This is a genomic window from Maribacter cobaltidurans (genome assembly GCF_002269385.1).
In the GTDB taxonomy this organism is placed as follows: Bacteria; Bacteroidota; Bacteroidia; order Flavobacteriales; family Flavobacteriaceae; genus Maribacter; species Maribacter cobaltidurans.
Genome location: NZ_CP022957.1, coordinates 3308701 through 3366371, shown reverse-complemented (window position 1 = coordinate 3366371; position 57671 = coordinate 3308701). Strand labels below are relative to the sequence as shown.

The following is a 57671-nucleotide window of genomic DNA, read 5'->3' as shown; positions in this document are numbered from 1 at the left end:
TTAATAAGTTTTGTTATGGCCATCTTTTTTATATCCTGTGAAGGCCCACAGGGACCTCCAGGTTTTGACGGTTTGGATGGACGGGATGGTATCGATGGTGAGGACGGTGTTAACATATTGGGTAAAGTCGTTGATATTCAGGGAACATTTGATGCAGGAAATGATTATTCCATATTTTATGAATTTCCCCAAACCATTGAAGTTTTTGAAACCGATGTCGTTTTGGTATATCTCTTATGGGACCAGACAGAAGATGGTAATGGCGATCCTGTAGATATTTGGAGGTTGATGCCTCAAACTAGAATCATAGACCAAGGACTTCTTCAATACAATTTTGATTATACCTTTTTTGATGTAAGCATTTTCTTGGAGGCAGATTTTGATATGGGCACCCTACTTCCTGCGGACACAGACGACCAAGTATTCAGAATTGCCATATTACCTGCAGAGGAAGCACAAACCGGCAAATTGGATGTAACAAACATAAATTCGGTAATGAACAGACTTGGGGTTACGGAGAATGATGTACAAAAAGTGATCTTAAAGTAATTTTACATTGATAAAAATGTACAAACCCCGATTAATCGGGGTTTTTTATTTAAATCCATTTAGAAAACCTTAACTAAAAGTTCTACGTATCTAAGTTAAATTTGAAAGGTTTCCAAACATTTAACGACACATCAAAAAAACACTCATGAAAATTTCTGTTCTAATAATAGTTTTGACACTTTTTGTCAGTTGTAAAGGTGTTTCCCAAGAAAAAGAAATGGCTTCCGGCCAAAATAATGATAATCCCAAGGAATTCGAAGTTCAAAAAACAGAGGCGGAATGGAAAGCGGAACTGACCGATGCCGAATTCTATGTCCTTAGAAAAGCCGCTACCGAAAATCCTTTTACCAGTGAACTTTTGGACAATAAGAAAAAAGGAACCTACGTCTGTGCGGCATGTGGAACCCCACTTTTTAAAAGTGAGACCAAATTTGATTCAGGGACAGGATGGCCAAGTTTCTATCAGGAAATTGAAGGAAATGTTGGCTACGACGTGGATTACAAAATTGGCTACAAAAGAACAGAAGAACATTGTGCTACCTGTGGTGGGCATTTAGGTCACGTTTTTGAGGATGGTCCTGCACCTACCGGTTTAAGGCATTGCATCAACGGAGTAGCTTTGGATTTTGTAGAAGATAAGTAGTTTGGAACAGCAAATCATTTCCTTAATTATATTGGATTCGATATTACTTACACACTATTATTCTCACAATAGCTCCTAATTTTATAAAACTTATCTGCCTCGGATAAATTTCCGATTTGGTTTTGTATTTTTGCCCCTCGAATTTCAACCACAAAAAGAATTAAATATGAGCACTTTCGATGTTATTGTTTTGGGTAGTGGACCTGGAGGTTATGTTACTGCTATTAGAGCTTCTCAGTTAGGTTTTAAAACCGCTATAATTGAAAAGGAGAGTTTAGGTGGTGTCTGCCTTAATTGGGGATGTATCCCAACCAAAGCATTGTTAAAGTCCGCCCAGGTATTCGAGTATTTACAACATGCAGGGGATTATGGTTTAATGGCCGAAGGTGTGGACAAGGATTTTAGTGCCGTTGTTGAAAGAAGTAGAAATGTGGCCGACGGCATGAGCAAAGGTGTTCAATTCTTGATGAAAAAAAACAAGATTGAGGTCATAAAGGGCTACGGAACCTTAAAATCCGGAAAGAAAATTTCTGTAAAAGGGGAAGACGGCAAGGAAACGGAGTATAGTGGAGAGCATATTATTATTGCGACCGGTGCCCGAAGCAGGGAATTACCAAGTCTACCCCAGGACGGTAAAAAAATAATTGGTTACAGGGAAGCCATGACACTTCCGGAGCAACCTAAAAAAATGATTGTAGTAGGCAGTGGTGCCATAGGTATTGAATTTGCCTATTTCTATAATTCTATGGGTACTGAGGTAACCGTAGTGGAATATTTGCCCAACATCGTTCCCGTAGAAGATGAGGATGTATCCAAGCAATTGGAGCGCAGCTTTAAAAAGGCGGGAGTTAAAATTATGACGTCCGCAGAAGTAACCTCAGTAGATACTTCCGGTGAGGGTGTAAAGGCCACTGTAAAAACTGCTAAAGGAGAACAGGTCTTGGAAGCTGATATTGTTTTATCCGCCGTTGGTATAAAGACCAATATTGAAAATATAGGTCTTGAGGATGTTGGTATTGCTACCGATAGGGACAAGATTTTGGTGAACGATTACTATCAAACAAATATTCCTGGATACTATGCTATTGGGGACGTGACTCCTGGTCAAGCATTGGCCCATGTGGCATCTGCTGAAGGTATTCTTTGCGTGGAAAAAATAGCCGGCATGCATGTTGAGCCATTGGATTACGGAAATATTCCAGGATGTACTTATTGTTCCCCAGAGATTGCTTCAGTCGGCCTCACAGAGAAACAAGCAAAAGAAAAAGGTTTGGACATTAAAGTTGGTAAATTTCCTTTTTCCGCTAGTGGAAAAGCAAAGGCATCCGGTGCTTCAGATGGTTTTGTGAAAGTAATTTTTGATGCTAAATACGGTGAATGGTTAGGTTGCCACATGATTGGTGCCGGGGTTACCGATATGATTGCAGAGGCCGTTGTAGCAAGAAAGCTTGAAACTACAGGTCATGAAGTGCTTAAAGCGGTACACCCGCATCCAACGATGAGCGAGGCAGTAATGGAAGCCGTTGCAGATGCTTACGACGAAGTAATTCACCTATAAAAGATTTAATAAATCAACTGGGCAAAGCAGTCAATAACCTGCTTTGCCCTTACTTTATAACGATACATGCTAAAAGCCTTTAGAGTAACCGCAATTTTAGAAGGGATATCCTATTTAGCATTATTTGGGGTTACCATGCCGCTAAAATATTGGGCGGAAATTCCGGAACCCAACAAATGGGTGGGCTATGCCCACGGGTTTTTATTCATCGCTTTTATTCTCTTGGCTATCATAGTGTGCTACCAGAAAAAATGGGGTTTTAAGCGTTTGGCCATTTTTGGAGTAGCGTCCCTTCTTCCCTTTGCCACCTTTTACATAGAAGAAAAATACTTAAGGTAGATTTCCTTCCTGCATTACCAATTTGTAGATTTTACCATCAAAACTGCAGATGTAGATTTCGTTGTCCTGATCGGTTCCAAAAGAGGATATATTCAAACCTGTTTCGAACAACAATTTGCTAGTGACCGCAGTACCAGACACATTATCCAAGGCCCATATCCTACCGGAGATAAAATCCCCAAAAATATAATAACCGTTGAGTTCCGGGATTAAGCTACCCCTGTAAACATATCCCCCAGTAACCGATTTATCATTATTGCCATGACCATACTCAAAAACCGGAGCTATGGTCCCATTGTCATCACAATCTTGGGCATTATAACATGAAGTACCTTCCAGGATGTTCCAACCATAATTACCACCCGATGCTATGATATTAACTTCTTCCTTTTCGCCTTGACCTACATCACCGGTCCACAAATTCCCGTTTTGGGAATCAAAAGAAAACCTCCAGGGATTTCTTAGTCCATAGGCATAGATTTCCGGTCTGGCATTATCCATTTCCACAAAGGGGTTGTCATTTGGAATGGCATAATTCAAACCAGTTTCGGTATTATTTACATCCACTCGCAATATAGCTCCTAATAAGTTCTCAAGATTTTGGGCATTGCCGTCAGGATCACCACCTGATCCACCATCGCCCATAGCAATATATAGGTAGCCGTCCGGACCAAAGGCCAATTGTCCTCCATTATGATTCGTGTACGGCTGTGGAACACGCAATAAAACCAATTCACTATTTGGGTCGGCAACATTACTCTCGCCATCCATTGTTTTAAAACGGGAGATTACACTAAGGTCATTCGTTGGAGTATAACAAACAAAAAAATAACCATTTTCATCAAAATCTGGGTGAAATGCCAGACCCAATAATCCTAGTTCATCGGAACTTGCAACGTTTCCACTAATATCCAGGAAAGTACTGGATTCTGAGACGTCACTATTGTTTTCAAAAACCTTAATGGCCCCACCCTGCTCTACTACAAAAATCCGGTTAGTACCGTCACTGGGACTTTGCAAGTCCAAGGGTCGGGAAAAGGTTAGGTTGGGAAAGGCGTTTATGACCTCAATACTATCGTCCGTAATTGGTTTTAGATTTATATCATCAGAATTACTACAGGACGAAAAAAACAATATTAAAACAAGGAATAAAATTGAAATGGGTTTGTTCATAGCATAAAATTTTATTTATCTACGAAAAACAAGGGGCTCTTGGATCTATCCGAATAATTTCCTTTTATAAAAAACTGCGGATAGCCAAGTCGTAACTCTGTAATCCAAAACCAAGGATTACCCCTTTTGCACCAGGAGAAATGTAGGACACATGCCGATAATCCTCTCGGCCAAATGTATTGGAAATATGAACTTCAACAACTGGGGTGTTTATCGCCTTCACGGCGTCTCCCAATCCGACCGAGGTATGGGTATAGGCGGCTGCATTTAATACGATACCATCGTACTCAAAACCCACCTCCTGTAGTTTGGTAATTAGTTCACCTTCGATATTGGATTGAAAATATTCCAGTTCCACATCTTTAAATCGAAATTGAAGTTCTGAAAAGTAGTCCCCAAAGGTTTTGTGACCGTATACTTCCGGTTCCCTTTTTCCCAAAAGGTTTAGATTGGGCCCGTTGATTATGATGATTTTCATGAACTAAAAGTACTAATTATTTGCACAAAAAAAGTGGTATCCATGGATACCACCTTAACATTATTATTTGGAATCTTTCTAGAACAGAAACAAATATCCCAATAGAACACTACCAAAAGTTATGTCATCATTAACGGCCATATAGGAAATATTCAATTCTGAAGAACCTCCGCTTAAATCGATACCTATGGACGGCCTATAATACAATCCACCTTTATTGCCTTCATTTATGCCGATTGCATAGCCTACATCCCCTCCAAATTTAAACCCTGAAGTAGGATAGATTCGTACCGAGGCCCCTACAGGGATAAACTGTATATTATCAAATTCCGTTTCTACCGAAACACTCCCGGAAGAAATGGTCTGTTTTTCTCCAAAGGCATTCATAAAGCCCGTAGTAAGACCCAAATCTATTTCCTTGGAAATACCCCAATGGTGATAGATATCCAAACCTAAATTTAAACTATAAGCCTCGGAATAGTCGCCTACTACAATACCTCCGACCAATCCGGCCCTGAAATTTGTACGGTCTACATATTGAGAAGTACCATAGAACCCTATTCCAACAATAAATAAAAATGTCACTAAACTTTTCATGGTTGTTGTTTATTACACAGTAAACATAATGTGATTTTAACAACTGGCTAATTTTAAGTTGTAACCTATTGATTATTGGTTGTAAAAAATAGGATACTTAAGGTTATATGGTAGTCCACCTATGAATAAATTAACCTATTTCCCTTTTTTAAAACAAAAAAGGCGAAAGAGTTTCTTTCGCCCTTTAAGATCTATTAAGTTCTTATAGAAAGTAGATGGCCGAAACGGAGAATACCCTGTTTTTGGAATTCACATCTTCAATTACGTTTATAAAACCAGCAGAGTATCTTGCCTGAAAATAAAAATTTTCATCCAATCTATATCCCGCTCCAATACCCAAACCTAGGTCAACCCCATTGGTAGCATCGAAACTTGCACCTGTACCGGAAATATTACGGTCTACATTATTTGACAACAATAAGCCTATATAAGGCCCGGCCTCAACATAAAGTTCATCCCAGACATTATACTTGGCCATTACCGGAACGTTCAAATACCAAAAATTCAAATCATCCTGAAAAAACCCTCCACTACCTTGATATGAAATTAAAGCCTCTGGCTGAATAATAAGTTCTTCACTGAAGGGTATTTCCAAAACTCCCCCAACATGAAAACCTGCTTTTGCGTCATAACTTAAATTAGCATCTCCACCCAAAGACGACACGTTAAATCCTGCTTTAGCTCCAAAGCGCATATCGTCCTGAGCTATTATTGAATAACATCCCATAATCACTAAGGACACCATCAGTACTACTTTTTTCATTTTTATAATGTTTAAGATTGATTTTTCAAAGATAAGAATCTTTCATATTCCCTATTAATTCAAAAAAAATCAAATAATCTCCATAGAAAACAAACCCTAGGATAATAGGATAAAATGTATCTTTAAATATGAAATGGGAACATGCCTTAAGGGACTATGAACATTATTTAAAATTAGAACGTGGGTTGGCCAAAAATTCCATAAACAATTACAAATGGGATGTTGAAAAATTGATAAACTACCTTTCCAACCATCAAATAGAAGACTCTCCCGTAAATATTTCCAAAGAAATAGTTCAACAATTTATATATGAGGTTGCGAAAGTCGTAAACCCCCGTTCACAAGCTAGAATAATATCAGGGCTAAAAAGTTTTTTTAATTATCTGGTTTTTGAGGATTACAGAGCCGATAATCCATTGGACTTAATCGAAGCTCCAAAAATTGGGCGCAAACTACCCGATACGCTTTCCGAGGAAGACATAAACAAACTAATCGAAAATATAGACTTAAGCAAACCGGAAGGTGAACGCAATAGGGCTATGTTGGAAACCTTATATGGTTGTGGACTGCGTGTATCAGAACTTATTGGTTTAAAGCTATCCGACCTCTTTTTTGATGAAGATTTCATTAAAGTAACCGGGAAGGGAGACAAACAAAGGTTTGTTCCTATCAGTGAGGTAAATAAAAAGTACATAAACATCTACAGAAAGGAAATACGAGTACACCAGAACATTCAAAAAGGCTTTGAGGACACTCTTTTTCTAAACAGAAGGGGTAGGCAATTAACAAGGGCCATGGTGTTTACCATTGTTAAAAACCTTGGTGACAAAATAGGCCTGAAGAAAAATATTAGTCCGCATACGTTCCGCCATTCCTTTGCAACCCATTTATTGGAAAATGGTGCCGATCTTAGGGCTATCCAACAAATGCTGGGACATGAGAGCATTACCACAACAGAGGTCTATATGCACGTTGACAGAACCCATCTGGCAGAAGTTCTGAATAAATTCCATCCAAGAAAATAATCAAAATTTGATTTTCCCCTTAAGCGTATATACTTGGGGCATGGGTATTAAGGGTTCCCCATAGGCTCCTATGGGAGCGTTATTTATTTGGAAATTACTCTGGGCCTCCATGGTAAAGTTTTTATTGACTTCATACCCAAAACCAGAAATAATACCGATCCTTGGCTGCGTAGGTTTCATAATTTTCAAATCTGGATATTTATGGGTTCCGATATCATGCTCAATACCTGAAAATAAATACCAATTATCGTCCAAGTATTTTTTTAACTGAATATTGGTTCTGATACGGTCGGATAAAATATAGGTATCATAAAAAGTATTGAGCTCTGCCCTTATGGTATTTGTAATGGGATATTTCAAATGAAAGGAACTGTGCTGTTCTCCTCCAAAGAAAATAGGATACCCAAAAGATTCCAGTTGTAGGCCTTCATTTGGTCTAGGTTCCCCTCCCAATCCAGTATTTTGAGAAAATGCCGTAGCGTATAGGAAAAAAAGTATGCATGTGTAACGTAGCTCCATAAGCCTATACCTTTTCTATAAAGAAAAGATAAAATGATATTCCATGGTCTATGCTTATGAAAAATTTAACGAAGGATATCGCCGAATCAATCCCTAAACTGATCGTAATTCCTTTTAAAAGGTCTGATAATCAGACGCGCCTCGCGATCAAATCGGATATAATTGTAGACCCAATTCACAAATACCACTACCCTATTTCTAAAGCCTATCAAAAAGAAAAGATGAATGAACATCCATACAAACCAAGCAAACACACCTTGAAAACGTATATTTTTTAAATCGCAAACGGCTTTATTTCTTCCAACTGTGGCCATACTGCCTTTATCCTTATAAATAAAAGGTTCAAGGGGTTTTCCATTAACCAACCTTATTAAGTTGTCCCCTAATTTACGTCCCTGTTGCATGGCCGGCTGTGCCATCATGGGGTGACCTCTGGGCGCATCTTTACTTTGCATACAGGCAATATCGCCAATGGCAAAAATCTCTGGAAAACCAATTACTTGGTTGAATTCGTTTACGGACAGCCTATTGCCCCCTGCAATTAGCTCTTTGGCATCCAATCCTTTAATGGTGGCCCCCTTAACACCGGCCGCCCAAATAAGTGTAGCAGTCTCAAAAGTCAAATCGGTCTGGGTTCGTACCGTTTTGCCATCATAACCTGTTACCCTTACATTTTTCCAGACCTGCACACCTAAATCCTCTAAAAATTTTTCAGCTTTTTCAGACGCTTGTTCGCTCATGGCATCCAAAAGTCTGTCCCTACCCTGTACAATATTTATTTGTGCCCTTCGCGTATCCAGATCGGGATAGTCTTTAGGTAATATACCTTTTTTAATTTCGGCCAAAGCCCCCGCCAATTCCACTCCAGTAGGTCCGCCCCCAACAATTACAAAGTTCATCAGGGCATCCCGTTCATGATATTCATCTGTCAACAATGCCTGCTCAAAATTCTCCAAAATAAGACTTCTAAGATTAAGGGATTGGGGAATGGACTTCATGGCCATGGCATGTTTTTCCAATTCGGTATTACCAAAGAAATTGGTCTCTGACCCCGTGGCTATCACCAAATAATCGTAAGAAAGCTCTCCAATGGAAGTTTGGAGCTGCTTCTTTTCGGGCATAATTTCAGTTACTTCGGCAAGTCTAAAAAAGAAATTTTTGTACCCTATCAGCACCTTGCGCAATGGATATGCAATGGAGTCAGGTTCCAATCCGCCTGTAGATACCTGATATAGCAATGGTTGAAACGTATGATAATTGTTTTTATCCAAAAGTACCACCTGTACTTCTTGCTTTCTTAATTTTTGAGCCAATGAAATTCCGCCGAAACCCCCACCAATGATAACAATTCTGGGATTATTGGACCTAGGTATGTTCATAAATATAAAAGTAAGCTGTAAAATTAAACAAACAGACTTCTTTCGGAAAAGAATATACCGTTTTTAGTAAATTTAAGGGCTAATTCAATAAAACATTCTAAAATGCGAAAATTCCCTTTATTGCTCATAAGTCTTTGTGCCTCTGCACTTACCTTGAGCGCCCAAAAAACAAAAAAAGACGTTTTAAAATCCTTGGATGCCAAAAGTGAAATGTACAGTGATATTTCGCAACAAATTTGGAATTTAGCCGAGATGGGCTACCAAGAACAAAAAAGTTCTGCCCTCTTGCAAAAAACCTTAGCAGACGCCGGATTTACAATTAAAAAAGGAGTTGCAGGTATTCCCACGGCCTTTATAGCAGAATACGGTAGCGGAAGCCCAGTAGTGGCTATTATGGGAGAGTACGATGCACTACCCGGACTTTCGCAAGAAGCGGTAGCGGAGAAAAAATCGGCCGGTGGTGCAGCTGGGCATGCCTGTGGACACCATTTGTTCGGTACAGCGTCTACGGCCGCGGCCATTGCCACAAAAGAATGGATGGACGCCAATAAAAAACAAGGTACAATTAGGTTCTACGGTACACCTGCCGAGGAAGGTGGCTCAGGAAAAGTGTATATGGTAAGGGAAGGTGTTTTTGATGATGTCGATATCGCCTTGCACTGGCATCCTGGTGCGCAAAATGCCGCAAATGCCGGAGCAGCCCTTGCAAACAAATCGGCTAAATTTAGATTTCATGGTTTTTCCGCTCATGCGGCTGCTGCACCAGAACAAGGTCGGTCTGCTTTAGACGGAGTAGAGGCTATGGATATGATGGTAAACATGATGCGGGAACATGTACCATCGGATGCACGAATACATTATGTTATAACTTCCGGAGGTAAAGCGCCTAACGTGGTACCCGATTTTGCAGAAGTTTATTATTATGCCCGTCATGCGAAAAGAGATGTGGTCATAGACATTTTTGATAGAATCGTAAAGGCTGCGGAAGGGGCCGCTATGGGCACTGGTACTACGGTAGACTACGAAATGATCGGAGGTACTCACGAGCTGCTACCAAACTTAACCTTACAGAAAGTGATGTATGACAATCTAACCGAAGTGGGCGGTTTTGACTACACATCCGAAGAGAAAGAATTTGCCGATAAAATTGCCAAGTCCTTAGGGAAGGAAAAAGCGGATCTCAGTATCACAAAAAACATCCAGCCCTACAAAACAGAAGGTAAACCAGGAGGTTCAACAGATGTTGGAGATGTTAGTTTTACAGTACCAACCGTGGGCATGAGTGCTGCCACTTGGGTACCGGGCACGCCTGCTCACAGTTGGCAAGCGGTAGCCGCCGGAGGCACTTCCATTGGTAAAAAAGGTATGATGGTCGCTGCCAAAACTTTAACCTTAACCGCAATTGACGTATTCTCGGATAAAAAATTGGTGGAAAACGCTAAAAAGGAGTTCAATGAGAAACGAGGTGCCGATTTTGAATATATTCCACTTCTTGGAGATAGGGAGCCAGCTTTGGATTATCGAAACTAATAGTACTAAACTAAAAAAAGTGCACGAACCATTTACGTGCACTTTTTTTATTTCATTTATTTAATTCTTTTGTAACAAAAGTGAATTCAGAGCTACTAATAACCTAACAACAACCAACCATTAGTGGATAAAGAACTGGAACATAGTTTTGTGACAGAGCTGCAGGACAATCAAAATATTGTCCACAAAGTATGTACGTTATATACAAATGATAAGGAGTCTCACAACGACCTGTTTCAGGAAATAACTATTCAATTATGGAAGGCCTACCCCAAGTTTAGGGGAGAAGCCAAGTTCAGTACTTGGATGTATAGAGTAGCACTAAATACTGCGATTACCCTTTATAGAAAATCCAAAAGAAGAATAGACACGCAGGATTATGAGTCGGTTATTTTTAAAATAAAGGCCGATGAATATGATGAAACGGAGGAACAACAATTAAAATTGATGTACAAAGCCGTGAGGCAATTGGGTGATATTGACAAGGCGCTGGTATTTATGTACCTCGAAGACAAAAACTATACGGAAATCGCAGAAACATTGGGTATTACAGAGGTAAATGCCCGTGTGAAAATGAACCGTATAAAAACAAAATTAAGAACCATTTTGAACCCCTAGGTTATGACGGATGAGTTGGACTTATTAAAAAGGGATTGGCAGAAAAAGGAAGTGGACCTGCCCAAGCTTTCCTATTCGGATATTCATAAAATGATTTGGAAGAAATCTTCTTCTATCGTTAAGTGGATTTTGACCATAAGTATTTTGGAATTCCTCCTTCCGCAATTACTTTATCTGGTCCCTTCGATGCAGGACGGGCTAGCCTTTTACGAAAACATAGGTGTGTCCAACTATCTATTGATAGCTTCAATCATCACCTATATCATAGCCATCTATTTTATCGTTCAATTTTATAAAAGGTATAAGGAAATTTCCGTTCTGGAAGATGCCAGAAGTCTCATGAAAAAAATTATCAAGACCAGAAGAACCGTTAAACACTGGATAATTTTTTCCCTCTGCAGTATGATGGTCAGCATTTTCATCATGGTTATCGGCGTTTTTCTGAGTGATAACATTGCCGAAGCGTTTCCTCATTTAAGGGAAGGATTACAAAAGATTTCACCCGAAAAGTTGAGGATGACACTAATGCTCAGTATTGGTGGTTTTGGAACCTTTCTGGTGATTTTTATGGGTGGTGTATACTTTCTCCTTTATGGTCTACTTTTAAGGAAATTGCACAAAAATTATAGGGAGTTAAAACAACTGGAATTTTAAATCAACTTGTTTTCCAACGTCTTTGTTGGTTTTCTTCCTCGTATGCTAATAGTTCCTCTTTGGAAATCACCTTCAAGAAAGAAGGATGCTGCTCAATGGCGTATTCCAGTTTTTCTATAATGGACTCGGTAGATTCATTATCATAATCGATTTCCAAAGGTTCTTTTATGACCATGGATTGTAAAATCCCTTTCTTTTTGACCCGTAGTCCCTTTTTATCAAAAGATCTTCTAAATCCATCGATTACGACTGGAACCACAACAGGTTTATACTTTTTAATAATATGGGCCGTACCTTTTCTGAGTGGTTTCCAAGGTGTGGTAGTACCTTGGGGAAAGGTAATGACCCAACCATCATTTAAAGCCTTACCGATGTTGGAAATATCGCTCATTTTCACTTGTCGGTTTACCTCCTTGCCCTCGGAACGCCAAGTTCTTTCTACGCTTATGGAACCAGCATAAGCCAAGACTTTTGTGAGCAAACTCTTTTTCATGGTTTCCGCAGCCGCTATATAATACATGTTCAATTTGGGCTGCCAGATATATCCTAAATTCTTTATGGAATCCTCCCTACCGCTCAAACTAGCATTAAATACATGGAACATGGCCACAACATCGGCAAAATAGGTTTGATGGTTACTCACAAAAAGTACATTGACATCGGGCAAACTACGAATTACTTCAGAACCCTCTATTTCCAATTTATTAAACCGCTTATACCTTTGATGAGACACAACAGCCAATATTCGAATTAGCCATTTTTTCAAAAAAAGGTTATGCCCAAAAGGGTTTTTCTTAAACAATCCCATAGTTGCTAAAATAGTAAATACTGTTTACAACACTTGTTTTAAAAGATCTTTAATCTCGCTCAACATCATTGCTGTGGCACCCCAGATAATATAATCATTTAATTTAAAGGCCGGTACGGAAATTTCCCTGGCATACGATGTATTTAATTTTTTGGTCGTTAAATTAATATCTTCTAGAAAATCGACCAAAGGAATCTCCAGAATACGGGCTACTTCTGATTCCTGTAGCTTAAAGGGTTTAGGCTTTCTATACAAACCGACAAAAGGCTTGACCTCAAAATTACTCGGAGGAATATATACCTCTGAAATAGTCCGTACAACTTCAACATCTTTGGGGTTCACGCCAACTTCCTCATAGGTTTCCCTTAACGCGGTAATTTTTAAGTTTCCATCTTCTTTTTCGGCCTTTCCACCTGGGAATGCCACTTGATTGGAATGTACACCTTCGTACGTTTTGCGTAAAATACACAAAAGCCGGGTCCTATGGTCCAACCCAGGATAAAACAAGGCCATCACAGCCGCCTTTCTTGGATTCTTCTTTATAATTTTACCTTCCTTCCATTCCCTTATACGGACCTCAGGAGCCATTTTGTAATGGGAAATTTCGCCCGGAAGCGGTAAATCCTTTATTTTTGAAATCCGTTGCTCAAAAAAGTTGAAATCCATGCGTTTAAAGACTTTCTACTATTTTTTTATATTCCTTACGGTTCCATTTGTAGGTTGCAAAGATAAGCCCCAAAAGGCTGAAACCCCATCCAAAACTGAAATAAAAGAAACCGCATCTGACTCAGTCGCAATCCAGGAAAAAGAGAAAAAGGAAGAGGAAGAGTTTGAACTCACCGAGGAGAATGCCATCGATTTTTTCTTCGACTATCAAAAAGACCTCAAAGCCAATAAGGTAAAAATGACCACAAGGTTTGGCAGCTTTGTTATTCAACTCTATGACGATGTTCCCTATCACAAGGCTAATTTCATTTATCTGACCAGAAAGGGATATTTTGACAATACCCAATTCCATAGGGTGGTCAAGGATTTTATCATTCAGGGGGGTAGTTCGGACGACAAAAGAACGGCCGACAAAAGATGGGACATTGGTAGGTATCTACTCCCTCCAGACACCAAAAAAGGTTACAGCCACCACAGGGGCACCGTTTCCATGCCCAGTAGCGAAATGGACAATCCCCACAAACTGGCTTCCCCCTATGAATTCTTTATTGTGGTCACCGATCCGGGCTCCTATCATTTGGACGGGGATTTTACTCCCTTTGGGAAAGTTATCGAGGGGATGGACGTTGTGGACGAAATCAATGCCCAACCCGTTGGCAAGGGCGACTGGCCACAGCAAAATATCTATATTACCAAGGCAGAGGTTATTGAATAGTACCTTATTTGGAGTATATGTTGGGCAAGGCTATTTTAAATTTTACCGCCAAAAGTCGCATAACTATTATGCAAAGAATACCTGTGATATAGGCAATTGTTGGGTTGATGGGAAACTGTAACATTAAAAAATAGATTCCGCCCCCAAGTATACACACCGTCGCATAGATTTCCCTTCTAAAGATTACCGGAATTTCGTTACAGAGAATATCCCTAATTACCCCTCCAAAACAAGCGGTCATGGTTCCCAAGGCAATGCACATAATTGGTAACAGACCGGTATCCAATCCCTTTTGTATTCCAATCATCGTATATAGGCCTATGCCAATGGTGTCAAACAGAAAAAGCGATTTCCTAAAGTTCTTTAATCTATCAACAAAAAGAATGGATATTACAACGGTTATTACAATAACAACCACGTAGTTCGGCTGTGTCATCCAACCCACAGGAGTACTCCCAATAAGGACATCACGCAATGTTCCTCCGCCTACCGCAGTTACAAAGGCAATAATGAAAACGCCAAATACATCCAGTCGTTTATCCATGGCCACCAATACACCCGAAATGGCAAAGGCGATGGTTCCTAGAACATCTATTAGGTTGTAGAGCATGTGTTTTCGCCTTTATGAATAATTATTTTTATGATGTTGTAATATTTCAATGAATTGAAGCTGGGTAATATTTAATTCTGAAACATTGATTTTTTTTAACCCTGATGAAATAGTTACTATTAAGACTTCTTTATCTGAGGATCTATCTCCTTTACCATTGACTATTCCATAATCCATAATATCCGTCCAATAAATAAAATCACCACAGTTGTCAATTCCTTTTTGGTTAATCCTGATTAAAGTAGGGTATTTATGGAAATAGCCTTTATAGACAAAGTAAAATGAACCGATAAATATTACTAACATCGCAACAACATTCATCGAAGACAAGTCCCAAGGGAAATCATTCTTGAAATTACCCCACACTAAAACCAAAATAACTATCCATAAAATTACTATCAAAGACTTATCTTTATTATTGTCCTTTTTAATTTCAAATTCATAGGTTCTTTCAGGGTTAGCGAATTTTTTAAATAAAACTTTAGGAACTCTTTTAAACTCTAATTCTGAAAGGACTCCTTTCAAACCAGATTTAGGATATTGCTCTTGTATTTCCTTATCATACCTATTTTTCAGATTAGCTAATTCCTTTTTATCAAGTTCGTATGTTGGATAATTGTTTTCAAAATCTGGTGCTTGATTATTAAGATCACATACAATTCCCTTCTCTAAACTTAGCCTTCTATTAATACAAATTCTACAAAAGGATAGATGGAATTTTCTTTGATTAGAGATTAACATTCGAGATTTTTATAACTGTTGCGTATAATAGCTGTAATCCTTAATGACGATATCCACAAATTCAATGGGCTGCATATCACTGGTGATTTCGGTAACCTCTTTAATTCGGTTGTTCAAAGAAAGGATCACCCGATGATTTCCGTTTCTCCTGGCATTATCGAACAAATTTTTAATGGTCTGCATTTCACCGTCCTTAAAAACGGTCACTTGGGGAAATTTGGGAGTGTAATCCGATGGAAGTTCACGAAGTAGCGTATCCCTCAAAAATACCTTTCTTTTCTCGCTGATTACAGTAGTACCGGCAGCTATATCCCCCACTCGTTGTCCCTTTCCCCGAATCAATATGGTAAAAACGGCTATACCACCAGATGTTAAGGTAATATCCAGAATTCTTAAGATCCATCGAATAAAATAACTTGAAAAACTAGGTTTGGTACCATCCAATTTTACAACCCTGATCTGCAAAAAGTTCTTCCCGATAGTTTTACCGTCCATAAAGGTTTCCAGGAGTAGATAATACAAAAAAGCGGGCAACCCAAGTAACATATAAATGGCCCATTGATCTCCCGGTTCCACATCCAAAGCCAATAAAAGCCAAATCATAAGTAGGTAATAAATAACGATTATCAGTGTATCTATGATGTAAGCCAACATACGGTCACCAAGGTGCGCCGTGTTTTGGGCGATGCTTATATTTTGAGCAGTTTCTATTTGAAATTGTTCCATTCTTTTGTTTCTTTGGTGTAAACCAGTAGTTAATGCGCGAAGCCGCCTTTGTAAAGCAAAATAAGGACAAATGGTCAACTTTTGAAAGCGCCTTGGCCAACAAAACGAATCTGGACCCCAATGTATTGTCCGATTTATATATTGAAATTACAGACCACCTAAGCTACGCCAAAACCTTTTATCCGGCGAGCAACACGGAGTTTTATCTTAACTCCTTGGCATCACAGGCACATCAGAAAATTTATAGGACCAAAAAGGAATCAAAAAACCGAATTATCTCCTTTTGGAAGACTGAGTTCCCATTGATGTTCAAACATCACCACAGAGAGCTATTAATTGCTTTTTTGGTTTTCGTTTTCTTTTCATTTGTGGGGGCCTATTCAGCGGCCAATGAGGGTGATTTTGTACGTTCCATCCTAGGAGACGGCTATGTGAACATGACCCTTGAAAACATCGAAAAAGGAGACCCCATGGCGGTTTACAAACAAATGGGCGAGTTCAACATGTTTTTGGGAATCACCATTAACAATATTAGGGTTGCATTAATGGCCTTTGTTTACGGAATTATGCTCGGCGTTGGGACCTTGGTCGTAATGCTCCAGAATGGAATTATGCTGGGAAGTTTTCAATATTTCTTCTATGAACAAGGACTTTTATGGGAATCTGTTCGTACCATCTGGATTCATGGTACCATTGAGATTTCGGTAATCATCATCGATGGCTGCGCTGGACTGGTCTTGGCCAACGGCATGTTGTTTCCAGGGACCTATACCCGTTTGGAATCGTTTAAGAGAGGGGTCAAAAATGGCCTTAAAATAATGGTAAGCACCCTACCCTTTTTTGTAGTGGCCGGATTTTTGGAAGGATTTGTAACTAGGCATACCGAAATGCCCGATTGGCTTGCCATCATTATTATTTTGGGCTCGCTGGCACTAATTCTTTTTTACTACGTTATATATCCATACCAAATCCATAAAAAAATAGAAACTGAATGAATCCAAATTATATCGAGTTTAAAAAACAGCGGGAGCTGGGTGAAATTCTTACGGACACTTTTGCCTTTATTCGTAAGGAGTTCAAACCCTTTTTTAGTACTTTCTTTAAGATAGTTGGTCCTTTTTTGGCGGTTATGATCGTAGCTCTTGTGGCCTACTTATATTTTATTGGAAATAGTTTCAATTTTTTAGTGCAAACCGATAATGGGGCTGCTAGCTTTGCAACCATTTTCGTTGTCGGGCTTGCCTATGTTTTATCCGCAGTTGCGGTCTATACGATGTCGCAATCCACGGTACTGCATTACATAAAATCCTATAATTCTGGAAAAGGACAAACCGATTTTGACACTATCAAACAGGAAGTTTACGCCAGTTTTTGGAGTTTCATAGGTCTAGGTATCATCGTTGGACTCTCGGTAGGGGTCGGCTTTCTATTCTGTTTGATTCCCGGTATTTATCTATACGTTCCTTTAGTACTATCCTTCAGTATTATGGTCTTTGACAAAATAGGTCCATCAGATGCATATACCAATAGTTTTAGTTTGGTGAAGGACGAGTGGTGGATCACTTTTGCCACCTTATTGGTCATGGGGATAATCCTTTACATTGCAGCTTTGGCATTTTCCGTTCCAACGGTTATCTACCAGTGGCTGAAAATGGGTATTTTTACTGGGGAAATGGATGCGGAAAATGTATTTGAAATGACTTCTGACCCTATTTATATCCTATTCAATGTCATAAGTACCATAGCCCAGTTTTTATTGAACCTTATCAGCATCATAGCTACTGCATTGATTTATTTCAATTTGAACGAAAAAAAGAATTTTACGGGTACCCTTGAACGCATTGAGAACCTTGGCAAAACAACTGAAGATTAAGATGCCACATCGGTTTGTATGGTTATTATTCCTGTTGCTGAACAATCTCATTTTGGCTCAGAAGGATTCTGTAGCGGTACAATATGACACCGACCCCATTGCCCTGAAAGAAATTACAGAAGCGGATTTGGAAACCTACAAGAACGACCCCAAATTCGACTATGAAATCGTTAAAAAGGATGCCCCGGATTGGTGGATTTCCTTTAAGAATTGGATAGCCGGGGTATTTATGAAAATCTTTGAATGGATTTTCGGAGTTGAAAAAGCAACCGGGGCTTTTAATTCTTTTCTACAAATTTTGCCTTACTTATTGTTAGGGATTCTCATTTTTGATTATATGTTCTTCCTCAACGTCAACGCCCGGTCCATGTACCAGAACAAAAAGAACCAAGCGCTGGTCAACCTTTCTGAGGAGGAACATATAATCAAAAATGAAAATATTGAAACCCTTATCAACAATGCACTTTCCAAGGGTAATTATCGATTGGCCATCCGTTATTATTATCTCTTAATACTTCAGCAAATGACGGATAAGGAAATCATCACCTGGGAATTGCAAAAAACCAATGAGGATTACTTAATGGAAATCCAAGAGACCAAGCTCAAAGATACCTTTAGACTTATCACCCGATTCTACAACTATATTTGGTACGGTGATTTTCCTTTGGACAAATCCAAATATGAAAAACTGGCTCCTTCTTTTGTTACCTTGAAAAAAATGATAGCCAATGCGTAAAAAGGGTGTTTCATATATCGTTACGGCCGTTATTTTGATTGCAGGACTTTTGCTATTACAATACAATAAACCCAAAACTATTAATTGGTTCGAATCCTATGTAAATACCCACAAAATACCCTATGGCACCATTGTGGCCAACCAACTCATGACCAATACATTGTTCAAGGGAAAGGTTGAGCAGGTATACCAACCTCCCTATGAATTTCTTTCGGGCAGTGATAGCATTCAGGGACTCTATGTTTTTGTGAACAATGGAATCTCCTTTGAAAAGTCGGAACTCAATAAACTATTGGAATGGACGGCCAAAGGGAACAAGGTCTTCATAGCGTCGGAGAATTTTGAAGAAAACCTGAGCGATACCTTAAACTTTGAAACGGGATACCAGTACGGTGGCTTTGAAATTGCACAGAAACAGGAGCATCGATTAGTAAATCCTTCTTTAAAAAGGTCCCGTCCCTTCACTTATGAAAAGAAGAACTATGTGTCATTCTTCAAGTCTATAGACACAATGAGCATGAAGGCCCTGGCCACCGTCCAAATAACCCAAGGGGATTCGGACGAACCTATGGAGGAAATAACCACGGTTAAAACTGCATTTGGGAAAGGACAAATTATACTGTCTACCTTTCCCAAAGGATTTACCAATTATTTCATACTTAAAGACGATAACAAGGACTATACCGCGGGATTATTATCCTATTTTGGGGACTCCCAGAGAATTTATATGGACAATTATTACAAAAGCGGAAAGTCCTTCTATACTTCCCCCATGTACATATTCCTTAATACAAAGGAACTTAAATGGGCCTACTATACCGTATTGATAGGCGGGTTGCTTTACATCATTTTTGAGGGCAAACGGAAACAACGCTACATTCCGGTCGTTAAACCCTTGCAAAACCAGACTTTAGCCTTTACCAGAACCATATCTGACATGTATTTTGAAAAAGGTGATAGAAAATCCATTTCCGAACACAAAATCAACTACTTTCTAAACTATATTAAAAGTAGGTACTACCTGATAGCCGTAAATAAGGAAGAGGAGTTTTACAAGAATGTATCGGCGAGAAGTGGGAACGATCTTGAAGAGACTACAAGGCTTTTTAATTATATGGATGAGCTAAGAGGCAGCTCGGAAATTTCTGAAAGTCAACTCATAAAACTTAATAAATTGATTCAAAAATTTAAATCGAAAAGCGATGGAAAATAATGAAGAGCAAAGGGACGACCTAAACTTTGACAGTAGAATTCCCTTGGCTGAATTGCAAAAGGCCGTAGAGGACGTCAAAAAAGAACTCGCAAAAGTGATTGTGGGACAGGAGGATTTTATAGAATTGTTGATTGTTTCCCTATTGGTAGATGGGCATGTTCTTATAGAGGGCGTTCCAGGCGTTGCAAAGACCATTACGGCAAAGCTTTTTGCCAAAACCTTGAAGACCGATTTCAGTAGGATACAGTTTACTCCAGACCTTATGCCAAGCGACATTCTAGGAACGTCTGTTTTTAATGCCAAAACATCCGATTTCGAGTTTAAAAAAGGACCCATATTTTCCAATATTATTCTGATTGATGAAATCAACAGGGCGCCGGCAAAGACTCAGGCGGCCATGTTCGAGACTATGGAAGAAAAACAGGTGACCATGGATGGGACCACCTATAAAATGGCCTCGCCTTTTATGGTACTAGCCACGCAAAACCCCATAGAACAAGAGGGAACCTATGCCTTGCCGGAAGCGCAATTGGATAGATTTCTCTTTAAGGTAAAGGTATCCTACCCAAAAACAGATGAGGAAATATTGATCCTAAAAACCCACCATGAGCGAAAAGGATCCCTCCCCCAGACAATGGTCAAGGATATTTTAAACCCAAAACAGTTACAAGTATTCAAGAATCAAATTCAGGAAGTTTTGGTCGAGGAAAAGATTTTCAAATACATTGCGGAAGTGGTGGCCAAAACACGAAACCATCCCCATCTATATTTGGGCGGTTCCCCCCGGGCATCCATTGCGGCGATGAACAGTGCCAAGGCTTTTGCTGCTGTCAATGGAAGGGATTTTGTAACTCCAGAGGACGTTAAGAAATCTTTGGTTCCCGTACTCAACCACAGGGTAATCTTAACTCCTGAGCGGGAAATGGAAGGTATGTCCACAGAGAATGTCATTCAAATGATTATGGAAAGTGTAGAAATACCAAGATAAATGAACTTTATAAAGTCATTTTACATACACAATTCCTTTTTTAGGTACTTGGCCGTCCTGGTCTGCTGCTTTGTGCTTTCTTTCTGGTTCAAATTTTTATATCCCATTACTTGGCTGCTGACCTTGTTACTGATCGGACTTTTTCTTTTTGATGTTTACTTGCTGTATGCTACAGGGCAAGGAGTTACGGCAAAAAGAACCCTTCCCAAAAAATTATCCAATAGTGATTCAAATCCCATCCGCCTGGCTTTTGAAACCCGGTATGGTTTTAAGACTTATATTTCGCTGATTGACGAGCTACCTGTTCAATTTCAAAAAAGAGATTTTAATTTTATAACCTCTTTAATCAAAGGGGAGAAAAAATACTTCGATTACAGCGTACGTCCCGTAGACCGAGGGGAGTATGTATTCGGTAACCTTCTTGTCTTTGCCTCATCGCCTTTGAAAATTGTAAAAAGAAGGTTTACCTTTCAAAAAGACCAAATGGTTCCCGTTTATCCCTCTATTATTCAAATGCAACAGTATGATTTTTTGGCCATTAATAATAGGTTGTCTACGGTGGGACTCAAAAAAATACGAAGAATAGGTCATACCCAAGAGTTTGAACAAATAAAGGAATACGTTCAAGGTGACGATATTAGGACTCTCAATTGGAAGGCTACAGCCAAACAGAACCAATTGATGGTCAACCAATATCAAGATGAGAAATCACAACCTATATATTCAATTATAGATACGGGAAGGGTAATGAAAATGCCCTTTAACGAATTAAAGCTATTGGACTATGCCATCAATAGCTGTCTTGCCTTTTCCAATGTAGCCCTTAAAAGAAACGATAAAACGGGTTTAATCGCATTTTCAAAAAACATTGAGACGTATGTACCCGCAGTGCAAAAAATGTCACATCTCAATGTCATATTGGAAAAATTGTACAATATTGGAACAGCTTTTACCGACTCCGACTTTGGGTTGCTATACGGGCATGTTAAAAGGAAAGTCACACACCGAAGTCTTTTATTGTTGTACACTAATTTTGAGCATATTTCCGCTTTAAAAAGACAGCTTCCGTACTTGTTGGCCTTGGCCAAAAAACATGTATTGGTGGTAATATTTTTTGAAAATTCCGAACTGGAAAAACTAATCAATACCGATGCCGAAGATATACAGGCCATTTATCACAAGACTATTGCCGAAAAATTCTCCTTGGATAAAAAATTGATGCAAAAGGAACTTGAAAGGTATGGAATACAGACCATCTTGACAAAACCTGAGGAATTGACCATAAAGGCCATAAACAAATACCTTGAAATAAAGGCAAGGGGAATTTTATAATTCTATTCCAAGAGGTAGGAAATTTGAATTTCTGATTGAATATTTCCCGAACCATTTGCAGAAATTTTAGGTATGTAGGGGTTCGGTTTATTAAAATCATAGGCTACCAAACAGCCACATCCCCTACCAGAGCGACCATTTCTACGATACGTATTTTTGAAGAGAAGTTCCAAAGCTAGACCAGAAATAACACCACCAAGGGTTGTGTATAGTACATCATCGGTTTGCCATAATCCAGAATTTGACTTATCATAAGTTTCCTTTGCCAGTCCTGCGGCCAAACTAGACCCAATGGCACCGGCCCAGGTCCAGCCCCTTTGGCCAGGAAAGATTTTATGGGCCGCATAACCTCCCACTCCGCCAATCACCACTCCAGCCCCTACATGCTTTGCCGCATTATTAAAATCTTGGGCATGAATCAAAGTTAGATTTAAGCTAAACAACAAAAAGAAAATTCCAATTTTCATACTATCAATTCTTGTTTGTATTTTATATTCTTCAACGAAGGAATAATTATTTAATTTCATTGAAAACATGAATATTTGTTAAGAAAACAATCCGGTTTGCAACTACCCTACCTAATAGATTATTTTTTTGACCGAATGCCAAAAAAGCGGATAATCTGTAAATCAGTGAAGGAATTGATTATGTAATAAAAGGGGTGCTTTCTCGACCAAAGAATAAACAATTGTATATGAAAACGATATTGCACAAAGCAGATAGCAGGGGTCATGCCAATCATGGTTGGTTAAATTCCTACCATAGTTTCAGTTTCGCCAATTATTATAATCCGGAGAGAATGAACTTTGGGGCTTTAAGGGTCCTGAACGATGATACCGTTTCTGCGGGTCGAGGTTTTGGTACGCACCCCCATAGTAATATGGAAATAATATCGATTCCTCTAGAAGGCGATTTAAAGCATATGGATAATATGGGTAACGCTACGGTCATAAAAAATGGGGATATCCAGATAATGAGCGCTGGAACTGGTGTGGAACACAGCGAATATAACAACAACAAGGATTCCCTAGTAAAGTTTTTGCAAATTTGGATTTTTCCAAATGTTAAAAATGTTACCCCAAGGTATGATCAAATTTCCCTTAAGGATATCCATACCAAAAACAAATTGTACCAAATCCTCTCCCCAAATCCCGAAGATCAAGGCGTATGGATTCATCAGGATGCGTGGTTTTACTTGGGTGATTTTGAGCAAGGAACCTCTGAAACCTATACCCTAAAAAAACAAGGAAATGGTGCTTATATTTTTGTTTTGGATGGTGAACTGGATGTCGATGGCACCGTTTTGGAATCTAGGGATGGTTTTGGCATTTGGGATGCAGATTCCTTTACCGTAAGTAGCCGTACGAACGCCAGATTTTTGGTTATGGAAGTTCCCATGGATTTTTAATAAGGAATCATTCCTACCTAAAAACATAATGTTTTCCTATGGACACAAGGTTAAATCATTAGGTTATAATCTTCCAAATTATTGAAATTCTCAATTCAATCTTATTTTGAAATAGTAACTTGAAAATAAATTTCTATTTTTAAGATGAACCATGTTTCTTATAGCAGTTAGATAGCTTAAGACAGGAAAAAAATAATTTTGATTCGTAAAAATAAAACAGTTCCTAGTTTAAGTACCTTCGGTTATATAACCTTGATTTCCACTGTTTGCTGTTTTATGGTTTTTTTACTTACCGTATTCTTTTATTCGAGAATCGCGCAGGTAATTACGGGGCTGGCAACCATTGGTTTCGGTATAGGTTTAATTCTATATCAGCTTAAAAGACCTTTCTTAACCAGTTTATATATGACAACGGTACCTCCTTTTATGTTTGGTCTCATAATCTTGTTGGTTGGAGGGGATTTTAGCCAAGGACTTGGTATTGCTACATCGGCATTTTTAAGTTTTATCGTTTTCCGGGATCAACCAAAATTTAGATGGTATGTGATTGGTTTTGGTTTATTAATGTATATAGTTCCAACCCTTTACATTAATATTTATGGCCCGGTCTTGGGAACAATTAATTTAGCCTTTGACGAAATTCTTGTTTTCTTGGCATGTCTTTGTTGGTTATCCCTTACATTTTTCATGTACGACGAAAAAAAAACCAGGGTGTATACCAATAGTCTAGAGTCCAAAAATCATTTTTTAAGGTCGAATGCAGTAAAACTAAGACAAGCCCAAAAAGACCTCGAATTACAGAATAAGGAATTGGAGGACTTGAATGACAGGATAGTGCTTCAAAGTAAACAGATAGAAGAGTTCACCTATCTGGCAACACACGATCTAAAAGCCCCGATAAACAATATAAACGCAATTGCAGATCAGCTCAAATCCAATATAAACCATTTGCAGGTCCAAGAGACGGAAACCTATTTAAAATACCTACAGACCAGTTCCAAGCGCATGCTACAGCTCGTTACAAATTTACTTGAAAACGCCAAAATCGGTAATTCCGAGTTTCAGCATCACATAAACACCAATCAAATCATAAAGGACATTTTGGAAGATTTCTCGGAACGTCTAAAATCATCAAAGGCTATTATAAACGTCCAGAACCTTCCATATTTAGATTGTTATCCACTCGAAATAAGATTGGTATTTCAGAATTTAATTGACAATGCCCTTAAATTTATACCTGAAAATAAAATACCAAAAATTGATATTGGCTATTCTGATACACCCGATTATTATGAGTTTTATATCTCGGATAACGGAATAGGTATTTCGGAAAAAGAAGCAGGAACAATATTCAATGCATTTCACCGAATACATTCCAAACAAGAATACGAAGGTTCCGGTATTGGGCTTTACGGTTGTAAAAAAGTAATTCATAACCATAAAGGGGAAATATGGGTGGAATCTTCAAAAAACGAAGGAACTACATTCTATTTTACCATTCCTAAAATTAGTGCTGAACAAACCATTTAAAATAATAAAACATGAAAAGCCTTCTCATCATCCTATGCTGTCTATTTTTTTTCAACCCGACTTTTTCCCAAGAAAAACCTTTAAGATTAGGCATTGCCGGACTTGCCCACGGCCATGTTGGTTGGATTTTGGGTAGGGAACACCAAAATGATATTAATATGGTGGGCATCTTTGAACAAAATAAGGAATTGGCCGAGCGACTTTCCAAACAATATGGATTTTCCATGGATATCGTGTACGATAGCATGGAAGAAATGATCAAAGCAACAAAACCGAATGCCGTTGCTGCTTTTGGCAACATCAAGGAGCATTTAGCCGTAGTGGAAGCCTCTGCCCCTAAAGGAATCCATGTTATGGTAGAAAAACCGTTGGCCGTTAGTCTGGAGGATGCAAAGAAAATTGAAGCTTTGGCCAAAAAACACAATGTTTTTGTTTTGACAAATTATGAGACTTCCTGGTACGAAACCAATTTTAAGGCCAAAAGTCTTTTAGATGAGGGTAAAATAGGTGGTCTTAGAAAAGCGATTATTAGGGATGGCCACAAGGGACCAAAAAAAATTGGGGTATCCAAGGAGTTTTTGGAATGGCTCACAGACCCAGAGCTTAATGGGGGCGGTGCCATAATGGATTTTGGTTGTTACGGAGCCAATTTAATGACGTGGTTAATGAAGGGAAAAAAACCAAAAACGGTTACGGCAATTACCCAGCAATTACAACCGGAAAACAATCCCAATGTTGATGATGATGCAACTATCATTCTTAATTATGATAGCGCGATGGCAATACTGGAACCATCTTGGAATTGGCCCATTGGTAGAAAAGATATGGAACTATATGGTGAAACGGGCGCACTTTATTCTGATAATGCAAACCAATTGCGAATCAGGGAATCCACGGGCTATAGTAGCTATACCGAAGAAACATTATTTTTTAAAGATAGGCCCATTCCCTATGACGACCCATTTTCTGTGTTGGCAGCGGTAATAAATGGCTCTTTAAAATTAGAACCTTACGGTCCGTATACCTTGGAAAACAATATGATTACTATGGAAATTCTACAGGCTTCCGTTGAGAGTTCAAAATCAGGTAAAACCATCATGTTGGATTGAAGTTTTCCAATACGTCTTGAACCTAAGACTTGGCTAACGGCTTTGGGAGCTAAAATCCCTTTTTACCGAACTTTCTATTAGGAGACCATTTTGCATAACCCCAATGCCCTCCTTTAAAGAGATAAAGCTAAAATTATTCATTACCTTTCTGTGAGCATTTAAAAAGAGATTTATAAAACCTTTAATGAAAATGAAATATTCGTTTACACTACTACTATTGATTTTTGTTTTTGCATTTGGAAATGCCCAAAATTCTATTCTTGGATTTTCAGAAAAAAGTGCGGCCGAACAGCAAAAACTCGAAAAGTCCTTTGAAGAAAAATTGGACGCTACCAATATTGACAATTGGATGCAAAAAATGGCTGCTGAACCCCACTGGGTAGGCACCAAGTTTGGCGAGGAAAACGCCAAATGGATCAGAGATCAATTCAAATCTTGGGGATATGATGCCAAAATTGAGACGTATCAGATTCTTTTTCCGTATCCCATAGAAAGAGAATTGGAGCTTATCGGACCAACTACCTATAAGGCAAAGCTTACCGCCGTACCTGTAGAAGGAGATTCTTTTACCTCTCAGGGGGATGCCCTATTGCCCAGTTACAATGCCTTTTCAAAAGACGGTGATGTGGAAGGGGAACTTGTTTTTGTCAACTATGGAATTCCAAAAGATTACGAAGAACTTGAAAAACTGGGAATCAGTGTTAAAGGTAAAATTGTAATCGCCAAATACCAAGGTAGTTGGAGAGGGATAAAACCAAAATTGGCCGCTGAAAATGGGGCGATTGGATGCATCATCTACTCAGACCCCCAAGATGATGGTTATGGTCAAGGCGACGTATACCCAGAGGGCGCCTTTAAAAACAAAACAGGGGTTCAGCGTGGGTCCGTTATGGACATGCCAACCTATCCCGGAGACGTGCTTACCCCTGGTTATGGAGCAACCAAAGATGCAAAGAGATTAGACAGGGAAGAAGCACCAACTATCACTAAAATACCGGTACTGCCAATTTCTTATGAAGATGCCCAGCCGTTGTTGGCAGCATTGGACGGACCAGTTGCCCCGGAATCATGGCGCGGAGGTTTGCCAATAACCTATCACATTGGACCAGGACCGGCAAAAGTTCATCTTAAATTGAAGTTCGACTGGAAACTAGTTCCCGCCCACAATGTTATCGCTACTATGAAAGGAACGGAATTTCCGGATCAATGGGTAATGCGAGGAAATCACCATGATGCTTGGGTTCATGGGGCAAATGACCCAATTAGTGGAATGGTTGCCCTGATGGAAGAAGCCCGTGCTGTAGGGGAATTGGCAAAAAAAGGTCAGAAACCCAAAAGAACCTTGGTCTATTGTGCCTGGGATGCCGAAGAACCAGGGCTAATTGGTTCAACGGAATGGGTGGAGGACCACAAAAAGGAACTTCAAGAAAAAGTGGTGGCCTATATTAACACGGACGGAAATGGTAGAGGTTTTTTAGGCGTGGGGGGATCCCATTCATTACAAGCTATGGTAAGCGAGGTTGCGGGAGATGTTACAGATCCGCAAACCAACGTTTCGGTCAAGGAAAGAAGGATTGCCAGGGATTTGGTTAATGGAGGGGGTGACTCCTTCGAATTATATGCCCTAGGTTCCGGATCAGATTACACCCCTTTTATACAACATGCCGGTATAGCTTCACTTAATCTTGGATTTGGGGGAGAAAATTCTGGAGGTGAGTATCATACAATTTATGATACCTATCCCCATTACAAGCGTTTTAAAGATCCTGAATTCGCCTATGGAGTGGCATTGGCCAATACTGCCGGGCGTATTACCCTTAGGTTGGCCAATGCGGATATCATTCCATTGGACTTTGACCAATGGTATAAAACCGTATCCGGCTATTTGGACGAAATCATGGAAGAAACCTCAAAGATGCGTTCCTCCGTAGAAAAACATAATAAACTGATGGATAGGAATGCATTTGAATTGGCCTCCGACCCAAGGGAAAATATTAAAAAACCAGAGCGTGAGGAACCTGTCCCCTATTTGGATTTTTCACCACTACAAAATGTGTTGAGCGACCTTAAAACAACCATTGAACAGTATGATATGATCCGCTTAAATGAGCTTCCTGAAGCCAAGAAGAATATGTTAAATACAATGCTGATGGATGCCGAAAAAACCCTTACATCGGAAAAAGGTTTACCCAGAAGGCCGTGGTTTAAACATCAAATCTATGCTCCGGGATTTTACACGGGATATGGTGTAAAGACATTGCCAGGAGTAAGGGAAGCCGTAGAACAAAAAAATTGGACAGAGGCCAAAGAACAAATCAATATTCTTAGCGAAACTTTAAGTAACTTCAATAGTCACTTAAAGAAAATTGTTAGTAGCTTAAAATAATAAATTCAAAAAGGCCCAAAAGGAAGTTCAAGCCTTGGTAACAGTGTAGAATATACTTTAAAGATGATTATGGATTCAGAATATATAAAGATTTTTGGGGGAAACAGTACGGAAAGCAATCGTATAGAACAACTGTTAAGGAAAAATGATATTACCCCGATTGTAAAGAGTGAAAGTGAATCGGCCAGATTGGCCGGTTTCGGAACTCCATTGCCCCACATCTCGGAAATATATGTTCATAAAGACGAAGAAAATAAGGCACTGGAACTCATATCCCGATTGGATTGGGAAGAATAAAAAAAGCCTCCATAATTGGAGGCTTTTTTTTATTTCTGCGTTATCGGCGTTATTTCAATAGCCCTGAACTCAATGGGACCATGATCTCCTTGAATCATTATTGGTCCTGGTTCGGCTTCATGATTGTCCAACGCCCCACCAGTCATACCTAGGATGTTTTGACCATCAATTACAGTTTTACCATTAGTCTCTATGGTTACCCTTCTACCAATCAAGGTAATATCAAAGGATTGCCATTCTCCCGCCTTCATTGCCACATTTTCATTAGGAGCAAGAAGACCGTAAACACCTCCAAAATAAACGGATGCCGGGGGCAATCCTATATTATCCGCAATTTGAACCTCGTAACGGCCTCTTAAATATAGACCACTATTACTTCCTTCCGGATACTTAAACTCTACATGTATCTTAAAATCCTTGAATTTTTCCTTTGACACCAAATTAACACCAGACTTGTCGCTTGTCAAAATACCATTGACCACTTTCCACTGATTTCCATCCTTTATCTCCCAGCCCTCAAGGTTTTTACCATTAAAAAGATCTATTTTCTTTCCTAATTTGTAGTCGTCGTAGTATGGAAGTTCAGGAGCCTTCTCTCCCACCCAGGTATATGTCTTTCCATTAGTATACACCATAGTTCCTTCCAATCCATCGCCTACCATTTTAAACTGAAATTCCATATTGGAGGCACCGGGCTCCCATTGCGGCGGAATCTCAAATTGGAAGACATCCCCAAATTTTTTAACCTCGGCTACCGGTCTGGCACTACCAAAAGCATAGGTGAACCTACCTATTAAAGTATTGTTTCCGGAATGCATAACTTCCAACCAACTAGGCAATTCGTTACCTTCCTGGTCAATGGTCAAGTTCCACCTTCCTTCCAAGGGGTGTCCCTCTTGACCTTTTACCGTCAAAAAACTGAAAACAAGAATCGGAATAAATAATAATTGTAATTTCATAAATCTGTTCTTTAAAAATATACCTTCAAATATAGTTCATGTCACACTCAAAGCATTCATGCCAAAAGGGTAAAATTCATGTATTTAGTCAAAAATTGACCTTTAAAATTAAATATTTCAAATTATTAAAGGGTCGAAATTAAAAATCCCTTTATAAAAGTAGATAGTTTAAATTTGATAATTACTATTTTAGAATTTCCAAAATCACACAACTCATAATGAGATTATCCGTTCAATCCCTGCCTTTACTTGCTTTTTTGTTTATGGCAGTTTCCTGCCAAGAAAATAAACCTGTTGAAACACCTGTGGTAATTTATGAAGACAGTACCGCTATTTCTGAAAAAATCCAAACCGCCCGGGAAGGGGTCTCGGCCATAGTCGCCGATGGTCTGAAGTTAAGTTTATGGGCCACAGATTCACTTGCACCTGATCCCATAGCCATGGATGTTGATAATGAAGGTAGGATATACATTACAAGGTCCAATAGAAATAAGAACTCGGAATTTGATATAAGAGGACACCGGGACTGGATGACCGCTTCCATAGGACTTCAGTCGGTTGAAGAAAGAAGGGCCTTCCTCCATGAAACCTTCGCTCCGGAAAAAAGCAAGGAAAATAGCTGGTTTCCAGATTTAAACAATGATTCCATTCATGATTGGCAAGACTTGGCCGTAGAAAAGGACGAGGTTTGGATGTTGGAAGATTCCGATGGGGATGGAATAGCCGATGTCTCCACTCAAATACTTAACGACTTTAATGATGAGGTAAACGATGTTGCTGGTGCCCTCTTGGTAAGGGATGAAGATGTCTTTGTAGGTATCGCGCCCGATATGTATCGGCTTAAGGACACTAATGGGGACAAAATACTAGATGAAAAAAGCAGTATTGCCACAGGTTTTGCAGTACATATTGGTTTTGGCGGACATGGTATGTCCGGCGCCACCCAAGGTCCCGATGGTAAAATATACTGGGGCATTGGTGATATTGGGGCAAACCTCACTACGGTTGATGGGGTGAACCATAAGTATCCTAACCAAGGGGTTATTGTTCGTAGTAATCCGGATGGTAGCAATTTTGAGGTATTTGCCAGAGGATTGCGTAATACCCATGAATTTGTTTTTGATGCTTATGGCAATATCATATCATCGGACAATGATGGTGATCACAAAGGTGAAAGTGAACGCTTGGTACATATTGTGGAAGGATCGGATGCTGGCTGGCGTTCCAATTGGCAATATGGAAAATATACGGATCCAAACAACAATGGTTATAATGTTTGGATGGATGAAAAATTATACGTTCCGAGATGGGAGGGCCAAGCGGCCTATATTATTCCGCCCATTCAAAATTTTCATAACGGTCCAACCGGTATGCTTTACAATCCCGGGACAGCCCTAGGAAAAAAATGGTTGGACAAGTTTTTCTTGGTTGAGTTTGTGGGTGACCCCAGTAGATCGCATATTTGGTCCTTTGATCTAAAACCGAAAGGGGCTTCTTTTGAATTAGGTACGGATGAATCCATTTTAACTGGTGTATTGCCTACTGGCATCGCATTTGGGCCGGATGGTGCGCTATACTTGGCCGATTGGATCAATGGATGGGGATCAAAGGATTTTGGACGGGTATGGAAAATGGATGTCACCGAAACGGAAAACGACTTGGCCGAACAGCGTCTTGAAACCGAAAGGTTAATGACCCACAACTACAAGGACGACGATACGGAAAACCTTATCAAATTGCTTAGTTATGAGGACATGCGTATACGATTGAAAGCACAATTTGAACTTGCTAAGAGAACTTTTTGGGGGTATAGAGCTTTGGAAAAAGCAATAGTAGATGAAGAAAATCAATTTGCCAGGATTCATGCTATTTGGGCCATAGGTCAAATTGCCGCTGAAAATCAGGGAAAAGCTGACCCTTTGGTTCCACTACTTTCAGACAACGATCCCGAAATCATTGCCCAAGTAGCCAAGGTTTTAGGTGATATAAAATATGAGGATGCTTCGGATACATTGGTAACCTTACTCACCCATGAAAACGACAGAGTTAAATTTTTCGCTGCTCAGGCCTTAGGAAGATTGGCCTATGAACCTGCAATAGAACCTTTAATTGCCATGTTAGCGGCAAATGATGATAAAGATCTTTATCTAAGACATGCCGCGGTATTGGCCCTTTCACGAATTGGAAAAATAGAACCAATAGTTGCGTTGGCGACTCATGAAGACCAAAGTTTACGCTTGGCAGCTGTTTTGGTATTAAGAAGGTTGCAAAGCCCAGAGATTGCGGTATTCCTTTCCGATTCCGATACTCAAATTGTGACGGAAGCGGCAAGGGCCATTAACGATGATTGGTCTATAAAGGAGGCTCTACCAGCCTTGGCAGCCACGCTCAAAAATGAAAAGTTCAAATCGGAACCTTTATTAAGAAGGGGCATTAATGCAGCACTAAGGGTTGGAAGTGAAGAATCTCTGCAAGATCTTATTGATTTTGCCAAGAGAGAGAGCGTTTCAAATGTTTTAAGAGGGGAGGCACTTGCCGCTTTGAGTACTTGGAACAAACCTTCCGTACTTGACCGAGTAGATGGTAGGTACAGAGGAGAAATCATTCGTGATAGCAGCCAATTAAGAAACAAATTGGAAAAAGAAATACCGGTTTTTCTAGAGCAAAAAAATCCAGAAATCCTTATTGGTGTGGCAAAAGCAACAAGTGCGGTGGGAATAGATAAATACAACGATAAACTCTTCAATATTTTTAGAAATAACCGTAACCCAAAGATTAGGGCTGCCGTTTTAACAGCATTGGGAAATTTGGATTATGGAAGAATGGAAGTTGCCATGACCCTTGGAATGAAAGATTCTAATGAGGAAGTTAGAAATGCAGCGGTAAGGCTATTGCCCCAATTAGAACTTTCCCAAGAAAAACTTCCTGCTATAGTGGGTCCCATCTTTCAAAATGGTACCGCAAGGGAACAGCAAAACATGTTAAATGTACTAGGTGAATTACCTAAAGAAAATAGTGCTACCATACTAAGTAATTTACTGGACAAGGCGGGTAAAAACCAACTTGCGCAAGACATCATTCTCGATTTAATGGAATCTGTAGAAGCGACGGAAGATTCCCTACTTATCACCAAAATGGCCCAGCTTAAAAAAGCTGGGTATACCGCAGATTCATATCTGGAAACTTTATATGGTGGTAACAGGTGGAACGGCAGGGATGTCTTCAACAGCAACCCAACCGCGCAGTGCGTAAGATGCCACGCCGTAAATGGTTCTGGAGGAGAGGTAGGACCTCCCTTGGATAATATTGCAAATATCCTCACCCGAGAGCAAATTTTGGAGGCTCTAATTGAACCCAGTGCCAGGTTAGCTCCTGGGTATGGCACTGTAAATCTAACGCTAAACGATGGCCAAAAGATTACAGGCGTACCATTGGAAGAAAATAGCGGAGAACTTCTATTGCGTACCTCAGAAGCTGAACCCATGCGAGTCCCAAAGGGCAGAATTAAAAAGAGGGAGAACTCGGTTTCCGCCATGCCGGCAATGGGTAGAATGATTACAAAAAGGGAACTACGAGATTTAATGGAGTATTTGGGAAGCTTAAAACAATAATTAAAAGTACCTTAATACAATTTTAATAAAGTGAAAAGCAACCTTTCTTTTTTATAACATCCTATTAAAAAAGGTTTTTATGAGAATGCATCGAATCTTTACGATTGGCTTAACACTACTTGGTCTTACTTTTTATAATTGCGCCCAGACAGAAGACCCTATAGAATGTCCTGCGCAATTTACTGGAGAATTACAGGAAACGGAAATAAAACTGAAAGGAGAATGGACCTTAGTTGCGCTAGTTTCGGATACTGAAGTTGATTTGACCAATGATTTCACTGACAATCCGGAATTTGATATGTTTGCCCAGTATTCCGATTGTGCCAAGGATGCCACTTTTAATTTCTTTGAAAATAGAACCTACGCCTATGAAGTAGGATATCGAGTAGAAGGATGTGCTAGAAACAATACCACAGGGACATGGAAATTGGATACCAATGACTTGTTTTTGGTTGTAGCTTGTGGCAGCCTTACTTCAGAAGTTTCTTTCAACGAGTCCAATTCACGTTTTGAATACACCAATACAGTGGATATCCAAGAAGTTAACGGGCTTGTAACCCGAGCGGATGTTACTTATACCTATGAAAAAGTTGAAGTTGAACCTTAAAGAAAATTGAAAACCCGATTTAGTTAAAAAGAATTAAATTTACCATCTTCTAATAGTGTTTGCCTAGTAGCTTGGTATTGATAAAGAATTTCATTGATAATTTCCCTGGCGGGTTGAATATTATGGATAATGGATGAAACCTGACCTATTTCCAATTCACCTTCTTCCAAATTCCCTTCGAACATTCCCTTTTTGGCCCTACCCCTACCTAAAAGTTCCTTGAGTTCCTCTGAGGTAGCTCCGTTTTTATATGCAGATTGCACATTGGAATAAAATTTATTTTTCAATAAACGAACAGGCATCAGTTCCTTTAAAGTTAAAAGGGTATCGCCTTCTTTGGCCTTCACTACCTCCTCCTTAAAATTTGAATGACTGGAAGCTTCTTCACTGGCTACGAATCTACTTCCAATTTGTACTCCATCCGCACCTAAAACCATGGCCGCAAGCATCCCTTCCCCGGTAGCGATTCCTCCTGCAGCAATAATGGGGATTTGAACCCTCCCTTTCACCAAGGGTATTAGAACCATAGTCGTGGTCTCGTCCCTTCCGTTATGACCACCGGCCTCAAAACCCTCGGCAACAATGGCATCAACTCCTGCCTCCTCAGCTTTAAGGGCAAACTTTAAACTACTCACCACATGCACCACCGTTATTCCCTTTTCCTTTAAATAGGGGGTCCATGTTTTTGGGTTACCCGCCGAAGTAAATACAATTTTAACCCCTTCCTGTACAATTATCTTAAAAATTTCATCAATGTCTGGATAGAGCATTGGAACATTCACTCCAAAAGGCTTATCGGTTGCTTTTTTACATTTTTTTATATGCTCCCTTAAAACTTCCGGATACATACTTCCTGCTCCAATTAGCCCCAATCCACCCGCATTGGAAACCGCCGATGCCAATTTCCATCCACTCGCCCATACCATTCCTGCTTGAATAATCGGGTATTTCACATGAAATAATTCCGTAATCTTATTTTGCATTCATTCAAATTTTGGATATTTCGAATTTGTAGATTTAAAAAGCTTTTAGGAAATAACCCCTGAACCTAGGAGTTCGTCATCCTTATACCATGCCACAAATTGACCTTCGGTAATGGCCGATTGTTTTTCCTCAAAATCCACATACAATCCATTTTCAATTTTATAAAGCGTGGCATTTTGAAGTTCTTGACGATACCTGATTCTTGCCTTAACGCTTAAACTTTCATCGGTTTTTAAACATAAGTCCGGTCTAACCCAATGTATTTCAGATTCCTGAACAAAAAGTGTTCTTCTATACAGACCAGGGTGTGATTTTCCTTGTCCCGTATAGATAATATTTTCCTCAACATCGGTTTCGATAACGAACAAAGGCTCTTTCGTGCCACCAACATTCAGACCTTTTCTTTGACCCTTGGTAAAATAATGAGCACCCTGATGTTCCCCAACTACATTACCGTCTTCCGGGCGATATTCTGGTTTTTTTGAGTAATACTTCAATTCCGATTGCTTATTCTCAAAATTGGGCACTGTGCCCCCGTATTTATTGACCGAAGAGGCAACCTCAATGATTTTTCCCTTTTTTGGTTTTAATTGCTGCTGTAGAAATTCGGGTAGACGAACTTTTCCAATAAAACATAAACCTTGCGAATCCTTTTTCTCCGCAGTTATTAAATTCGCTTGAGCAGCAATTTGCCTGACCTCTGGTTTGGTCAGCTCTCCAATAGGAAACAATGTCCTGGACAATTGCTCTTGGGACAGTTGGCACAAAAAGTAAGATTGGTCCTTATTACGGTCCTTCCCTGCCAATAATTGATAGGTTTCTGAGCCATCATCATTTTTAATGGTACCCTTTCTACAATAATGTCCAGTGGCCACATAATCAGCACCAAGCTGAAGGGCAATCTTCAGAAAGACATCAAATTTGATTTCCCTATTACAAAGTACATCCGGATTTGGTGTTCGTCCCATTTCATATTCCCGAAACATATAGTCTACAATCCGTTCCTTATATTCGGCACTTAAGTCCACCGTTTGAAAAGGAATACCCAGTTTTTCGGCAACAATAAGTGCATCATTGCTATCTTCCAACCATGGACATTCCTCAGAGATGGTTACCGAATCATCATGCCAATTTTTCATAAAGAGGCCAATGACATCATAGCCCTGCTCCTTTAATAGACAGGCCGCCACACTGGAATCCACCCCACCAGAAAGTCCAATTACCACTTTTTTCATCTTGACTGTTTTGTCGTTACAAAAATACAAAATTACACGTCGGGCCCATCAATTGATACCATGCAGAACTTATCTCCGTTCCAGCTATAAAATTTGTAGTACGTTAATCCTGGAAGCGTTGGATGACCATATTCACAAAATATCTTAAAACCAATGGATTATGTTAAAGTTTGATAAATTTTTTCCAATTCAAATGAACCCCTATTTTAATTTAAATCAAGCGATTTTATTGTACTTTATCGATGAATGACATATGAAAACTCAGCCGTTCAAGCTACTAATTTTAACAAAGCTTTAATTCCAAAACATATATTTTGTTTAACTTAATATAAAATTACTTAAACAAAACACTATGAAAACAATTACTACCTATTTTAAACCTTTTCTCATGTTGCTGGTTATGGTCTTTGCCATTTCCTGTAGCGAGGATGAGAATGATGACCCTATCATGATGGACCCTGAAACCATTGTCGATGTTGCAAAAAATCAAGATGCTCTAACTTCATTGGTAAGCGCTTTAACTGCGGCTGATGATTTGGAAGGAACTGATTTAATTGAAACATTGAATTCCGATGGTCCTTTCACCGTATTTGCACCAACAAATGATGCGTTCACCGCACTTTTGGCTCAACTGGATGGATTTGATTCTTTGGAAGATTTTGATACTGACGAAGAACGCGCAATTCTTGCTAAAATCCTCACGTATCACGTTGTCGCAGGAACTGCAGCTGCATCAACGGATTTAACGGATGGTATGACGGTTACTACCGTACAAGGAGAGGATTTGACTATTAGTTTGGAAGGTGGTGTATTTATTGATGATGCGACAGATATGAATGCTGAGGTCATTATTCCAGACGTTACTGCCAGTAATGGTATTGTGCACGTTATAGACAAAGTATTGTTACCTCAAGAAATTATTGATGCCTTGAATGCGGACGAAATGGAAGATGAAAATGGCACCCTAGTCGATATCGTGGTAGATACTGAGTCGCTTTCAATACTGGAAGCTGCGGTAATCAAAGCAGATTTGGTAGCAACATTAAGTTCTGATGGTCCTTTTACTGTATTTGCACCAACTGATGATGCTTTTGTATCCCTTTTGGACATTCTTGGGGATGACTATAATAGTTTGGACGACTTTGATACCATGGAGGAAATGGCTCTTTTAAAGGACATCCTTTTATATCACGTAATAGCAGCCGAAGTAAAATCAACTGATTTATCAGCAGGAGAAGTTCCAACGGCATTAGCAGATAATAGTATTGAGGTCATTCCTTCTGGAGATACTTTTGTTATTGGTGATGCTTCAAGTACAGATGCCAATATCACCGGTGTTGACATCATGGCCTCCAACGGCGTGGCTCATACCATAGATAAAGTATTGTTACCTCAAAGTGCAATAGATTTCGTAATGCAGTTGCAGATGAAGACCATTGTAGATACAGCTGTGGACACAGATGATTTAAGCCTTTTGGTGGATGCTTTGATTCAGGCCAACGCAGGTTTGGTTGAAACACTGAACGGTGACGGACCTTTTACAGTTTTTGCTCCTACTAACGCCGCATTTGCTGCTCTATTAGATACTCTGGGAGATGACTATAATAGCCTTTCAGATTTTGATACCGATGAAGAAAAAGACTTATTGGTTACCATATTGACTTATCATGTTGTCGCTGGTACAGCTGCTTTTTCTACAAGCCTTTCCGATGGACAGGAAATTGAGACGTTCCAAGGCGAAAATGTTACCGTTATCATCAAGGATGGTACCGTTCATATTGGGGATTCAACGGATGAAAATGCGACTGTGGCCATGCCGGATGTTGAAGCCTCCAATGGTGTAGTGCATGTTATAGATAAGGTATTACTACCCCAGGAAGCCTTGGATGCCTTGGAACCACCTATGCCAAATATCGTTGAAGCAGCACAGGCTACTGAAGACCTAAGCTTATTAGTAGAAGCCTTAATCCAGGCAGATGCGGGTTTGGTTGAGACATTGGGTGGCGAAGGTCCATTTACAGTATTTGCACCCACAAATGCGGCCTTTGCGGCCCTATTGGACGATTTAGGAGATAATTATAACAGTCTTGAAGATTTTGATACTGACGAGGAAAAAATACTGTTGGCCAAGATTCTAACCTACCATGTGGTATCTGGGGCAGCTGTTGCTTCCACAGACTTATCTGACCATCAAGAGATTGTTACCGTACAAGGGGAATCTTTATTCGCCATCCTTAGTCATGGTGTTCAGATTAGGGACAAAACTCATGTTGATGCCAACGTGACCATGCCAGATATGATGACAAGCAACGGCATTGTACATATCATTGATAAGGTGCTTTTGCCACAAGAAATAATTGATGCCCTTCACTAATATTATGGTAAGAAATTTTGAAATGGACCTCTCCTTTTTTGGGGAGGTTTTTTCTTGGGTAAAATCAAACATCATTTAAACACTGTTTAACATACAAGTTAGAACCCTTTACAACTAACTTTTTTTTTATCGGGAGACAAATAGCAAATTTACCTCCCCAAATCTTACCAAACCAAACCTTAATCAATGGCAAAAGCCTCTACTATAATGGTAGAGGCTTTTTATTTTTATGACATTCTTTGCACTATTTCTTTTTTTGAGCTTCAGCCTGCTCCATCATTTCGCGCATTTTACGCTGGAACTTATTCTCCTTTTTAGGCTTCTTTTTGTTTTCCTGTATTTGGGCATGTATTTTATCATTGTCAAGAATAAAGTTCTTGATGACCAACATGATTCCAATTGTAATCAGGTTGGATACAAAATAATATAAACTTAGACCACTGGCGTAGTTGTTGAAGAAAAACAACATCATGAAGGGCATTAAGTACATAATAAATTTCATATTGGGCATACCGGGCTGCGTAGGCATGTTCTGTCCGGTCGTCATCATCATATAAAAGAATATTGCGATAGATGCCAAAATGGGAAAAAGACTTACATGGTCTCCATAAAATGGTATTGAAAACCCTTCTGGAAATTGATATATCGTATCAAATGAAGATAAATCATCCGCCCATAGAAATGATTTCTGTCTCAACGCAAAAGAAGTCGGGAAAAACATAAACAATGCATAGAATATAGGCATTTGCAAAAATGCCGGTACACATCCGCTCATGGGGCTTACTCCAGCCTTACCATATAGTTTCATGGTTTCCTGTTGCTTCTTCATGGCATTGTCCTTATACTTCTCGTTCAATTCCGCAATTTCAGGTTTTAAAACCTTCATTTTGGCTTGGGACAAATATGATTTATAGGTCACAGGTGACATGGCCAACCTCACCAAAATTGTCATAATGATAATGGCAATACCATAAGGAAAATACGTGCTTAAAAATGAGTAAAACGGGGTAAACACATATCTGTTTATCCATCCAAAAATTCCCCATCCAAAAGGTATGGAATCCACTAAGTCCAAATCCTTATATTTTGATAGGACTTCCAAGTCAGTAGGACCATAATAGAGATGCATGTTTTTGGAAATTTCACCTCCTTTTACGTCCAAAGGTAGAACAGATGCATAGTTTTTGGTAAAACCGAAGGTCCTACTCTCTTCCTCCACCAAATTTTCGGAAGAAAGCTCCCCTGTTTTAAAAGGTTCATCCGTTGCCAAGATTGAACTGAAAAAATGCTGTCTATAGGAAATCCATTTTATATCCTCCTCGGTCTCTTCGTCATCACCCCCAGCAGAAAGCTTGCTTAATTTGCCATCCTCATGATGATAGGTCAACCTTGTATACCTATTTTCATACTCAATACTTTTGGAATGTCTGATGCCTTTCATTTTCCAATCAAAGGTTACCGGCTTGCTACTATTTAAGATTCTATCCAATCCTTGGGTACGCACCGTAAAATCTACCAAATATTCATTTGGCTTCATTTCATATCTATATTCCAAATATTGGTTGTTGGAAGTTTTGGCTCTCATAGAAAGCACCTGGTTGTCGCCAGATTGGGTCACCGAAGGTTCAAAATAAAGATCTTTTGTATTCAAGACCCGATTATCCGAGGTAGAAAAATTAATAGAATAGGCGGAGTTACCGTCCTTAACCAAATAGACGGGAACGGAGTCATAGGTGACAAAATTTTTCATCTTAGCTTGAACTACATGACCTCCTTTATTGCTTATTTCCAAATAAAGGACCTCGTTTTCCAAAACCGTATTACCTTCTTTTGGAGTGGTAAAACCGAATGCACCTATTTGACTTTTGTATCCGGCTACTGCAGTTGAGTCATTTAAATCGACTGAAGGGGTGTCATCAATAACCAGTTTTTCTGGAGATTCTTCTTCTGCAGCGGCAGCGGCATCCATTTGTTCCTGCTTTGCCTTCTGTGCCTCAAGTTCCTCAGGAGTAGGTTTGTTTTGATAGAACATGAAAATCAAGATTCCAAAGATCAAGACAAAACCAATGATAGACTTTACATCTAATTTCTTCTCTTCCATTTAATTATAAATATGTACGGTAATTATTTGGTTTTCAAGGAGCAAATATATGCCCAAATACGTAGTTTATGCCATACTGGCATTAGTTTGTGACTTTTTATGTGCCAAAGCGGCCTTTACAAAACCAACGAACAATGGGTGTGGGCTGGCTACGGTACTCTTATATTCTGGGTGATATTGAACCCCAATAAACCAAGGGTGGTTCTTCAACTCCACAATTTCCACTAAATTGGTTTTCGAGTTGGTCCCGGTAGCCATTAAACCGGCAGCCTCCAAATCCCCTTTATATTTATTGTTGAATTCATATCTGTGACGGTGCCTTTCGGAAATTTGCGTTGCACCATCATAAACCTTCTGTACCAGGCTTCCATCCTTTAGTTCACAATCCCATGCACCGAGTCTCATGGTACCTCCCTTATCCGTGATGGACTTCTGCTCTTCCATTAGGCTGATGACTGGGTCTGGTGTATCCGGATTCATTTCAGTGGAACTGGCCATTTTCAGTCCTAGGACATTTCTGGCGTATTCAATGACCGCCATCTGCATGCCCAAACATATTCCCAAAAACGGGATTCCATTCGTTCTGGCGTAGTGCACAGCTTCTATTTTACCTTCGATACCACGCTCCCCAAAGCCTGGTGCTACCAAAATACCGTCAAGCCCTTTTAGCTTACTTTCAAGGTTGTTGCTGGTAATATATTCAGAATGGATAGACCTTACATTTACTTTCACCTCATTTTTGGCGCCAGCATGTATAAAGGCTTCCAAAATGGATTTATAGGAGTCCTGCAGTTCCACATATTTCCCTACCAAACCAATGGTAACTTCATTTTTGGGGTTCTTATGCCTTTCCAGGAACTCTTTCCAGTTTTCCAAATCGGGTTCATTATGGTTGGGCAAGGCCAGTTTTTGAAGCGTAACGGTATCAAGACCTTCCTCTTGCATTAAAATGGGAACATCATAAATTGTGGAGGCATCGATACTTTGTATGACCGCTTCCCTTTTTACATTACAAAAAAGAGCCAGTTTGTCCTTAATATCATCTGAAATTTTGTGTTCCGTCCTACAAACCAATATATCGGCTTTTATACCACTTTCCATCAGAGTTTTTACGGAATGCTGTGTCGGTTTGGTCTTCAATTCGCCAGCAGCGGATAAATAAGGTACCAAAGTTAAATGAATCACAATGGCATTGTTATCTCCCAATTCCCAAAGCAACTGACGTACCGCTTCAATATAGGGCAAGGATTCTATATCCCCCACGGTTCCTCCTATCTCAGTAATGACGATATCGTACTCGCCACTATTTCCAAGAACCTGTACACGTTCCTTAATTTCATTGGTAATATGTGGAACCACCTGAACGGTCTTACCAAGAAACTCTCCCCTTCTCTCCTTATCAATCACGCTTTGGTAAATTCTTCCGGTGGTAACGTTGTTTGCCTGAGAAGTCCTAACGTTTAAAAAACGTTCATAATGACCTAGGTCCAAATCGGTTTCCGCACCGTCATCTGTAACATAGCATTCACCATGTTCATATGGGTTGAGCGTACCTGGATCAACATTAATATAGGGGTCTAATTTTTGTATGGTTGTTTTATATCCCCTGGATTGAAGCAATTTTGCCAAAGAAGCGGCAATAATTCCTTTTCCTAGTGAAGATGTAACGCCTCCCGTAACGAAGATGTATTTGGTTTTTGCCATTTTAAGAATTCTATGTTACGGGACACAAAAGTACAAATTGCGAATAGAACTTAAGGACTTTCCTTTGGAAAATGTTTTTGAATTCCTCGAATTAGGGATTCCAAACTATTTGTTTTGATTTCCAACATTGATCGCAATAAATCTCCTAATTTACCATCAGGAAAACCTTTTTGTTGGAACCAAACCAGATAGGGTTCTGGTAAGTCTACCAAATATCTCCCCTTATATTTCCCGAAGGGCATGCGATAATGTGCCAGTTCTATTAATTTTTGGTTATCGGGTTTTAATTCCATTTTTAAATCTAAAAAAATTATCTTTAGGAAATCAACTTTATTAAGCAATATGAAATAGGCTTTGGAAATCTATACCTTGAAAAGATTTTAATTGCCAATTACATCTGCACTTTAAAAATTACACAGATGAAAAGACGAGACTTTATAGGCACATCTGCCGCGGCTTCCGTTGGTTTTATGGCTTCTGCCAAAACAGGTACGGGAACCAACCTTTCTGAAAAACCTTTTAAGCTTAAGCATAACATCAACCATAGCGCTTGTTATTGGTGCTATGGCTCTATCCCTTTCGAAACGTTTTTACAAGAGTTGAACAAACTGGATATTAGGGCGATAGATTTAGTAGACGCCGAACAATTTCCCCTATTAAAAAAATATAACATTCATGCCTCTATGTGCTGGGGTGCCGGCCTCGGTATAGAAAAAGGCTGGAATGATCCACAATATCACAAAGAGCTTATCGCCGATTATAAAAGAGTTATTCCCTTGGTAGCAGAAGGTGGCTATACCAACCTTATATGTTTCAGCGGAAACAGAAACGGTATGAACGACATGGTCGGTCTCAGAAACTGTGCCAAAGGACTAAAGGAAATTATTCCCTTGGCTGAAGAACATGGAGTGGTCATACAAATGGAGCTTTTGAATAGCAAGGTGAACCACAAAGATTATATGTGCGATAAATCGGAATGGGGCGTATCACTGTGTGAGACTATTGGTTCGGACAATTTTAAGTTGCTCTATGATATTTACCATATGCAGATTATGGAAGGGGATATTATAAGGAACATTCAGGATTATCATCAATACTACGGTCATTATCACACCGGTGGAAATCCAGGAAGGCATGAAATCGATGAAACACAGGAAATCTTTTATCCTGCCGTAATGAAAGCCATATTAGAAACCGGTTATACTGGTCATGTAGCGCAAGAATTTGTACCAAGTTGGGAAGATAAAATTGCGGCTTTAAAACAGGGCGTCACCATATGTGATGTTTAGCTGAAGTATCAAGAAACAATGATAATTGGCCCTTTTCACAAGAAAAGGGCCTTTTTTTCGTTTGTTTTTTATTGTAAACCAAATTCCAATCTTTTTAGTTACCAAATTAGAATTATGAAAAATAATAAGTTACTGATATTGGCCTTAACCGTATTGATACTTTCAGGCTGTGTAAAACAAGTGAAGGATGCTTTTGACGAAACTACAGAAGCTTTGACCTGTGCAAATCGCGTACAGGAATTTGAGGATACCAACGAAGCAAACCCTGATAGAAGTTGTACAGCTATTATCGCCGATATAGACGACTTGGAACGTACCTGTAAGGATTATTTATCCGAAAGCACCAAACAGTCCTTTGCAGATCTAAGAGCAGCCTGTTCGGGAAATTAGTAATCATTTTTTTCTTTTAGGACTTCGCTTATTTGCTTTTGCCAAAGCTTTTGTTGTTCGATATTTCTGGAAAAATCGGTTTCCTGATCATAGCGCCTTTGAAATTTGTCCAGCTCCTCTAAAGTTCGTTTGTAAATAGCCCTTACTTCTTGCTTAATGGCTTTTGTGAACTTTGTTTCGGACATTTCTTTGGCCATTTTTCTAGCAAATACTTCGGAAATATCAAAATGCAACTGTTCGTGAAGCAAGGTCACATCGTTGCAAATTTGGGGTCTGTACCATGACTTAGTGGGGTAGAAAAAGGATTGAACCTTGTAATCTACCACCATTTGACCCTTTTCATAATTAGAGGAAAAATTATAACTGATTCCACTCGCCGTGGTAGCGGCGGCACCTGCCCCCATGGGGATTTCCCCTTTAAAATCTTTCCATTGCAACCTAAAATTGGAAGACCAAGGAATTTCTTCCTGACCTCTTAGCTCAAGACTAAACATTGTTAGAACAAGTACAAAAACTAAGAATCTTGCAAGCTTCATTTCAAGGAAATTAAGGGTCTAATATGGAACCTAAAGTTCTCATTACCACGTCGACTTAGAACAAAAAAAACGCTGAAATAAAAAACTACAAGCTTATTTGCAATACGAGACTATACTACATGTAAAGGTATATTATTCCAATTCCTTTATATACATGTTATCATATCCAATAATATAGGAAGCCTGGTTAAAATATCCGGAGGAAATATCCTTTTCATAATCGAACTTGTTTCCACTGTATTGGGTTTCACCTATAAATTTGGAAACATCCAATAAATTGTTCTTATATGCCAGCTTTAATAAAAGGTCGTATGTAATATCGAACCCTCTCACGGCAAATTTATCGGGCGTGTCCCCAAAACGCTTTTTATACCTTGCTACAAAAGAATCTGAAGGTGCCTCCCTGTATACGGAAGGATAAGCGAAACGTAGATTGGACAAATGGGTACTTGAAATAACATCATTATCAAAGGCATTATTCTTGTCCGTAGTAAACATTCTCACCATAATTTTTTTGGCTTCGGGATTTTCAATGTCCAATACAGCGTTATGGAAGGAGTTTAAAATAGATACTACACTGGAAATTAATTTAAAGTTATCGGACTCCACGAAAACCCAATTTTCTACATCCTCGGACAACTGAAGTTCCAACTTATCACGGTTGATACCTATATTTTCCTCTTCCTCCTTCACATTAACAATCTTTGCGTTTGGAAACCTACTTAAAATAGAATCTTGGACCATTTTATTTTTACTATCCGCTATGATGATGATGTTTTCATCGGTATGTTTCTCGGAAACAAATTTTAGCATACGATCACGAAGTGTTTCCTCTTGCGTATAGGAAAAAAATACATTGCCCAAACTTATATCGCTCTTGGCAGGTACCGGTGCAATTACCGGCAAGTTATAACTCGCGGCTTGTGTGGAGGCTTCCTTTAAGGATAAAACATCCAGCGGACCAAAAATAGCATTGTAGGAACCTAGGTTTTCTCTTTGTAGAATCTCCCTAGTTCTTTGTAGATCCAATCGATTGTCAAACGTCTTCACGTCTACGGATACACCCAAAGATTTAATGGAGTCTAACGCCACCAAAGCACCCGAATAAAGACCAAGACTGTATTTTAGACTATTCCTATTCTCTATGGTCCATTCTACGGATTCCTCATCATTTAAATCAAGTTTATCCAACCTAAAGGGTAGAAGAAACATGATTTTTGGTTTGTTCTCTACATTGATACTATCCAACAAATTTATCTTGTCCAAAATCAAGGAATTCCTTACTTCAAATTCACCTACCTGATTTTTGGGTAATTTCAGTACCATACCGGCCTTTAATCCATTTTTTAGCTCGGGGTTAAGTTTAATCAATTCTTCCCAGCTCATCCCAAATTTTCTGGTAAGACGAAACTCATTTTGCTTCGGCTTTACCTCATAGAAAATATAGTTGTCGGTATTTATCGCCCCGGGATCCAATTTTGTTTCCGGTAACCGAATTACCATACCTTCCTTTAGGCCACCACGTTCCGTGATTTCAGGATTCAATCTAACAACCTCATCGGACTTCACCTCAAATTCCTTTTCAAGCCGATAAAAATTCATTTTGGCCGGAACCGTATAGGAAGTATATAATTGGGTTTCCTGATTATCTACCGTTGAACCGGCAATTTTTGGGAGAAGCAACTCATAACCCTCCTGTAAATAGTTAGAGGTCTTGGAAAGCGAAGGGTTCAAAACCAACATACTATCTATTGTTATTCCGTATTTGTTAGCTATACTCCATCGGGTTTCCTTAGGGGCTACCACATATTTCTCATAGTCCCCAACATCAATGGTATTTTGGTCTTCATCTACCTTTTTATATTTAGGTACCCTAATGACCATTTTTCTTTTAAGCTGGGAGGAATACAATTCCTTGTTATACTTCTTTATTTCCTCTTCGGTGACGCCATATTCCTGGGCAATTCCGTACAATGTCTCCTTTTTACCTACCCTATGATTTACAAAGCCCATGGGTTCTCGCTTTACCACGGAATCGTTTATGATCCTATTGACCAATTCTTCCACGGCCCCGTCCACAGGTTCACCATTTCCTTTGGTAGGTTCCGTACGTTCTGGTTGTGCGGACACTTCACCAGCATTTGGAATAACCAATATGGTATTTATGCTTAATGGTTCTCCTTTCCTAAGCTCCTTATTGTATTTTAATATTTCATCTTGGGAAACACCGTATCTTTTGGAAATACTATATAATGTTTCGTTCTGCTTGACCGAATGCGTGGTAAACTTCTGTCCTAAGGCTTTACATCCCAAAAAAACACTAAAACAAACGGTAAAAAATATCTTGACTAAATCTTTCATATTACTCCCATTCTATAGTTGCCGGCGGTTTGGAACTTATATCGTAAACAACCCTATTTACACCGGGCACTTTATTAATTATATCGTTCGAGGTTTTTTGTAAAAACTCATAGGGTAAATTTACCCAATCCGCAGTCATACCATCGGTACTTTCAACGGCCCTTAGGGCAACGCATTTTTCATAGGTACGTTCATCCCCCATTACCCCTACACTATTTACGGGTAAAAGCATGGCTCCGGCCTGCCACACCTGATCATAAAGTCCCCATTCTTTTAAACCTTGTATAAAAATATGGTCAACCTCTTGCAAAATGGCCACTTTTTCCCGGGTTATATCTCCCAAAATTCGTATTGCCAGTCCAGGCCCGGGAAATGGATGTCTTCCCAACAGGTTTGGTTCCAATCCCATACTTTTACCTACTCTTCTAACCTCATCCTTAAAAAGCATCTTTAAGGGCTCTACTACCTTCAACTTCATAAAATCTGGTAAACCACCTACATTATGGTGGCTTTTTATGGTTGCTGATGGACCACCCGTTGCGGAGACCGACTCTATGACATCCGGATAAATGGTTCCTTGTGCCAACCATTTGGCGTTTTCAACCTGATGTGATTCATCATCAAAAACCTCAATGAATACCCTTCCGATAATTTTTCTTTTCTTTTCCGGGTCACTTTCCCCTTCCAATGCATCCAAAAAACGTGCCGAAGCATCAACTCCCTTTACGTTTAATCCCATATCCTTGTACTGGTGGAGTACATCTTCGAACTCATTTTTTCTGAGCAAACCATTGTTGACGAAAATACAATGAAGGTTTTTCCCAATGGCCTTGTTGAGCAGTACTGCCGCAACGGAAGAATCCACGCCTCCAGAGAGTCCCAATATTACCTTTTCATCACCGATCTTCGCTTTAAGTCCGGCCACGGTAGTTTCCACAAAGGCCGCTGGCGTCCAGTTTTGTTCTACTTTGGCAATATTCACCAAAAAGTTTTCCAGAATCTGTTTTCCGTCGGTGGAATGGTACACTTCTGGATGGAACTGAATACCATAAGTCTCCTCGTTCTTGAACTTAAACGCGGCGTTCTCCACATCATGGGTACTTGCCAAAAGAACTGAATTATCAGGAAGACTTTTTATCGTATCCGCATGGCTCATCCAAACTTGACTACCAATCGCTATACTTTTTAAAAAAGGGTCGTCTACATGTAGTTTGGCCAATTTGGCCCTACCGTACTCCCTAGTGTTGGACTTTTCAACATTTCCACCATTAAAATGGGCAAGGTACTGTGCACCGTAACACACACCTAATAAAGGTTTTTTCCCTTTTATCCCAGAGAGGTCTACATGGGGTGCATCCCCTGCCCTCACGGAATGTGGTGAACCTGAAAGAATTACGGCTTTATACTCGTTTAAGTCCTCAGGTGGTTTATTGTAAGGCTTTATTTCACAGAAAATATTCAGTTCCCTAACCCTTCTAGCGATGAGTTGTGTGTACTGGGAGCCAAAATCTAATATCAGAACATTATTTTGCATGGGCAAAAATAGCAATTTGAAGGTTTTTGAAAACTATCTTTTGGTATATTTATCATTCATTTAAAAACAATTGTTTTGAAACACATTTCAGCTATAATTTTTGGGGCCGCTATTGTCATTGCCGCCTATTTCTTGGGCAATGCATATGTGAGGCGCGCCAACCCACCTCAAATAATTTCGGTTACAGGCCTTGGTAATGAGAACTTCACTTCAGACCTTATCGTATGGGAAGGGCAATTTTCTGCGACCAACACCGTGCTTAAATCTGCCTTTGACCAACTGAACAGTGATAAAAACATTGTTAAGGAATATTTGACCTCAAAAGGAATAAAAGCCGAACAGATTATATTCAACAGTGTACAGACTACCGAGCTGAGAGACAATAAATACGAAAACGGCAATTATGTGGGAAGTATATTTAGGGGGTACCAACTCATGCAAACGGTAAAGATTGAATCGCAAGATGTGGAACTGATTGAAAACGTTTCCCGGGAAATAACGGAACTCTTAAATAAAGGAGTGCAGTTCAACAGTTACCCGCCAAGATATTATTATACCAAATTAGCCGATCTTAAAATTGAAATGATTTCCAAGGCTACGGAAGATGCCCGATTAAGAGCGGAAAAAATTGCCGAAAATTCTGGTAGTAATCTAGGTGATTTGGTATCGGCCAAAATGGGGGTTTTTCAAATCACTGGGCAAAATTCCGGAGAGGATTATTCCTGGGGTGGGGCATATAATACCGACTCTAAAAACAAGACTGCCTCCATAACGATGCGTTTGGACTACAAAGTGAGATAGTTAAATTAGTACTTTGTATAATATTTTTTAAAACACTGGAAATTAATTTTTTAAATCAATTCCTACAAATTCGATTTGCAACCAAAATTTTGAAATAAACCAACAAAAGCCCGGCGAATACCGGGCTTTCTCAACCAACCTAATTGGAATACAATTCTGAAAAATTTCTTTTTCATAGCATTTTGCATTCCTACACAATTGGTCGCAAGAACTTCTAAAACCTTACACTTCAATAAAAAAAGCCCGGGAACCACCCCGAGCTTACTAATTAAAATCAAAAACCAACCTAAAAATGATTCATCAACTAAATCTTCTTTTTCATAGCAATTTGTATTTATAACAACTATCTCGCAAAATACCCTACCATGATTTTGTATTTTTATAAATAAAAATGATGGACGGTTTTTGGAAAGAACTTCAAGAAGAACTAAAAAAGGGGGTAAACGAGAAAGAACACCCCTTTAGGTTTGGGACATTTGGAACTGTGGGAGTGGACAAGTTACCACGATTACGGACCGTAGTCCTTAGACATTTGTTTGAAAATGGACACCTTTGTTTTTATACGGACAAGCGCTCCAAAAAGGTGATGCATATTACGGAGAACCCTAACGTAAGTCTTTTATTCTATCATCCCGAAAAACTTTTGCAAGTGAAAATTGAAGGACTTGCTTCCGTGGTAACCAATGAAAACAAACTTCAAACCATGTGGAAGGAAATCCCCGAAAGTAACAAGAAGGACTACACTACGGAGACCGCTCCGGGAAGTACCTTAAAAAATCCTGATAATTTGGAATATTTAACCGGAGACCATTTCTTTTGTATGATTGAAATAGAACCTTTTAGGATAGAATACCTAAAGTTGAAAAAACCTCACCATATTCGGGTGGCCTTTGAGAAAGAAGATGATAATTGGGAAAGCGAGTTTTTGGTTCCCTAGTTTCCCCGCTACTCCATACTTTTTAAAATATCCTGAATATCCTTTTGCGTTGTATCCGGATTGATGAAACAAAATCGGGATACCGTTTCGTAACCATTGGTAGACTTCCATTTGGTAGGCGTTACCAATGCAAAGCCAGATTCATGATTTCTATAGGTCCAGTTTCTATAATCTTCTGCTGACCAGCCAATTCTTCTGTACAGCACACAGGAAAGACTGGGTTCCCTGACCAATTCGGTTAGTGGATTCTTTTCTATGAGCTCTCCAGCTATTTTTGCTAATTTGATGCCCTGCTCTACAGCCCACTCGTATTTTTCGGTACCATGGGTCGCCAAGGAAAACCACAATGGCAAGCCCCTTAGACGTCTGGTCAATTGTATTTGATAATCGGACGGATTAAATCCATGCGCACCTTCATCCTTAAAAATTTCCAAATAGGAACCTTCTTGGGCATGGGCCTCCTTGGCCTCTTCGGGATTCTTATAAATGACCGCACCACAATCATAGGGAGAGAATAACCACTTATGGGGATCAATGGTAACACTATCCGCCTTTTCTATTCCTTTGAACAAATGACGAACCGATTTTGCAGCAAGTGCACCGCCACCGTAGGCCGCATCTACATGAAACCAGAGATTTTTGGAGCGACAAAAGTTTGCAATTCCATCCAACTCATCAATAATTCCGGCGTTTGTAGTTCCCCCTGTGGCCACAACAGCAAAAACCCTTTCTTTTTCGGTTTCCGGTAATTTGTCGTAAAACGCTTCCAAGGCCGATTGGCTCATGGCATCTTCCGACGCTACCAGCAAAACATCCGCATCGATTACCTTGGCCATGGCCTTGATTGAGGAATGCGCTCCAATGGAGGTAATTAAAATTCCTTTTTGATTTATGTTCCTTGGATTTTTTCTCCATTTTTCCCTGGCCACGACTATAGCCGATAAATTGGCCGCAGTTCCCCCACTGGTGAACACGCCAAAAGCGGGTTCTGGCATACCCGTAAGTGAAACCAACCACTTCATGGCCTCGTTTTCACAAAAAATTCCACCTGCACCTTCCATCCAATAGGCCCCATGAATACTCGATGCCGATGTCACCAAATCGAACAAAATGGCGGCTCGGGTTGGTGATGCTGGAACAAAAGCCAAATGTCTTGGGTGGTCAATAGGCACCGTGGCCTTGACCAGAACTTGCCTAAATAATTCAAAAGCCTTCTCCCCTCCTATTCCACTATTAGTGACTGTTTCCCCGACCAATCTCCGAAGTTCGGCCTCAGTTTTTGGTTTGCCCAACTCTGGATTGGTTTGCGTAATTCTGTTGATGGCATATTTGACCACGTCAAGGGTCATTTCAACCATATCTATATCTATATCGTGCATTTTTTAATCTTTTAATTCAATTCGTTTTAGACTCGGGACAAAAAATAAGGTGTCCTTTTCCCTACCAAAACCTAAAATACTGTCGGTAGGTTTTGTGTATTCATCCGGGATTTTTCCTATGTGCACAAAAACTTTGTTCTTATTCTTGATGTTATTCCCCAAAGAAAAGTCGTCATTGGAAAAAATCAACCGATTCGGGTTTAGCAATTTAATATTTCCAGCATAGGTAACGTCGGGTAAAACCCATTCTTTGTCTGAATAATCCTGACGTAATATATTGGAAATCGGTTCAAACCCGAAATGAACGGAAGACGGAATGCCCAATACTTTTTCCATGGGCGTTCTTAAAAACTGAAAACCTATTAACATTATAAAGGTCACAAAAGCATACCTTTTAATTTTTATAATATTCTCAAATTGAAATGATTTGATCCACAGTATTATGAAAGGTAGCAATAAGGGCAACAACCATCTTACCTCAACCTTTTGTGCCTTTACTAGCAAGAAAAACAGCAATAAAACCAAAATTTGAACTACAAAAAGCTCAGAAAACCAATCCCATTTAGGTCGTTGTAGAGTCACTTTTTTCAATAGGACCAAAACCAAGAAAACTAGAAGTAATGGTGTCATTAAAGGTATTAAACCCTTAATTATCAGGATTACCGGTGTAATTCCGAATAAATAATCTGCAGTACCATCCCCAGTTTTATCCTGTATACTTTCCCGTACCATAGACCAATTTTCATTTGGCCCAAAAAGCCAGTAGAAATGAGGTGCCACAAGAACCATGGCCAATAGAATTGTAATGAATATTTTTCTATTAAAAATTACCTTTCGTAGTTCTCCATCCAAGAGACCCACTATACTAAAGGCCAATAAAAACAATACATAGTTGTATTTGGACAATAGACCAAAAGCGACACAACAACCAAAAAGAATATAATTCCCAACTGATTTTTTAACAAGCAGCCTTTCCAATATGAAGTACGTTGCCAATATTGAAAAACACAAAAGAGAAGTATGGGACAGCCGCCTAAAGGTGAAATCAATAAAAACAGGTATCAGGACCATCATAAAAACAGTGATTCCGGCCTTTTGAACATCTTTGTGCATGTTCTTGGCAAATTGGTATAACAACAAAAGAATACCCCCAAATAGGAGTCCCCGTAAAAAGGAAAAAGAAAATTTGTTGAATCCAAGTAACTGGTTAAAGAAATATTGTATCCAAGTATATAAAGGCGGCTGGTCATCATATCCCCAACGTAACCATTGCGAATAATAAGCCTGTTCAGCGTCTTCCAATTCTACGGCTGCCTTAAAAAAAGTACTTGCCGTAATCACCAAAACGGATAAAACCACCGGCACAATTATCCTTTTTGGCCACAGACCTTGCAACAAACTACTTATTTTTTTGTGAGTATCGTGAACGTTAAATCCATAGGATTAAGAGACCTCAAAAGCATAGGAATCAATTCCTCTCCATATTCCAAATACAGTTCGGAGAAGTTCAATTGTCGTTCCTGAAGGGACTGACCAGGAAACAGTTGATTCTGTATATCGGTCAAACGCAGCACATGATCTTCCAATTTTCTTTTTTGGGCCTTAAGCAATCGCTTTTCCAGATTATCAAGACCCTTCTTTTGTTTAACCTCCTGCGCCTTTACCGCACCTAAAAAGGACTTGTCCGTTTTTTCCGCAAGCTCGTACATTCCCTTGAATTGTTCCTCCAATAGTTGTTTTTGGGGCGTAAAATCGATATCGATATTGGATATTTCCCTGATTTTCTTATTGATCAGACTATGTTGCTTCAAGAAAATATCGCTGTGGGAAACATTTAATTTTTGCAACTTTTCGTTTTGTTTTTCGGTAATTACCAACGCCGAATTACGAAGTAAAAGTATGGGAAAGGGTACGTTCATCGCTTCAAAGGACGATTTTAGCTCAAGCCAATAGGCCAATTCCCCTCCGCCCCCTATGTAACACAAATTCGGTAAGATCACTTCTTGATACAACGGCCTCGCCACCACATTGGGAGAAAATCGCTCCGGATGTTCCTCCAACTCGGCAATCAATTCCTCTTTGGAAAACGATAATTGAGTGTCGTTTACAAAATAAGTACCATCCTGCTCGATTATTCTTTCCCGAATATCGTCTTTTAAATAAAAATAATTGATTTCCCTAGGGTTTACCTGAACAGGGTAATCCGGATTTATTTGCTGTATTTCCGCAATTTTATCCGATACTTTCTTAAAGGAAACCTGGTCAAAAATGTCCTTTTTCGCGTAGGGTACCAACAGTTTTTTAAGACTCTTATCGTCACCATCCAAAATGACCAAGCCATGTTCCTTAAAAAGTTCATTGGCCAAAAATCGAGTTGCCTCGGTCAATGTTGCATGATCTAAATAAGCTTTGGAGAAAAGTTCTTTTAGATAGGTGGCATTTTTGCTGCCCCCAACACCTAGCGAAAAAATTTCAAATACTTCATTCAAACCTTCAGTGGACAAGTGTCCAACCGCACCTGAAGCTTTCCTATTCCACAGGATTTTTTTTCCTTGAAAATTAAAATAGTTTATTTCTTCAAAATCATGGTCCTCGGTGGCCATCCAATATACCGGAACAAAGTTGTATGAGGGGTATTCATCCTTTAATTGCTTTGCCAAATTAATGGTAGAAATTATCTTGTAGAGAAAGTATAATGGACCGGTAAACAAATTGAGCTGATGGCCAGTAACAATAGTATAAGTTCCTGTATTACTCAGGGAATTGATATTTTCCAAGGTCAATTCCGAAGCTTCCAGACCGGAATATTGTTGCTTCAATGCATTTACCAAAACATCTCTATGAGTTTGGGGGTAGCTCTCCTTTTCCCTGATCTGTGCCCTAAAACTTTCAATTTTTGGAAATCGATTATAGAGCGTTTCCAACTCTGGCATCCCCTCAATATAATCACAAATTAGACTAGAAAAATATCCTGTTTTTCGAAAAGGCAAACAATCAATATCCATATAAAAATGTTAATGACCGTAAATATAAAACACTCCCAACTTACAGTTCCTAAAAATACGTTAATTACATTGGACCAAAATCCCGTAATATTCGTCAAAAACCCCATTTAACATGATAAAAGTTATCAATAAATTGGTAGATTTGAGACGTACCATTCTTTTAAAATTTAATATGAAAAGACTTTTACCAATTCTCCTATTTACCCTTCCAACATTTTTACTGGCACAACTTAAATCACCATCCGAATTTTTAGGATATGAGCTGGGAACGCAATTTACCCGTCATCATCAAGTAGTGGATTACTACCAATACTTGGCCCAGGCGGAGCCAAATAGAATGAAGTTAATGGAATACGGGAAAACCAATGAACGTAGGCCATTGTTACTTGCGTATCTTTCCACAGAGGCCAACATGAACAACCTTGAGGAAATTAGGGCCGAACATCTTAAAAATGTGGATGGCAGTGGTTCTCCTTCCAAAGTGATCGTTTGGTTAAGTTATAATGTCCACGGGAACGAAAGTGTAAGTACCGAAGCTTCCATGCAGACCATTTATGACCTGCTGACCTCGAAAAAGGACTATTTGGAGAACACGGTAGTCATTATGGATCCCTGTATAAACCCAGATGGTAGGGACCGTTATGTAAATTGGTACAATCAATATAAAAACACCCCTTTTAATGTAGATCCCAATAGCAAGGAGCACCATGAAGGCTGGTGGAGCGGAAGAAGCAACCATTATATGTTCGATCTTAACCGCGACTGGGCCTGGCTTACCCAAGTGGAAAGTCAGCAACGACTAAAACAGTTCAACAAATGGTTGCCTCATGTACACGTTGATTTTCATGAGCAAGGAGTGGACAATCCCTATTATTTTGCCCCAGCGGCAGAACCATTTCACGAGGTAATTACCGATTTTCAAAGGGAGTTTCAGGAAACTGTCGGTAAAAATCACGCTAAGTATTTTGATGCCAACGGATGGTTCTATTTTACCAAAGAGGTATTTGATTTGCTATATCCAAGTTACGGGGACACCTATCCCACCTATAATGGAGGTATAGGAATGACCTACGAGCAAGGAGGTAGCGGCAGGGCCGGATTGGGTATAATTACAAGCATTGGTGACACATTAACTTTAAAAGACCGTATTGCCCATCACTACACTACAGGAATTTCTACCGTGGAAGTGGCTAGCAAAAATGTAGATCGATTAAACTCGGAATTCAAAAAGTTTTACCAGCAGAAAAATTTCAAACAGCAAAGCTATATCCTAAATGGAAATGCGGATAAGCTAGAAGCTTTGGCCAATCTGTTGGATAAACATGAAATTGAGTATGGAACGGGAAGCAATACCAGTTATAAGGGTTTTAGATATGATACTTCCAAATCCGGTACTTTAAGAGGTACCGATAAAAGTCTTGTAGTTTCCACGGACCAGAAAAAGGGAACTTTGGTAAAGGTTTTGTTTGAACCTAATGCAAAGTTGAGCGATTCGGTTACCTATGATATTACCGCTTGGTCATTGCCCTACGCCTATGGACTTGATGCCGTGGCTACGGATGGTACCGTCCAACAAAATACATATCAAGCCACCAATGAAACTTATGGTGTAACCTCTCCAGACAGCTACGCTTATTTGACAGATTGGAACAGTATAAAAGATGCTAAATTCCTGGCCGAGCTCTTAAAACATAAAATTAGGGTACGATACGCGCAGAAACCATTTAAGGCCGATGGAATAAATTATAAAAGAGGAAGCCTTATTATTATTGGGGCCGACAATAAACATATTGACGGATTCAGTACGATACTGGATGAGGCATCCAAGAAATTCTCAAAAAGCCTGACACCCACTTCAACGGGATTTGTTGAAAGCGGAAAGGATTTTGGTTCCAGTTCAGTGGAAGTACTACAGGAACTTAAAATAGCCGTGCTATCCGGGGAACCTACATCCACCCTAAGGTTCGGGGAAATTTGGCATTTCTTTGAACAACAATTGAATTATCCCATTACCGTCCTGGACGAAAGCTATTTTGGCAGGGTAAATCTCTCCGAATACGATATACTTATTTTACCCGATGGATGGGGATATCGCAGTTTCCTTAGCGAAAAAGTAACGGATAAAATTAAAGACTGGGTAAGCCAAGGTGGAAAATTGATTGCCATGGGAGGGGCCATAGACGGACTCGCCAAACAAAAAGGATTCGGTATTAAGGAAAAGGAACAAAAAAAGGATACTACCGTAAACCTTCAGGCTTTTGACGCTTCGGAAAGGGATTACATAAAGTCTGCCATTACGGGGGCAATTTTTAAAACTACGGTCGATTCCACAAACCCTTTGGCTTATGGTTATGAGGATTCTTATTTCACCTTGAAATTAGGAGACCGTTCCTACAACTATTTGGATGGTGGTAATGCCGTTTATCTCGCAGAAGGTCAAAACATTCCCGTTTCCGGGTTTGCCGGAAGCGAAGCCAAGAAGAAAATTTCGGAGACACTTATTTTCGGAACGGAAAGGATGGGTAGGGGCCAGGTAATTTATATGATAGACAATCCGCTTTTTAGAGGTTTTTGGGAGAACGGCAAATTATTTTTTGCCAATGCATTGTTTATGGTGAATTAGTCTAAAATCAAAACCAATATGGCGGAATATAAGGTTGAGACCCTAATTTATTATAGTAAGCTGACTCTGGACACGAAACACATCGTAAAGTCCTCCCAAAAGGAGATTCAGGAAAAATTGGATGAGCACGCCAAGGAGGGCTGGAAACTCGCTTCCACGGATGCGGTTAGTTTTGGAGCCGCCATTTATATTTATCTCTATTTTGAAAAGTGATATCTGTTTATCCATAATCGATTAACGCACGGTCTCCTCGAGCGCAGTCGAGAGGTATTTTAACC

At 39.5% G+C, this 57671-nt stretch carries 53 protein-coding genes (1 of these 53 running past the window's edge); 29 read left to right on the top strand and 24 right to left on the bottom strand.

What is annotated here, in order from left to right:
- The 4 genes from CJ263_RS14945 to CJ263_RS14930 all read left to right on the top strand — a co-directional run.
- Positions 1-549, top strand: partial view of a collagen-like triple helix repeat-containing protein gene (locus tag CJ263_RS14945; protein WP_094998020.1) — the 3' portion only. It extends 21 nt beyond the left edge of the window; the window shows 549 of its 570 coding nt (coding positions 22-570); its start codon lies off the left edge, out of view; its stop codon occupies positions 547-549.
- 145 nt (positions 550-694) lie between these two features.
- Complete coding sequence (gene msrB / locus CJ263_RS14940; RefSeq protein WP_094998019.1) at positions 695-1192, top strand: peptide-methionine (R)-S-oxide reductase MsrB; 498 nt, start codon at positions 695-697, stop codon at positions 1190-1192.
- Between the two features lie 166 nt (positions 1193-1358).
- Positions 1359-2750: a dihydrolipoyl dehydrogenase gene (gene lpdA, locus CJ263_RS14935; protein WP_094998018.1), complete on the top strand. Its 1392-nt coding sequence runs from the start codon at positions 1359-1361 to the stop codon at positions 2748-2750.
- A gap of 66 nt (positions 2751-2816) precedes the next feature.
- Entirely contained in the window at positions 2817-3089 is a 273-nt protein-coding gene (locus CJ263_RS14930) for a DUF3817 domain-containing protein (protein ID WP_094998017.1), read from the top strand.
- Here the strand turns inward: CJ263_RS14930 and CJ263_RS14925 are convergent.
- From CJ263_RS14925 to CJ263_RS14910, 4 genes are all read right to left on the bottom strand, one after another.
- Complete coding sequence (locus CJ263_RS14925) at positions 3081-4262, bottom strand: PQQ-dependent sugar dehydrogenase (RefSeq protein WP_094998016.1); 1182 nt, start codon at positions 4260-4262, stop codon at positions 3081-3083. The two genes, CJ263_RS14930 and CJ263_RS14925, sit on opposite strands and share 9 nt — an antisense overlap.
- Before the next feature lie 64 nt (positions 4263-4326).
- Entirely contained in the window at positions 4327-4740 is a 414-nt protein-coding gene (locus tag CJ263_RS14920; protein ID WP_094998015.1) for a type II 3-dehydroquinate dehydratase, read from the bottom strand.
- Positions 4741-4818: 78 nt separating this feature from the next.
- A complete protein-coding gene (locus CJ263_RS14915) occupies positions 4819-5337 on the bottom strand; it encodes a hypothetical protein (RefSeq protein ID WP_094998014.1) in 519 nt (172 codons plus the stop codon).
- A 202-nt stretch (positions 5338-5539) separates the two neighbouring features.
- The gene (locus tag CJ263_RS14910; RefSeq protein ID WP_094998013.1) at positions 5540-6100 is read right to left on the bottom strand and encodes a porin family protein; all 561 of its coding nucleotides are present in this window, start codon (positions 6098-6100) and stop codon (positions 5540-5542) included.
- A 128-nt stretch (positions 6101-6228) separates the two neighbouring features.
- Here CJ263_RS14910 and xerD point away from each other — a divergent pair, with 128 nt between their 5' ends.
- Entirely contained in the window at positions 6229-7125 is an 897-nt protein-coding gene (gene xerD, locus CJ263_RS14905; RefSeq protein ID WP_094998012.1) for a site-specific tyrosine recombinase XerD, read from the top strand.
- Here the strand turns inward: xerD and CJ263_RS14900 are convergent, their stop codons facing one another.
- Together CJ263_RS14900 and CJ263_RS14895 are read right to left on the bottom strand one after the other, a co-directional pair.
- Complete coding sequence (locus CJ263_RS14900) at positions 7126-7644, bottom strand: hypothetical protein (protein WP_094998011.1); 519 nt, start codon at positions 7642-7644, stop codon at positions 7126-7128. It lies immediately after the preceding gene.
- 86 nt (positions 7645-7730) lie between these two features.
- Complete coding sequence (locus CJ263_RS14895; protein WP_094998010.1) at positions 7731-9023, bottom strand: NAD(P)/FAD-dependent oxidoreductase; 1293 nt, start codon at positions 9021-9023, stop codon at positions 7731-7733.
- A gap of 102 nt (positions 9024-9125) precedes the next feature.
- Between CJ263_RS14895 and CJ263_RS14890 the strand changes: the two genes are divergently transcribed.
- The 3 genes from CJ263_RS14890 to CJ263_RS14880 all read left to right on the top strand — a co-directional run bounded on the left by CJ263_RS14890 (position 9126) and on the right by CJ263_RS14880 (position 11825).
- Positions 9126-10553 (top strand): amidohydrolase, encoded by a 1428-nt coding sequence (locus tag CJ263_RS14890; RefSeq protein WP_094998009.1) that lies wholly within the window; start codon positions 9126-9128, stop codon positions 10551-10553.
- 123 nt (positions 10554-10676) lie between these two features.
- Entirely contained in the window at positions 10677-11171 is a 495-nt protein-coding gene (locus CJ263_RS14885; RefSeq protein ID WP_094998008.1) for an RNA polymerase sigma factor, read from the top strand.
- Positions 11172-11174: 3 nt separating this feature from the next.
- Positions 11175-11825, top strand: a complete 651-nt coding sequence (locus CJ263_RS14880; protein WP_094998007.1) for a hypothetical protein — start codon at positions 11175-11177, stop codon at positions 11823-11825.
- Position 11826: 1 nt separating this feature from the next.
- Here the strand turns inward: CJ263_RS14880 and CJ263_RS14875 are convergent, their stop codons facing one another.
- Both CJ263_RS14875 and CJ263_RS14870 read right to left on the bottom strand, forming a co-directional pair.
- Positions 11827-12633, bottom strand: coding sequence for a lysophospholipid acyltransferase family protein (locus CJ263_RS14875; RefSeq protein ID WP_094998006.1), 807 nt, complete (start codon positions 12631-12633; stop codon positions 11827-11829).
- A 24-nt stretch (positions 12634-12657) separates the two neighbouring features.
- Positions 12658-13299 (bottom strand): NUDIX hydrolase, encoded by a 642-nt coding sequence (locus tag CJ263_RS14870; protein WP_094998005.1) that lies wholly within the window; start codon positions 13297-13299, stop codon positions 12658-12660.
- Here CJ263_RS14870 and CJ263_RS14865 point away from each other — a divergent pair.
- The gene (locus CJ263_RS14865; protein ID WP_094998004.1) at positions 13298-14014 is read left to right on the top strand and encodes a peptidylprolyl isomerase; all 717 of its coding nucleotides are present in this window, start codon (positions 13298-13300) and stop codon (positions 14012-14014) included. The two genes, CJ263_RS14870 and CJ263_RS14865, sit on opposite strands and share 2 nt — an antisense overlap.
- A 4-nt stretch (positions 14015-14018) precedes the next feature.
- Here CJ263_RS14865 and CJ263_RS14860 read toward each other — a convergent pair whose 3' ends face one another.
- From CJ263_RS14860 to CJ263_RS14850, 3 genes are read right to left on the bottom strand one after another with little or no spacing between them, the layout of a single operon-like run.
- Positions 14019-14624 carry a trimeric intracellular cation channel family protein gene (locus CJ263_RS14860; RefSeq protein WP_094998003.1) on the bottom strand — a complete coding sequence of 202 codons (606 nt, stop codon included), beginning with the start codon at positions 14622-14624 and terminating at the stop codon, positions 14019-14021.
- A 12-nt stretch (positions 14625-14636) separates the two neighbouring features.
- Complete coding sequence (locus tag CJ263_RS14855; protein WP_094998002.1) at positions 14637-15365, bottom strand: hypothetical protein; 729 nt, start codon at positions 15363-15365, stop codon at positions 14637-14639.
- Between the two features lie 9 nt (positions 15366-15374).
- Positions 15375-16091 (bottom strand): RDD family protein, encoded by a 717-nt coding sequence (locus tag CJ263_RS14850; protein WP_094998001.1) that lies wholly within the window; start codon positions 16089-16091, stop codon positions 15375-15377.
- A 32-nt stretch (positions 16092-16123) separates the two neighbouring features.
- Between CJ263_RS14850 and CJ263_RS14845 the strand changes: the two genes are divergently transcribed.
- Genes CJ263_RS14845 through CJ263_RS14820 form a run of 6 tightly spaced genes read left to right on the top strand, consistent with a single transcriptional unit; the run spans position 16124 to position 22233 of the window.
- Positions 16124-17086, top strand: coding sequence for a stage II sporulation protein M (locus tag CJ263_RS14845; RefSeq protein ID WP_094998000.1), 963 nt, complete (start codon positions 16124-16126; stop codon positions 17084-17086).
- On the top strand, positions 17083-17964 hold the full coding sequence (locus tag CJ263_RS14840) for a hypothetical protein (protein ID WP_094997999.1): 882 nt from the start codon (positions 17083-17085) through the stop codon (positions 17962-17964). Before CJ263_RS14845 ends, CJ263_RS14840 begins: the two co-directional genes overlap by 4 nt.
- A 1-nt stretch (position 17965) precedes the next feature.
- Positions 17966-18700, top strand: coding sequence for a DUF4129 domain-containing protein (locus CJ263_RS14835; protein ID WP_094997998.1), 735 nt, complete (start codon positions 17966-17968; stop codon positions 18698-18700).
- Positions 18693-19913 (top strand): DUF4350 domain-containing protein, encoded by a 1221-nt coding sequence (locus CJ263_RS14830; RefSeq protein WP_094997997.1) that lies wholly within the window; start codon positions 18693-18695, stop codon positions 19911-19913. Before CJ263_RS14835 ends, CJ263_RS14830 begins: the two co-directional genes overlap by 8 nt.
- Positions 19903-20901 carry an AAA family ATPase gene (locus tag CJ263_RS14825; protein WP_094997996.1) on the top strand — a complete coding sequence of 333 codons (999 nt, stop codon included), beginning with the start codon at positions 19903-19905 and terminating at the stop codon, positions 20899-20901. Before CJ263_RS14830 ends, CJ263_RS14825 begins: the two co-directional genes overlap by 11 nt.
- On the top strand, positions 20902-22233 hold the full coding sequence (locus CJ263_RS14820; RefSeq protein WP_094997995.1) for a DUF58 domain-containing protein: 1332 nt from the start codon (positions 20902-20904) through the stop codon (positions 22231-22233).
- 2 nt (positions 22234-22235) lie between these two features.
- Here CJ263_RS14820 and CJ263_RS14815 read toward each other — a convergent pair whose 3' ends face one another.
- Positions 22236-22760, bottom strand: coding sequence for a hypothetical protein (locus CJ263_RS14815; protein WP_094997994.1), 525 nt, complete (start codon positions 22758-22760; stop codon positions 22236-22238).
- 167 nt (positions 22761-22927) lie between these two features.
- Here CJ263_RS14815 and CJ263_RS14810 point away from each other — a divergent pair, with 167 nt between their 5' ends.
- From CJ263_RS14810 to CJ263_RS14790, 5 genes are all read left to right on the top strand, one after another.
- Positions 22928-23641 carry a pirin family protein gene (locus tag CJ263_RS14810; RefSeq protein ID WP_094997993.1) on the top strand — a complete coding sequence of 238 codons (714 nt, stop codon included), beginning with the start codon at positions 22928-22930 and terminating at the stop codon, positions 23639-23641.
- A gap of 405 nt (positions 23642-24046) precedes the next feature.
- A complete protein-coding gene (locus CJ263_RS14805; RefSeq protein WP_158657173.1) occupies positions 24047-25171 on the top strand; it encodes a sensor histidine kinase in 1125 nt (374 codons plus the stop codon).
- Between the two features lie 11 nt (positions 25172-25182).
- Positions 25183-26280, top strand: a complete 1098-nt coding sequence (locus CJ263_RS14800; protein ID WP_094997991.1) for a Gfo/Idh/MocA family protein — start codon at positions 25183-25185, stop codon at positions 26278-26280.
- Between the two features lie 190 nt (positions 26281-26470).
- Complete coding sequence (locus tag CJ263_RS14795) at positions 26471-28666, top strand: M28 family metallopeptidase (protein WP_229702421.1); 2196 nt, start codon at positions 26471-26473, stop codon at positions 28664-28666.
- A 69-nt stretch (positions 28667-28735) separates the two neighbouring features.
- Complete coding sequence (locus tag CJ263_RS14790; RefSeq protein WP_229702422.1) at positions 28736-28963, top strand: putative signal transducing protein; 228 nt, start codon at positions 28736-28738, stop codon at positions 28961-28963.
- A 29-nt stretch (positions 28964-28992) separates the two neighbouring features.
- Here the strand turns inward: CJ263_RS14790 and CJ263_RS14785 are convergent, their stop codons facing one another.
- Positions 28993-29922, bottom strand: coding sequence for a 3-keto-disaccharide hydrolase (locus CJ263_RS14785; RefSeq protein WP_094997988.1), 930 nt, complete (start codon positions 29920-29922; stop codon positions 28993-28995).
- Positions 29923-30140: 218 nt separating this feature from the next.
- Between CJ263_RS14785 and CJ263_RS14780 the strand changes: the two genes are divergently transcribed.
- Both CJ263_RS14780 and CJ263_RS14775 read left to right on the top strand, forming a co-directional pair.
- Entirely contained in the window at positions 30141-33533 is a 3393-nt protein-coding gene (locus CJ263_RS14780) for a HEAT repeat domain-containing protein (RefSeq protein ID WP_094997987.1), read from the top strand.
- A gap of 79 nt (positions 33534-33612) precedes the next feature.
- Complete coding sequence (locus CJ263_RS14775; RefSeq protein ID WP_094997986.1) at positions 33613-34140, top strand: DUF5004 domain-containing protein; 528 nt, start codon at positions 33613-33615, stop codon at positions 34138-34140.
- A 23-nt stretch (positions 34141-34163) separates the two neighbouring features.
- Here CJ263_RS14775 and CJ263_RS14770 read toward each other — a convergent pair whose 3' ends face one another.
- Together CJ263_RS14770 and mnmA are read right to left on the bottom strand one after the other, a co-directional pair.
- Complete coding sequence (locus CJ263_RS14770; protein ID WP_094997985.1) at positions 34164-35123, bottom strand: NAD(P)H-dependent flavin oxidoreductase; 960 nt, start codon at positions 35121-35123, stop codon at positions 34164-34166.
- A 45-nt stretch (positions 35124-35168) separates the two neighbouring features.
- Positions 35169-36359: a tRNA 2-thiouridine(34) synthase MnmA gene (gene mnmA, locus CJ263_RS14765; protein WP_094997984.1), complete on the bottom strand. Its 1191-nt coding sequence runs from the start codon at positions 36357-36359 to the stop codon at positions 35169-35171.
- A 352-nt stretch (positions 36360-36711) separates the two neighbouring features.
- On the opposite strand from mnmA, the gene CJ263_RS14760 reads away from it, so the two are divergent.
- Positions 36712-38733: a fasciclin domain-containing protein gene (locus tag CJ263_RS14760; RefSeq protein ID WP_094997983.1), complete on the top strand. Its 2022-nt coding sequence runs from the start codon at positions 36712-36714 to the stop codon at positions 38731-38733.
- A gap of 244 nt (positions 38734-38977) precedes the next feature.
- Here CJ263_RS14760 and yidC read toward each other — a convergent pair whose 3' ends face one another.
- The 3 genes from yidC to CJ263_RS14745 all read right to left on the bottom strand — a co-directional run bounded on the left by yidC (position 38978) and on the right by CJ263_RS14745 (position 42831).
- Positions 38978-40834: a membrane protein insertase YidC gene (gene yidC / locus CJ263_RS14755; protein WP_094997982.1), complete on the bottom strand. Its 1857-nt coding sequence runs from the start codon at positions 40832-40834 to the stop codon at positions 38978-38980.
- Positions 40835-40900: 66 nt separating this feature from the next.
- A complete protein-coding gene (locus CJ263_RS14750) occupies positions 40901-42538 on the bottom strand; it encodes a CTP synthase (RefSeq protein ID WP_094997981.1) in 1638 nt (545 codons plus the stop codon).
- A 50-nt stretch (positions 42539-42588) separates the two neighbouring features.
- Positions 42589-42831: a DUF3820 family protein gene (locus CJ263_RS14745; RefSeq protein WP_094999267.1), complete on the bottom strand. Its 243-nt coding sequence runs from the start codon at positions 42829-42831 to the stop codon at positions 42589-42591.
- Between the two features lie 126 nt (positions 42832-42957).
- Here CJ263_RS14745 and CJ263_RS14740 point away from each other — a divergent pair, with 126 nt between their 5' ends.
- Both CJ263_RS14740 and CJ263_RS14735 read left to right on the top strand, forming a co-directional pair.
- Positions 42958-43827, top strand: coding sequence for a hydroxypyruvate isomerase family protein (locus CJ263_RS14740; protein WP_094997980.1), 870 nt, complete (start codon positions 42958-42960; stop codon positions 43825-43827).
- A gap of 114 nt (positions 43828-43941) precedes the next feature.
- On the top strand, positions 43942-44217 hold the full coding sequence (locus tag CJ263_RS14735; RefSeq protein WP_158657172.1) for a hypothetical protein: 276 nt from the start codon (positions 43942-43944) through the stop codon (positions 44215-44217).
- Here CJ263_RS14735 and CJ263_RS14730 read toward each other — a convergent pair.
- From CJ263_RS14730 to guaA, 3 genes are all read right to left on the bottom strand, one after another.
- Positions 44214-44753 carry a DUF922 domain-containing protein gene (locus CJ263_RS14730; RefSeq protein ID WP_188669453.1) on the bottom strand — a complete coding sequence of 180 codons (540 nt, stop codon included), beginning with the start codon at positions 44751-44753 and terminating at the stop codon, positions 44214-44216. The two genes, CJ263_RS14735 and CJ263_RS14730, sit on opposite strands and share 4 nt — an antisense overlap.
- Positions 44754-44885: 132 nt before the next feature.
- Entirely contained in the window at positions 44886-47114 is a 2229-nt protein-coding gene (locus tag CJ263_RS14725; RefSeq protein ID WP_094997977.1) for a LysM peptidoglycan-binding domain-containing protein, read from the bottom strand.
- Between the two features lies 1 nt (position 47115).
- Positions 47116-48648 carry a glutamine-hydrolyzing GMP synthase gene (gene guaA, locus CJ263_RS14720; RefSeq protein WP_094997976.1) on the bottom strand — a complete coding sequence of 511 codons (1533 nt, stop codon included), beginning with the start codon at positions 48646-48648 and terminating at the stop codon, positions 47116-47118.
- Positions 48649-48723: 75 nt separating this feature from the next.
- On the opposite strand from guaA, the gene CJ263_RS14715 reads away from it, so the two are divergent.
- On the top strand, positions 48724-49449 hold the full coding sequence (locus tag CJ263_RS14715; protein WP_094997975.1) for an SIMPL domain-containing protein: 726 nt from the start codon (positions 48724-48726) through the stop codon (positions 49447-49449).
- A 391-nt stretch (positions 49450-49840) separates the two neighbouring features.
- A complete protein-coding gene (locus CJ263_RS14705) occupies positions 49841-50386 on the top strand; it encodes a pyridoxamine 5'-phosphate oxidase family protein (protein WP_094997973.1) in 546 nt (181 codons plus the stop codon).
- Between the two features lie 8 nt (positions 50387-50394).
- Here CJ263_RS14705 and CJ263_RS14700 read toward each other — a convergent pair whose 3' ends face one another.
- The 3 genes from CJ263_RS14700 to bshC are packed head-to-tail and all read right to left on the bottom strand — an operon-like array spanning position 50395 to position 54770.
- Positions 50395-51765, bottom strand: coding sequence for a pyridoxal phosphate-dependent decarboxylase family protein (locus tag CJ263_RS14700; RefSeq protein WP_094997972.1), 1371 nt, complete (start codon positions 51763-51765; stop codon positions 50395-50397).
- 3 nt (positions 51766-51768) lie between these two features.
- On the bottom strand, positions 51769-53130 hold the full coding sequence (locus CJ263_RS14695; protein ID WP_158657171.1) for an ArnT family glycosyltransferase: 1362 nt from the start codon (positions 53128-53130) through the stop codon (positions 51769-51771).
- A 38-nt stretch (positions 53131-53168) separates the two neighbouring features.
- Entirely contained in the window at positions 53169-54770 is a 1602-nt protein-coding gene (gene bshC, locus CJ263_RS14690; RefSeq protein ID WP_094997970.1) for a bacillithiol biosynthesis cysteine-adding enzyme BshC, read from the bottom strand.
- A 172-nt stretch (positions 54771-54942) separates the two neighbouring features.
- Here bshC and CJ263_RS14685 point away from each other — a divergent pair, with 172 nt between their 5' ends.
- Complete coding sequence (locus CJ263_RS14685) at positions 54943-57393, top strand: M14 family metallopeptidase (RefSeq protein ID WP_094999266.1); 2451 nt, start codon at positions 54943-54945, stop codon at positions 57391-57393.
- Positions 57394-57411: 18 nt separating this feature from the next.
- Positions 57412-57606 carry a DUF4177 domain-containing protein gene (locus tag CJ263_RS14680; RefSeq protein WP_094997969.1) on the top strand — a complete coding sequence of 65 codons (195 nt, stop codon included), beginning with the start codon at positions 57412-57414 and terminating at the stop codon, positions 57604-57606.
- The last annotated feature ends 65 nt before the right edge of the window (positions 57607-57671 follow it).

What these genes read in the sequence shown, in the direction of transcription:
- CJ263_RS14750 (WP_094997981.1), bottom strand. Translation starts at nt 42,538, where the DNA reads ATGGCAAAAACCAAATACATCTTCGTTACGGGAGGCGTTACATCTTCA.
- xerD (WP_094998012.1), top strand. Translation starts at nt 6,229, where the DNA reads ATGAAATGGGAACATGCCTTAAGGGACTATGAACATTATTTAAAATTA.
- CJ263_RS14930 (WP_094998017.1), top strand. Translation starts at nt 2,817, where the DNA reads ATGCTAAAAGCCTTTAGAGTAACCGCAATTTTAGAAGGGATATCCTAT.
- mnmA (WP_094997984.1), bottom strand. Translation starts at nt 36,359, where the DNA reads ATGAAAAAAGTGGTAATTGGACTTTCTGGTGGGGTGGATTCCAGTGTG.
- msrB (WP_094998019.1), top strand. Translation starts at nt 695, where the DNA reads ATGAAAATTTCTGTTCTAATAATAGTTTTGACACTTTTTGTCAGTTGT.
- CJ263_RS14870 (WP_094998005.1), bottom strand. Translation starts at nt 13,299, where the DNA reads ATGGATTTCAACTTTTTTGAGCAACGGATTTCAAAAATAAAGGATTTA.
- CJ263_RS14775 (WP_094997986.1), top strand. Translation starts at nt 33,613, where the DNA reads ATGAGAATGCATCGAATCTTTACGATTGGCTTAACACTACTTGGTCTT.
- CJ263_RS14800 (WP_094997991.1), top strand. Translation starts at nt 25,183, where the DNA reads ATGAAAAGCCTTCTCATCATCCTATGCTGTCTATTTTTTTTCAACCCG.
- lpdA (WP_094998018.1), top strand. Translation starts at nt 1,359, where the DNA reads ATGAGCACTTTCGATGTTATTGTTTTGGGTAGTGGACCTGGAGGTTAT.
- CJ263_RS14735 (WP_158657172.1), top strand. Translation starts at nt 43,942, where the DNA reads ATGAAAAATAATAAGTTACTGATATTGGCCTTAACCGTATTGATACTT.
- CJ263_RS14865 (WP_094998004.1), top strand. Translation starts at nt 13,298, where the DNA reads ATGCGTTTAAAGACTTTCTACTATTTTTTTATATTCCTTACGGTTCCA.
- CJ263_RS14875 (WP_094998006.1), bottom strand. Translation starts at nt 12,633, where the DNA reads ATGGGATTGTTTAAGAAAAACCCTTTTGGGCATAACCTTTTTTTGAAA.
- CJ263_RS14700 (WP_094997972.1), bottom strand. Translation starts at nt 51,765, where the DNA reads ATGCACGATATAGATATAGATATGGTTGAAATGACCCTTGACGTGGTC.
- CJ263_RS14770 (WP_094997985.1), bottom strand. Translation starts at nt 35,123, where the DNA reads ATGCAAAATAAGATTACGGAATTATTTCATGTGAAATACCCGATTATT.
- CJ263_RS14880 (WP_094998007.1), top strand. Translation starts at nt 11,175, where the DNA reads ATGACGGATGAGTTGGACTTATTAAAAAGGGATTGGCAGAAAAAGGAA.
- CJ263_RS14815 (WP_094997994.1), bottom strand. Translation starts at nt 22,760, where the DNA reads ATGAAATTAAATAATTATTCCTTCGTTGAAGAATATAAAATACAAACA.
- bshC (WP_094997970.1), bottom strand. Translation starts at nt 54,770, where the DNA reads ATGGATATTGATTGTTTGCCTTTTCGAAAAACAGGATATTTTTCTAGT.
- CJ263_RS14915 (WP_094998014.1), bottom strand. Translation starts at nt 5,337, where the DNA reads ATGAAAAGTTTAGTGACATTTTTATTTATTGTTGGAATAGGGTTCTAT.
- guaA (WP_094997976.1), bottom strand. Translation starts at nt 48,648, where the DNA reads ATGCAAAATAATGTTCTGATATTAGATTTTGGCTCCCAGTACACACAA.
- CJ263_RS14890 (WP_094998009.1), top strand. Translation starts at nt 9,126, where the DNA reads ATGCGAAAATTCCCTTTATTGCTCATAAGTCTTTGTGCCTCTGCACTT.
- CJ263_RS14795 (WP_229702421.1), top strand. Translation starts at nt 26,471, where the DNA reads ATGAAATATTCGTTTACACTACTACTATTGATTTTTGTTTTTGCATTT.
- CJ263_RS14860 (WP_094998003.1), bottom strand. Translation starts at nt 14,624, where the DNA reads ATGCTCTACAACCTAATAGATGTTCTAGGAACCATCGCCTTTGCCATT.
- CJ263_RS14825 (WP_094997996.1), top strand. Translation starts at nt 19,903, where the DNA reads ATGGAAAATAATGAAGAGCAAAGGGACGACCTAAACTTTGACAGTAGA.
- CJ263_RS14845 (WP_094998000.1), top strand. Translation starts at nt 16,124, where the DNA reads ATGCGCGAAGCCGCCTTTGTAAAGCAAAATAAGGACAAATGGTCAACT.
- CJ263_RS14820 (WP_094997995.1), top strand. Translation starts at nt 20,902, where the DNA reads ATGAACTTTATAAAGTCATTTTACATACACAATTCCTTTTTTAGGTAC.
- CJ263_RS14685 (WP_094999266.1), top strand. Translation starts at nt 54,943, where the DNA reads ATGAAAAGACTTTTACCAATTCTCCTATTTACCCTTCCAACATTTTTA.
- CJ263_RS14850 (WP_094998001.1), bottom strand. Translation starts at nt 16,091, where the DNA reads ATGGAACAATTTCAAATAGAAACTGCTCAAAATATAAGCATCGCCCAA.
- CJ263_RS14830 (WP_094997997.1), top strand. Translation starts at nt 18,693, where the DNA reads ATGCGTAAAAAGGGTGTTTCATATATCGTTACGGCCGTTATTTTGATT.
- CJ263_RS14725 (WP_094997977.1), bottom strand. Translation starts at nt 47,114, where the DNA reads ATGAAAGATTTAGTCAAGATATTTTTTACCGTTTGTTTTAGTGTTTTT.
- CJ263_RS14925 (WP_094998016.1), bottom strand. Translation starts at nt 4,262, where the DNA reads ATGAACAAACCCATTTCAATTTTATTCCTTGTTTTAATATTGTTTTTT.
- CJ263_RS14810 (WP_094997993.1), top strand. Translation starts at nt 22,928, where the DNA reads ATGAAAACGATATTGCACAAAGCAGATAGCAGGGGTCATGCCAATCAT.
- CJ263_RS14855 (WP_094998002.1), bottom strand. Translation starts at nt 15,365, where the DNA reads ATGTTAATCTCTAATCAAAGAAAATTCCATCTATCCTTTTGTAGAATT.
- CJ263_RS14835 (WP_094997998.1), top strand. Translation starts at nt 17,966, where the DNA reads ATGCCACATCGGTTTGTATGGTTATTATTCCTGTTGCTGAACAATCTC.
- yidC (WP_094997982.1), bottom strand. Translation starts at nt 40,834, where the DNA reads ATGGAAGAGAAGAAATTAGATGTAAAGTCTATCATTGGTTTTGTCTTG.
- CJ263_RS14730 (WP_188669453.1), bottom strand. Translation starts at nt 44,753, where the DNA reads ATGAAGCTTGCAAGATTCTTAGTTTTTGTACTTGTTCTAACAATGTTT.
- CJ263_RS14760 (WP_094997983.1), top strand. Translation starts at nt 36,712, where the DNA reads ATGAAAACAATTACTACCTATTTTAAACCTTTTCTCATGTTGCTGGTT.
- CJ263_RS14840 (WP_094997999.1), top strand. Translation starts at nt 17,083, where the DNA reads ATGAATCCAAATTATATCGAGTTTAAAAAACAGCGGGAGCTGGGTGAA.
- CJ263_RS14790 (WP_229702422.1), top strand. Translation starts at nt 28,736, where the DNA reads ATGGATTCAGAATATATAAAGATTTTTGGGGGAAACAGTACGGAAAGC.
- CJ263_RS14900 (WP_094998011.1), bottom strand. Translation starts at nt 7,644, where the DNA reads ATGGAGCTACGTTACACATGCATACTTTTTTTCCTATACGCTACGGCA.
- CJ263_RS14705 (WP_094997973.1), top strand. Translation starts at nt 49,841, where the DNA reads ATGATGGACGGTTTTTGGAAAGAACTTCAAGAAGAACTAAAAAAGGGG.
- CJ263_RS14805 (WP_158657173.1), top strand. Translation starts at nt 24,047, where the DNA reads ATGACAACGGTACCTCCTTTTATGTTTGGTCTCATAATCTTGTTGGTT.
- CJ263_RS14910 (WP_094998013.1), bottom strand. Translation starts at nt 6,100, where the DNA reads ATGAAAAAAGTAGTACTGATGGTGTCCTTAGTGATTATGGGATGTTAT.
- CJ263_RS14680 (WP_094997969.1), top strand. Translation starts at nt 57,412, where the DNA reads ATGGCGGAATATAAGGTTGAGACCCTAATTTATTATAGTAAGCTGACT.
- CJ263_RS14895 (WP_094998010.1), bottom strand. Translation starts at nt 9,023, where the DNA reads ATGAACATACCTAGGTCCAATAATCCCAGAATTGTTATCATTGGTGGG.
- CJ263_RS14745 (WP_094999267.1), bottom strand. Translation starts at nt 42,831, where the DNA reads ATGGAATTAAAACCCGATAACCAAAAATTAATAGAACTGGCACATTAT.
- CJ263_RS14920 (WP_094998015.1), bottom strand. Translation starts at nt 4,740, where the DNA reads ATGAAAATCATCATAATCAACGGGCCCAATCTAAACCTTTTGGGAAAA.
- CJ263_RS14785 (WP_094997988.1), bottom strand. Translation starts at nt 29,922, where the DNA reads ATGAAATTACAATTATTATTTATTCCGATTCTTGTTTTCAGTTTTTTG.
- CJ263_RS14740 (WP_094997980.1), top strand. Translation starts at nt 42,958, where the DNA reads ATGAAAAGACGAGACTTTATAGGCACATCTGCCGCGGCTTCCGTTGGT.
- CJ263_RS14780 (WP_094997987.1), top strand. Translation starts at nt 30,141, where the DNA reads ATGAGATTATCCGTTCAATCCCTGCCTTTACTTGCTTTTTTGTTTATG.